The organism is Methylobacterium sp. Leaf88, assembly GCF_001422795.1.
Taxonomy (GTDB): domain Bacteria; phylum Pseudomonadota; class Alphaproteobacteria; order Rhizobiales; family Beijerinckiaceae; genus Methylobacterium.
Genome location: NZ_LMMK01000010.1, coordinates 376 through 45,378, shown reverse-complemented (window position 1 = coordinate 45,378; position 45,003 = coordinate 376). Strand labels below are relative to the sequence as shown.

Annotated in this window: 27 protein-coding genes, 1 tRNA gene and 2 pseudogenes; 19 read left to right on the top strand and 11 right to left on the bottom strand. The window is 68.3% G+C overall.

Annotated elements, in window-relative coordinates; translation table 11 throughout:
- Positions 1 to 132 precede the first annotated feature (132 nt).
- From ASF20_RS05940 to ASF20_RS05915, 6 genes are all read left to right on the top strand, one after another.
- Positions 133 to 450 (top strand): hypothetical protein, encoded by a 318-nt coding sequence (locus ASF20_RS05940; protein WP_056216461.1) that lies wholly within the window; start codon positions 133 to 135, stop codon positions 448 to 450.
- A gap of 163 nt (positions 451 to 613) precedes the next feature.
- A tRNA-Gln gene (locus tag ASF20_RS05935) sits at positions 614 to 687 on the top strand.
- A gap of 1,269 nt (positions 688 to 1,956) precedes the next feature.
- On the top strand, positions 1,957 to 2,190 hold the full coding sequence (locus ASF20_RS05930; RefSeq protein ID WP_056271967.1) for a hypothetical protein: 234 nt from the start codon (positions 1,957 to 1,959) through the stop codon (positions 2,188 to 2,190).
- 140 nt (positions 2,191 to 2,330) lie between these two features.
- Positions 2,331 to 3,149, top strand: coding sequence for a cytochrome b/b6 domain-containing protein (locus tag ASF20_RS05925; RefSeq protein WP_056271964.1), 819 nt, complete (start codon positions 2,331 to 2,333; stop codon positions 3,147 to 3,149).
- Positions 3,146 to 4,072, top strand: a complete 927-nt coding sequence (locus tag ASF20_RS05920; protein ID WP_056271961.1) for a molybdopterin-dependent oxidoreductase — start codon at positions 3,146 to 3,148, stop codon at positions 4,070 to 4,072. Before ASF20_RS05925 ends, ASF20_RS05920 begins: the two co-directional genes overlap by 4 nt.
- A 448-nt stretch (positions 4,073 to 4,520) precedes the next feature.
- Positions 4,521 to 5,909 (top strand): MFS transporter, encoded by a 1,389-nt coding sequence (locus ASF20_RS05915; protein WP_082501204.1) that lies wholly within the window; start codon positions 4,521 to 4,523, stop codon positions 5,907 to 5,909.
- A gap of 78 nt (positions 5,910 to 5,987) precedes the next feature.
- Here ASF20_RS05915 and ASF20_RS23130 read toward each other — a convergent pair.
- Positions 5,988 to 6,256, bottom strand: a pseudogene (locus ASF20_RS23130) (IS3 family transposase); the annotation flags it as partial.
- Between the two features lie 276 nt (positions 6,257 to 6,532).
- On the opposite strand from ASF20_RS23130, the pseudogene ASF20_RS23880 reads away from it, so the two are divergent.
- Positions 6,533 to 6,676 (top strand): annotated as a pseudogene (locus tag ASF20_RS23880) (integrase core domain-containing protein); the annotation flags it as partial.
- 68 nt (positions 6,677 to 6,744) lie between these two features.
- On the opposite strand, the gene ASF20_RS05910 reads toward ASF20_RS23880, so the two are convergent.
- A complete protein-coding gene (locus tag ASF20_RS05910; RefSeq protein ID WP_056271958.1) occupies positions 6,745 to 8,097 on the bottom strand; it encodes a TAXI family TRAP transporter solute-binding subunit in 1,353 nt (450 codons plus the stop codon).
- 625 nt (positions 8,098 to 8,722) lie between these two features.
- Between ASF20_RS05910 and ASF20_RS05905 the strand changes: the two genes are divergently transcribed.
- From ASF20_RS05905 to ASF20_RS05875, 7 genes are all read left to right on the top strand, one after another.
- A complete protein-coding gene (locus tag ASF20_RS05905; RefSeq protein ID WP_056271956.1) occupies positions 8,723 to 18,586 on the top strand; it encodes a peroxidase family protein in 9,864 nt (3,287 codons plus the stop codon).
- Positions 18,587 to 18,647: 61 nt separating this feature from the next.
- Positions 18,648 to 20,414: a type I secretion system permease/ATPase gene (locus ASF20_RS05900; RefSeq protein WP_056271954.1), complete on the top strand. Its 1,767-nt coding sequence runs from the start codon at positions 18,648 to 18,650 to the stop codon at positions 20,412 to 20,414.
- Complete coding sequence (locus tag ASF20_RS05895; RefSeq protein WP_056271951.1) at positions 20,411 to 23,665, top strand: cadherin-like domain-containing protein; 3,255 nt, start codon at positions 20,411 to 20,413, stop codon at positions 23,663 to 23,665. Before ASF20_RS05900 ends, ASF20_RS05895 begins: the two co-directional genes overlap by 4 nt.
- Before the next feature lie 24 nt (positions 23,666 to 23,689).
- Complete coding sequence (locus tag ASF20_RS05890; RefSeq protein WP_056271948.1) at positions 23,690 to 25,036, top strand: HlyD family type I secretion periplasmic adaptor subunit; 1,347 nt, start codon at positions 23,690 to 23,692, stop codon at positions 25,034 to 25,036.
- A 167-nt stretch (positions 25,037 to 25,203) separates the two neighbouring features.
- The gene (locus ASF20_RS05885) at positions 25,204 to 25,743 is read left to right on the top strand and encodes a methanogen output domain 1-containing protein (RefSeq protein WP_244472528.1); all 540 of its coding nucleotides are present in this window, start codon (positions 25,204 to 25,206) and stop codon (positions 25,741 to 25,743) included.
- 16 nt (positions 25,744 to 25,759) lie between these two features.
- Complete coding sequence (locus tag ASF20_RS05880) at positions 25,760 to 26,914, top strand: sensor histidine kinase (RefSeq protein ID WP_244472527.1); 1,155 nt, start codon at positions 25,760 to 25,762, stop codon at positions 26,912 to 26,914.
- Entirely contained in the window at positions 26,904 to 27,581 is a 678-nt protein-coding gene (locus ASF20_RS05875; protein WP_244472526.1) for a response regulator transcription factor, read from the top strand. Before ASF20_RS05880 ends, ASF20_RS05875 begins: the two co-directional genes overlap by 11 nt.
- 254 nt (positions 27,582 to 27,835) lie before the next feature.
- Here the strand turns inward: ASF20_RS05875 and ASF20_RS05870 are convergent, their stop codons facing one another.
- Complete coding sequence (locus ASF20_RS05870) at positions 27,836 to 28,714, bottom strand: LysR family transcriptional regulator (protein ID WP_056216479.1); 879 nt, start codon at positions 28,712 to 28,714, stop codon at positions 27,836 to 27,838.
- Between the two features lie 203 nt (positions 28,715 to 28,917).
- On the opposite strand from ASF20_RS05870, the gene ASF20_RS05865 reads away from it, so the two are divergent.
- The 4 genes from ASF20_RS05865 (at position 28,918) to ASF20_RS05850 (ending at position 35,402) form a co-directional block, all read left to right on the top strand.
- Positions 28,918 to 30,228, top strand: coding sequence for a dicarboxylate/amino acid:cation symporter (locus ASF20_RS05865; protein WP_056216510.1), 1,311 nt, complete (start codon positions 28,918 to 28,920; stop codon positions 30,226 to 30,228).
- An 85-nt stretch (positions 30,229 to 30,313) separates the two neighbouring features.
- The gene (locus ASF20_RS05860) at positions 30,314 to 31,153 is read left to right on the top strand and encodes a bifunctional allantoicase/(S)-ureidoglycine aminohydrolase (protein ID WP_056271946.1); all 840 of its coding nucleotides are present in this window, start codon (positions 30,314 to 30,316) and stop codon (positions 31,151 to 31,153) included.
- Positions 31,154 to 31,543: 390 nt separating this feature from the next.
- Complete coding sequence (locus tag ASF20_RS05855) at positions 31,544 to 33,706, top strand: malate synthase G (RefSeq protein WP_056271944.1); 2,163 nt, start codon at positions 31,544 to 31,546, stop codon at positions 33,704 to 33,706.
- Between the two features lie 106 nt (positions 33,707 to 33,812).
- The gene (locus ASF20_RS05850; protein ID WP_056271941.1) at positions 33,813 to 35,402 is read left to right on the top strand and encodes an alkaline phosphatase D family protein; all 1,590 of its coding nucleotides are present in this window, start codon (positions 33,813 to 33,815) and stop codon (positions 35,400 to 35,402) included.
- A gap of 54 nt (positions 35,403 to 35,456) precedes the next feature.
- Here ASF20_RS05850 and ASF20_RS05845 read toward each other — a convergent pair whose 3' ends face one another.
- From ASF20_RS05845 to ASF20_RS05815, 8 genes are all read right to left on the bottom strand, one after another.
- A complete protein-coding gene (locus tag ASF20_RS05845) occupies positions 35,457 to 36,971 on the bottom strand; it encodes an ABC transporter ATP-binding protein (RefSeq protein WP_244476339.1) in 1,515 nt (504 codons plus the stop codon).
- Between the two features lie 117 nt (positions 36,972 to 37,088).
- Positions 37,089 to 37,847 (bottom strand): isochorismatase family cysteine hydrolase, encoded by a 759-nt coding sequence (locus tag ASF20_RS05840; protein ID WP_082501202.1) that lies wholly within the window; start codon positions 37,845 to 37,847, stop codon positions 37,089 to 37,091.
- Positions 37,844 to 38,872 (bottom strand): formamidase, encoded by a 1,029-nt coding sequence (locus ASF20_RS05835; protein WP_056216487.1) that lies wholly within the window; start codon positions 38,870 to 38,872, stop codon positions 37,844 to 37,846. The genes ASF20_RS05840 and ASF20_RS05835 overlap by 4 nt, the downstream gene beginning before the upstream one ends.
- Before the next feature lie 23 nt (positions 38,873 to 38,895).
- The gene (locus tag ASF20_RS05830; protein WP_056271938.1) at positions 38,896 to 39,816 is read right to left on the bottom strand and encodes an ABC transporter permease; all 921 of its coding nucleotides are present in this window, start codon (positions 39,814 to 39,816) and stop codon (positions 38,896 to 38,898) included.
- Between the two features lie 10 nt (positions 39,817 to 39,826).
- The gene (locus ASF20_RS05825; RefSeq protein WP_056271935.1) at positions 39,827 to 40,951 is read right to left on the bottom strand and encodes an ABC transporter permease; all 1,125 of its coding nucleotides are present in this window, start codon (positions 40,949 to 40,951) and stop codon (positions 39,827 to 39,829) included.
- A gap of 69 nt (positions 40,952 to 41,020) precedes the next feature.
- Positions 41,021 to 42,127 carry a BMP family ABC transporter substrate-binding protein gene (locus ASF20_RS05820; RefSeq protein WP_244472525.1) on the bottom strand — a complete coding sequence of 369 codons (1,107 nt, stop codon included), beginning with the start codon at positions 42,125 to 42,127 and terminating at the stop codon, positions 41,021 to 41,023.
- Positions 42,128 to 42,406: 279 nt separating this feature from the next.
- Positions 42,407 to 42,706: a hypothetical protein gene (locus ASF20_RS23125; RefSeq protein WP_056216496.1), complete on the bottom strand. Its 300-nt coding sequence runs from the start codon at positions 42,704 to 42,706 to the stop codon at positions 42,407 to 42,409.
- Positions 42,707 to 43,572: 866 nt separating this feature from the next.
- Positions 43,573 to 44,055: a sigma-70 family RNA polymerase sigma factor gene (locus ASF20_RS05815; protein WP_244476337.1), complete on the bottom strand. Its 483-nt coding sequence runs from the start codon at positions 44,053 to 44,055 to the stop codon at positions 43,573 to 43,575.
- Positions 44,056 to 44,762: 707 nt separating this feature from the next.
- Here ASF20_RS05815 and ASF20_RS05810 point away from each other — a divergent pair.
- Positions 44,763 to 44,963 (top strand): CsbD family protein, encoded by a 201-nt coding sequence (locus ASF20_RS05810; protein ID WP_056216500.1) that lies wholly within the window; start codon positions 44,763 to 44,765, stop codon positions 44,961 to 44,963.
- The last annotated feature ends 40 nt before the right edge of the window (positions 44,964 to 45,003 follow it).

Here is a 45,003-nt window from a genome sequence, read left to right as displayed (position 1 = left end):
CCGCCTACGGACAGAACCTCCTCAAACTCGCACAGGAAGACCAGACCGGCCGCCTCGTACGATGAGGCCCGCACGGGGCCGAAGCGGGCAAGGGCCTCCCCGAAGCGGGGACGGTCGGGTATAGGAGCGAGAATGGACAACATCATTCGCCCCACCTTCGGCGCCCCACGCCGCACGGAACCAGCCGATCCCCGTCGCGTCCAGGTCCTGACCCAGCGCGTGTACGGCGAGGCCCATGGCTGCCGGGTCTGCCTCGTCCACGACGAAGGCGCACCGGAGGGCGATGTCTACAAGGTGGTGGTGGGGTTCCTGACGGACGACGAAGTCAGCACCGTGGCGATCCTCCCGGCTACTCCGGAGGGGGACACCGATTGCGAGATCGTCGCCCTGGCGATCCTGCGCACCCTCGGCATGATCGAGGCCCGCCTGGAACCGCCGGGCAGCGCCTGAGGCAGCGCCAATCGCCTCACGGGCGGGCGTTCAGATGTGGGCTTGCATCGGTCCGGAAAGCCATGCTATCGCCCCTGCACCGGAACGGGCCGGGTCTCAACCGCTAGCCTCAGCAGCGCTCGAGACGAACGACCGGATCCTGCCTCGTGCCACGCGAGGATGTTGGGGGATAGTTTAACGGTAGAACAGTGGACTCTGACTCCTCTAGTCCAGGTTCGAATCCTGGTCCCCCAGCCACTGATTTGACTACTTATCGGCCACCTCGGAAAGCGGCTCATTTCAGAGCTAAACGGGTGCAGTATTAAATATCCGATTAAACAAATTATTTGGAAGCGCATTAGAAGTAGACTATTAATATTGGGCACTTGGAAAATGCGCTCTCCAATTTAAGCCTGCGACTTATGCTGTAGATCTTAATAATAAAGCAAATATTCTATAGCATCGTTCCGGCTATAAGCTAAGACTGAGTTAATTCGGCCCTCCGGCGCGGCACATCAAGCCCGCATCAGAGTCGGCAAACACGCCGCCGGCAGTCCCCACGCGATCACTGATTCGCTCCAACAGCCACTTTAACGCGCGCAGTCGATAGGCATAAGACGCATGTCGAGTGCGCCCGCACGTATGCGCGCGACGCACTTTGAGCCCGCCCCCAGCGGCATTCCGACAATGTTCGGTTCGACCGGTTCGATGCCATGGGAGATTGTCGTGACTGCGGATGCGGACGGTGCGGTGGATGTCGCGCTTCTCAAATCCTGCGATTAGGCGGAGGAGATCGCAGCCGCGCAGCTTGCTGTCGATGGTCGTGTTGAACAGGGCGAGGTCCCCAGCGCGGCCCTCGTGCTGCAGGCAGGTGGGGATTGCCGAGATGTGCTTGGGCTCAAACGGCGACTCGGGTCCGACGAAGCAGCCGAGGTTCCACGGTCGGCGGGTCGTGTCACTGGTCGACGGGATGATGGAACTCTCGCTTGAGGAGCCAACAGCATCTCACCCCGGCCGCGATCCGCCCGCGCCGCAGCTGCGCACCAAAAGCGGAAGTCAGCCATCCGCCTGTAAGCGGCCGTTCTGCATCCGACCGGACCTTGCCGGACAAACCATTCTCCGCCCTCCGCCGAAAGCGGTCGTTCGTCGATCGGTGAGGTGAGCAGCATCGCCCCATCTGCGGGCCCTGCCCCCCCGAGCGGGAGAGGGGCCGCCTCCGGTGCAAGAGTGGGCCCCGATACGGCGAGCATTGATATTGTCAGGTCGAAGTCGCCCGCGTGCATAAGGTCGAGATCCGACTCGGCGGCTTCCCGCCGGGGGCCTGAAACTTTTCGCCGGCCCGTTCCGTAACGATGCGCGAGGATAGGAATCGTGCCCAGGCCAAAAGCCTTGATGTGAGCGCGGGCTGTCTCTTGCTAAAAAATTGCAGTATATAAAAGCAATTCTTTATTTTTCGAGGAACAACGACATAATCATACTGTTACCCTGTGGGTTGAATATGATGTTCACCTCTACAGGAGATTCCACATGAAGAAATTCACGCTTGCGCTGACCGCCTTGACCGCCCTCGGCGGCATCGCCCTCGCCGCCGGTTCGGCCATGGCCGCCCCGGTGTCCGTCAACGGCCTTCAGTCCGAGAGCGGCGTCACCCAGGTCCGCATGGACCGCAGTGAGCGGATGATGATGAAGAAGCGCATGATGCGGAAGCAGATGATGAAGCGCCGCATGATGAAGAAGCGCATGATGAACCGCGGCATGTGATTTCAAGCCGTTGACGCTTCCGGAGGTCCCGACGCAGGGGCCTCCACCCTGACGGCGACGACTTCGAGGAAGACCATTTGGCGCGCACTGACCCGATCCGCTCTACGCCCGAGATCTGTGAGGTCGAGCGTCGCCGATGGATGTTCAGGCATCCCGTAGCCATCCGCATCACGCATTGGGTCAATGCGGTGTGCCTCCTGGTCCTGCTCATGAGCGGCTTGCAGATCTTCAACGCTCACGCGGCCCTGTACTGGGGCAACGTCTCGACCTTCGACACACCGCTGATGGCAATGGCGTCGACGGAGGACGATCCGCCCAAAGGGGTGACGACGGTCTTCGGACAAGGCTTCGAAACGACGGGCTGGCTCGGCTCATCGACGGGCTCCAACGGCGAGCCGGCCGACCGTGGATTTCCCGCCTGGGCGACCTTGCCGAGCGACCAGGATCTGACGGGCGGCCGAAGCTGGCATTTCTTCTTCGCCTGGGCCTTCGTCCTGAACGGCCTCGCCTACCTGCTCTACGGGCTGGTCAGCGGACAGCTTCGGTTCCGCCTGATCCCGTCGCGCGATCAGGTTCGGCACTTCGGCGCGTCGGTGTGGGAGCACCTGACATTGCGCTTCCCGCAAGGGAACGAGGCCAAGCGCTACAACGTCATTCAGAAGCTCACCTATTTCGTCGTTCTGTTCGTGCTCCTGCCGGTGCAGGTCCTGGCCGGCCTCGCGATGTCGCCGGCGATGAACGCGGCCTTCCCGTTCCTGCTGACGGTGTTCGACGGGCGCCAATCGGCCCGCACGGTGCACTTCGTCGTGGCGGCACTGCTGGTCCTGTTCGTCGTCGTGCACGTCGCCCTGGTCTTGCTCTCGGGCTTCTGGAACAACATGCGCGGCATGCTCACCGGTTGGTTCGTCATCGAGCACCAAATCGAGCCGACCGGCGCCCCGGAGGAGCGTCGGGCATGAGCCCTTTTCCCAGCCGACGCACCCTCCTGACGGGGGCGTCCGCGACGGCCGCTGCGGCCATGATCGGCGGATGCGACCGCCTCGGCAACGCGGCGTGGTTCCAGCGCATGCTCAAGACCGGCGAGGATGCCAACCTGTTCGTCCAACGCCTGCTCCTCAACGACCAGGCGCTGGCACCGGAATATGCCGAGGCCGACATCTCCCCGTGGTTCAAGCCGAACGGCACCGAGGATCCGCCGGACAGGGCGTACAAGGCCCTGGCGACGGGCAAGTTCGCCAAGTACCACCTGGAGGTCGGCGGTCTCGTGGAGGCACCCTTCCGGCTGTCCCTGGCGGACCTCCGCACGCTTCCCGCCCGCACTCAGATCACGCGGCACGATTGCGTCGAGGGCTGGAGCGCCATCGGCAAGTGGACCGGGGTGCCGCTTGCTGACCTCCTGATCCGGGCCAAGCTCAAGCCGGAGGCACGCTACGTGGTGTTCCACTGCGCCGACACCATGGACCAGGGCAATCCGCTCGAAGGTGGGGGCGACGACGCGGAGACGGACGAGGCGGCGCCCGCGGGCAACGCCAACCCGGCCATGACCAAGCAGTCGGGCGGCGGCGAGAGCAGAAAGGATTCCGGCGGCCAGCAGGCATCGGACGAGTCTGCGGCCAGCGCCGGATCGCCGGTCCGGTACTACGAGAGCATCGACCTCGTGGACGCGTTCCACCCGCAGACGATCCTCGCCTACGACATGAACGGGCAGGCGCTACCGGTGTCCAACGGCGCACCGCTGCGCCTGCGGGTCGAACGCAATCTCGGCTACAAACAGGCCAAGTACGTGATGCGTATCGAGGTGGTCGAGAGCTTCGCCCATCTTGGCGATGGCAAGGGCGGCTACTGGGAAGACCAGGGCTACGCTTGGTATGCCGGCATCTAAGCCATCCGCGTGCTGTCGGCTTCGGGAGGTGAACGCGATCAACGTCTGACGGGCGCCATCGGAAGGTCAAAGCTTGCCGAATAAGAATGGCTGTTCGCTTCATTCTCTGTCCAGGAGCGGACGGGCAGAACTCGAGCCGAAGCGGTCATGGAACGGACAAATGGGTCCCGTCCCAACCTCGCCGGACAATCCGGTCCGGACCGTCCTCGCGAGCGAAGGTTCGGTGTTTGAGCGCTACGAAACCTGCTCAGGCAACCGGTGGAAGGGCTGCTCACCACCGTCTCAGTCAAGCTCAATTCGGAGGCTTCAGGCTGCGCGCAGCGACGGCGCCTGTCCGATCACCGGCACAACATCCGGAGTGTTGTTCTGAAGCCCAGCCACAAACTGGGATTGCCACCGGCCGGCAGCGCACGCATTCAGAACCGCCTCTCTGCGAGATTGTCTTCCGATGCCAACGCCAATCCTCACGCCGGACGTGCCGCCGCGCGACGGCTTGCCGCCGGGCCAGCGCGGGCGCGCGATGATCGCAGTGCTGATGGGCGTCGCCCTCGCAACCCTCGATACCGCGATCGCCAACACAGCCTTGCCGACCATCGCCGCCGACCTCGGTGTCGATCCGGGCGCGTCCATCTGGATCGTCAACGCCTATCAGCTCGCCGTGGTGGCGACGCTGCTGCCGATCGCGGCGCTGGGCGAGATCGTCGGCCAGCGAAAGATCTACCTCGGTGGCCTCGTCCTCTTCACGCTCGCCTCCCTGGTCTGCGCGCTTGCCTGGTCCCTGCCGACGCTGGTGGCTGCGCGTGTGCTGCAGGGCGTCGGCGCGAGCGCCCTGATGGCGGTCAACATCGCGCTGATCCGCTTTATCTATCCGGCCGCTCAGCTCGGGCGCGGGGTCGGGCTCAATGCCTTCGTCGTCGGCGTCGGCTTCGCCGTGGGGCCGACCGTGGCTTCCCTGATCCTGGTCGCCGCGCCTTGGCCGTGGCTGTTCGCCGTCAACGTACCGATCGGCCTCGCTGCCCTCGCCCTTGCCTGGACAGCGCTGACGGAAACCGGTCGCTCCGGCCACAGCTTCGACGGAGCCGGCGCCATCCTCAACGCCGTGGCCTTCGCTCTGCTCGTCCTGGGACTCGGGGATGCAGCCCACGAGGGACCGGTCTGGCGCATCCTGGCGGAGTTCGCCGGCGCGCTCGCCTGCGGCACGCTGCTTCTGCGCCGACAGGCCGGACATCCCGCCCCGATGCTCGCAGCCGACCTTCTGAAGCGTCCGCTCTTCGCACTGTCCGCGTTGACCTCAGTCTGCTCCTTCGCGGCCCAAGGCCTCGCTTTCGTCTCCCTGCCGTTCCTGTTCCAGCACGCGCTCGGCCGCTCGCAGGTCGAGACCGGCTTCCTGATGACGCCGTGGCCGGTGGTGGTCGCGTTGATGGCGCCCCTCGCGGGTCGCCTGTCCGACCGCTATCCTCCTGGCCTGCTCGGCGGGATCGGGCTCGCCGTCCTGGCTTTGGGCATGGCGCTCCTGGCAGCACTGCCGGCGGATCCGAGCGTTTTCGACATCACCTGGCGCATGGCGATCTGCGGCGCAGGCTTCGGTTTCTTTCAGGCGCCGAACCTACGCGCGATCATGACGAGCGCCCCGCCCACGCGTTCCGGAGGCGCGAGCGGGATCGTGGCCACCGCACGCCTCCTCGGCCAGACGACGGGGGCGGCCCTTGTGGCAGCATGCTTCGCCATCGCGGACGCGCGCGGGCCGGCGCTGGCGCTCGGACTCGGCGGCGCCTTCGCCGGGGTCGCGAGTGCCGTGAGCTTCCTGCGCCTCGCCGTGCGCGTTCAGCACACATAGTGGGCGTCTGAGTGCGGAACGGCTGAAAGCGAGCTGTCGGTGCGATCCTCCCCCGACCTCACGGACACGGGATTGGCCCGCATTCCGTTCGACCTGCTCGGGCGTGATGTCACCGAGTGCCGCGCGGATGCGCTGCCGATGTCATAGCCCTCGCTGTCGACGAACAAGTCGCCTCGGACCTCATCTCGGGTCGCCCATCGTCGTTGATGGACGAGTTCGACCTTAAGGGTGTGGAAGAAACTCTCCATCGGGGCGTTGTCGACGCAGCAGCCCGTCCGGCTCATGGAGGGCGTCGCCGTCATGTCGGCGAACTGCGTTCGGTAGGCCTCGGCGGCGTACTGGCTGCCTGATGGGAGGGGAAGTCACCGGGCCCGCAGCCGTGGCTCCTGGTGATCCTGCTGCCCGTGGTGGGGAAGAGGCTCCGATCAGCGCCCTTCGGCACTGTCTCAGCATCGAGGGTTGGATCCCGCGTTCGGCCGCGGTCTGCATCAGCGGCCGGCCGCTGCTGTCCAGCAGGGCCACCGCCTCGCGTTTGAACTCGCTGTCTCGTCTTCGCCATCAAACACCTTCCCCGCCCGTAACGAGCGTATCGGAGGTGTCCGTGAAACCGAGAGAGGATCACCTCTTGGTTCCTATCGCTGGCGGATGCTCATGAGCGCATTGAGGAATGGAGGTGCCACGACAATGAAGATTGACCCCACACGGCCCTGGGTGGCTTGACGCCCCGAGCCTTCGCCAACCACGCTGTCACGGCCCGAGAACTTGCATGGGTTCTGGACCACAAACCAAGTCAACTCCGAACAGGCTCAAAAGCCATACCAAAGGGCGGCCCCCTTCAATCGGGTCGGCTCACCATCGCACGCCTGACTGTCGAACGCGTGGCGTCGATGGCCACGTTGGCCGCCCCGAGCATCCGAAGCTCGGTCGGTCGATTGAGGGCCTGTCGGGCGATGCTCGCGGCCAGATCATCCACCTCGGCCGCCATGGCCTCCAGACGCGCGCGGTCGGTCTCCTGCCGCGCCGCCCCACGCAGTTCGAGCAGGCGGCTCGTCGCCACCTCGATCCGCTCCCGCCGGATGCGGCCCAGACGCTGGCGAAGCCAGGCTACCGTTGAGCCGACGCCGCCGGCCAGGATGGCCACGAGGTAGATCCAGCTCTCGTAGCGCTCGATGAAGGTCTCCTGCTCCCGCTCGTAATAGTCGATCGCCCCGGGATGGATGGGGAGGTGCGCGCTGGTGGCGTCGGCCGTGTCCTCGTAGGCGGGATTGTCGATGGCGTTGGCCGCCGACACAGTGTCGGCCAGCGCGCTGCGCATCTCGAACAAATGCTGGGTCACCTCGGCGGCGAGACTGCGCGACAGGTCGGCCCGGGCCACGAGCCGATAGGACGAGCCGACGGTGACCACGTCCTCGGCGGGGAGCCGGGGATTGCCGCCGAACAGAGCCGCCGGGAGCGTGACCGCTTGAAGACGTGGCCAGCGCGCCAGGACGGCCGTAGAATCCGGCACCCCGAACAGGGCGATCTCGTCGTCCTCGCTCTCGTCCTTGACGAACGCGACAAGCCGCCTGGCGATGGGCGAGGTGGGTGTCGTGACCATCACCAGCGCGTCGATCCGATGCTCGCGCAGGGCAGGGCCGACGTCGGCTTCCTCCAGGGGCACGAGCGCCACGGCCTTCTTCGGGAGGGCCCCGGTCTGTGGCTCCGTCAGGAGTTCCAGGTCGTGGTGGGCCACGAGCGTGCCGACGAGGGTTCGGTCGGCGGTGCGGCTCGCGAGCATGCCGAGGCGCTTGCCGGCCAGGTCCGAGAAGCCCTTGATGCCCGCGTTGGAGGGCGCCGCGACGAAGGCCGAGAGTTCGCGCAGGACGGCAAGCGTCAGGGCGTTCCCGGGCAACGCGACGTCGGGCCGGACCACGGCAAGGTCGGCCTTACCGGCCTTCAGCGCCTCGGCGCTCTCGCGAACGCCGTCGAAGGCGATGACCTTCAGCCGAATCCCGAGCTTTCTTCGGGCCAACTCGTCCGCGTAGGCCTGCAGCAAGGCTGGCTCGCTTCCGCCTTTCGGGGCAACCACGACGGTCAGCGTCGTCGGCCGCGTCAGGTGATAGGTGGCCAGAGTAACAAGGAGGAGCACGGCCAACAGGCCCACCAGGAGCCATTGTTCACGGCCACCGGGGATTTTGATCCTGGACACGCCTGCTCCTCGTTGCCAACGGCTTCGCCCGCGGGTCGGGAATCCATCGCGGGATCTTTCCTGTTCGAAGGACAGCACCGGACCGACCGCCCACGCACTCGGGCGCCCATCCAAGACGGTTGTTTACGCAGGGAGCCCCGCCAAGGCGATGGCCGCGTCCTTTGAAGACCAGGCTGTCGAAACTGTGGTCGACGAACTCCCGTAGGGTCCCGCCGCCCTTCGTTTCGACCGATGGCACGTCCGCGGCACGAAGCTCACGAATCGCTCCATGGATCGGGGTTCGACCTCGTTACGTCGGTAAAAATAGACTGAGCACCAAACCCTATTGCCGCGGATTTTTATGGGCCCTCTGACGTGCAACGGGACTCGAATGCAGTACGCAAGTCGACAACCAAAGCACAAAAGAGGAAAAGATAACTCCGAAGCAGTACCAGCGAAGTTGCATCCTGTAGGAAAAACCCACACGCGAGGAAATTTCCTATGTCCTTAAGGGTTTTTTAACTCTTCCGGCAGGGTCACAGGCATGGAACCTTCGCGGATGTGGAGGAGGCGTCCCGGAAAACAAGGGAACTCCTCGCATCCGATCAGGGCCGGCCATCGCCGCCCATGTCGTGCGGAGGGTGTCATGGCGGTTCATCTCAATCAGCAGGATCTGACCTTCATCCTGAGGCAGATCAGGATCGCCGAGGCCCACGCCAGCGGCATCGACCTGACGGAACTCAGGGTCGACCCCGCCACCGGCGACATCCTGACGGATCGCAGCCTCTACAACCCGGATGGCCTCTGGCTGGGTGCGGCCGACGCACCGCGCGCCATCCCCGATCCGCACGTGCCCTACGGGCTCCGCACGGTGGACGGGACCTTCAACAACATCGTGCCCGGCCGCGAGACCTGGGGCTCGTCCGGCCAGCCCATGCCCCAGCTTCTCGACAAAAGCTTCGTGAACGATCAGGACGGCGACGCCTTCGACCCGGACGGCCCCGGACCGGCACCGGCGGTCACCAACACCGACTACGGCACCGGTGGCAGCGTCGCCGACGCCGACCCACGCATCATCTCCAACCTTGTCGTCGACGCCTCGCTGAACAATCCGGCGGCCATCGCGGCCGCGCTCAGGCTCGCGGGCTCCACGGACATCCTCGGCGACCAGCGACTCATCACGGCGGCCTACGAGGCTCTGCGGACGGCGCAAGGGGCGGATCCCGCCGGCGAGCATGCAGAGCTGCAATCCGCGCTGGATACCATTCTCCAGCGGACGGGCGTCACCGTCACGAACGGCTCCATCAATGTCCTCAACGTCGCTCCGGACGAGGGCCTGTCCAAGCCCTTCAATGCCTGGATGACGTTCTTCGGGCAGTTCTTCGACCACGGGCTCGACCTGATCACCAAGGGCGGCAACGGCACGGTCTACATCCCGCTCACCGCGGACGACCCGCTCGTCACCCAGGGCCCCGACGGAATGCCCGGCACGGGCGACGAGGTGACCGCGCAGACCCAATTCATGGTGCTGACCCGTTCGACCCCCGTCGATGGCTCGCAGCGCAACGTCACGACGCCCTTCGTCGACCAGAACCAGACCTACACCTCCAACGCCTCCCACCAGGTCTTCCTGCGTGAGTACGCGCTGGTCGACGGGAAGCCCGTCGCGACCGGGTTCCTCCTCGGCGGCGTGAACGGCGGGCTCGCGACCTGGGCCGACGTCAAGGAACAGGCGCGGACGATGCTCGGCATCAACCTCGTCGATGCCGACGTCTCGGCGGTCCCCCAATTGCTCACAGACCCCTACGGCGCCTTCATCCCCGGCGCCGACGGCATGCCCCAGGTCATGGTCGGGATCACGCCCGGAGGGCAGCCGGTCTATGCCAGCGGCACCCTCGCGGCGCCGCTCTCCCTCTCCGCCATCCAGTTGCCGGTCGGCACGGTCCTCGCGGGCCCCAACGGCACCCAGAACACCATCGAGGCGGGCGAAACGGTCGCGGCCGCCCGCACCTTCAACGCCTTCCTCGACGACATCGCCAACGACGCCGTGCCGACCACCTCGCGGGGGATCGCGCTTCCCCAGGACGGAGACACCGCCCTGGGCTTCGCCAACGCGGACGGTTCCACGACGGGCCTGACCGCGCAGGGGCGCAATCTGGCTTACGACAACGAGCTCCTCGACCGGCACTTCATCACCGGCGACGGACGCGGGAACGAGAACATCGGCCTCACCGCCGTCCACCACATCTTCCACTCCGAACACAACCGACAGGTCGAGGCCCACAAGCTGACCATCCTGCGCTCGGGCGACCTCGCCTTCATCAACGCGTGGCTGGAGACGGACATCGCGGGGTTACCCGCGGGCTTCGCCCAGCTTTCGGCCCTGGAGCAGACCACGATTGCGAACGGCCTCGATTGGGACGGCGAGCGCCTGTTCCAGGCCGGACGCTTCGCCACCGAGATGCAGTACCAGCACCTCGTCTTCGAGGAGTTCGCCCGGAAGGTGCAGCCCCAGATCGACCCGTTCGTGTTCAACGCGGTGACGGAGATCAACCCGGCCATCTTCGCGGAGTTCGCCAACACGGTCTACCGCTTCGGACACTCGATGCTCACGGAAAACCTGCCGCGCGTCGGGGTGGACGGGGCTGCCCTCGACAATGGCCTCGGGCTGATCGAGGCCTTCCTCAACCCCGTGCTGTTTGACAGCCCCGGCGACCTCGCGCCCACGGGCACACCAAGGCTGAGCCACGACGAGGCCGCGGCCGCCATCATCCGGGGCATGACGGTCGAGCGTGGCAGCGAGATCGACGAATTCGTGGTCGACGCCCTGCGCAACAACCTGCTCGGATTGCCCCTCGACCTCGCCGCCCTCAACATCGCCCGCGGTCGCGAGACCGGGACGCCCACCCTGAACGAGGCGCGCGCGCAGCTCTTCGCCGCCACCGGCTCGACCTTCCTGACGCCCTATACCAGTTGGGCGGACATGGCCGGCAATCTCAAGAACGCGATGTCGGTCGTGAACTTCGTGGCGGCCTATGGGACACATCCGTCCGTGGTTGCGGCGACGACCCTCGACGGCAAGCGCGACGCGGCCCTAGCGCTCGTCCTGGGTGGGGTGGGGGCTCCGGAGGACCGCCTCGACTACCTGAATTCCCGGGGGGCCTGGGCGGGCCGGGAAACCGGCTACAACGCGGTCGACCTCTGGATCGGCGGCCTCGCGGAGAAGCAGATGCCCTTCGGTGGCCTTCTCGGTTCGACCTTCAACGCCGTGTTCGAGGCGCAGATGGAGAACCTGCAGGACGCGGACCGCTTCTACTATCTCACCCGCACCCAGGGGCAGAACTTCCTGGTCGAGTTGGAGCAGAACTCCTTCTCCAAGCTGATGATGGCCAACACGAACCTGGCGGAGCCCGGACCGGACGGCATCCGCGGCACCGGGGACGACATCGTCCCGCGCCACATCGGCGTCGACGCCTTCGCGGATTACGACTTCGAGCTTGAGGTCAACGCCGCCAACCAATCCGACCAGAACGGATCCGCCCCCGGTGTCGACCCGACCGGAGCCGATGCCATCCTGGAGGCGATGGGCCTCGGCAAGGTCATGCGGGACGATCCCGGAAGCGCGGCCGTCGAGGCCAACTATCTCCGCTTCACCGGCGGCGAGCACGTCCTCGTCGGCGGCACCAACGGCAACGACACCATCGTCACCGATTTCGGCGACGACGGGATCTGGGGCGATGCGGGCAACGACCGGATCGAGTCCGGTGCCGGCGTCGACCTCGTCAACGGGGGCGACGGCGACGACATCATCACCGATTCCGGCGACAGCGGCGACTTCCTCAAGGGCGAAGGCGGCAACGACGTCATCGCCAACTCGAACGGCATCGACATCCTGATCGGAGGCACGGGCAAGGACGTGGTCTTCGTGGGCGTGGACTCCACGGAGGTGTTCTCCGGTGCCGGCGACGATTTCGTCATCGGCGGCGACGGCGCCGACCTGCTGATGGGCAACGAGGGCGACGATTGGCTGGAGGCCGGCGGCGGCTTCGACACCACGGCCGGCGACAACTCGGAGCTGTTCTTCAACTCCGCCATCAAGGGCCACGACGTGATGTTCGCCGGCGGCGACGAACACGACTTCGACGGCGAGTCCGGCGACGACATCATGGTGCAGGGCGAGAGCGTCATGCGCAACGAGGGCATGTTCGGCTTCGATTGGGCCATCTTCAAGGGCAACGCCCGCGACGCCCACGCCGACATGCGCATCCCGATCTTCACGACCGAGGAAGCCGACATCCTGCGCAACCGCTTCGACAAGGTCGAGGCCCTGTCGGGGTGGAAGAACAACGACACGTTGATCGGCGACGACCGGACCGCCGCTGACGGGCTTGCGGAGGAACCCGGTGCCGCGACCGTGGGCGCCAACGAGGGCGTGTTCTTCAACGACGGTCTCGACGCGGACGGCCTCGCCCGCATCGACGGATTGAACCGGATCGTCTCGCTCGGCTCGAACGGGCTCTTCGAGGCCGGCAACATCCTGCTCGGCGGCGCGGGAAGCGACGTCCTCCAGGGCAATGGCGGCAACGACATCCTGGACGGCGACCGTTGGCTCAACGTCCGCATCCGCATCACCCGGCCGGACGATTCCTCGACCCCGGCCATCGAGTCCGCCTCCAACACCCAGGCCAACCAACTGACCTCTGTCGACAGCCTGCGCCACACCTTCACCCAGGGCCAGGTCACCACCGACGGCCTGCCGGCGTCGTGGGTGGGCAAGTCGCTGTTCGAGCTCCTGCTCTCGCGGGACGTCCGGCCGGACCAGATGCACATCGTGCGGGAGATCGTGTCGCCTGACGCGAACGCGTCCGATGTCGATACGGCCGTGTTCAGCGATGTGCGGGCCAATTACAGCATCACCCGCGGCACCGGTGCGGAAGCGGGGACGCTCACGGTCCGGCACGTGACCCTGAGCGATCCGGCGGTCGATGACGGCACGGACACCCTGCGCAACATCGAAGCCCTTCAGTTCGCGGACGGGCCGGTCGCCGTCGCGCTCATCCTCAACCAACCCTTCGACCGCTTGAACATCGTCGCATCCGATGGAGACATCGGCCGGTTCGACGCCGTGTTCACCGGCCTCGTCGCCGGGCGCCCGGTGACGGTCCAGTGGCAAGTCCTCGACGCCAACGGCACCTGGCGGAACGTCGGACCCGGGGACGGTCTCGTCGGCAACGCGCTGGGAGGCCCTTCAGGCGACCGTTTCACGCCGGCCAATCCGAACGTCGAGGTCCGGGCCGTCGCGAACTGGACGAGCACGCTTCCGGGCGTCACGCAGTCCCAGCAAACGCTGTCCGTCGAGACGGCCTTCGTCGGCACCGCCGGCGACGACGATCTTCCCGGTTCGACGGCTGCGAACGTCATCCTGGGTCTTGCCGGCGACGACGACATCGAAGGCGATGTGGGCAACGACATCATCGACGGCGGCGACGGGAATGATCGGGTCGACGGAGGGGCCGGCGACGACGACCTCCGAGGCAACGACGGCGACGACGTCCTCATCGGCCGGACCGGCGACAACACGCTCCGGGGCGGGGCCGGCGACGACCAGCTCTCGGGCGGACACGGCAACGATGCCATCGACGGCGATGCGGGCACGGATACGGCCATCGTGACCGGCCCGGTCGAGGCCTACGCCTTCGAGCGCACCGGGGCCGTCATCACCGTCACCGACAACCTCGGCTTGGAAGGCGACGGCCGCGATACGCTGACCGAGGTCGAGTTCCTGCAGGTCGGCGACACCGACGTCTATGCCATCGGCGCGGCCGGGACGGCCGGGGCCGACATCGTGGTGGGTACCGTCGCGTCGGAGACGCTGGCGGGCGGCGCAGGGGACGACCTCGTCTTCGCGGGCGGCGGGAACGATTCCGTGACGTGGCGCCCCGGGGACGGACGCGACTTCGTCGATGGCGGCGCAGGGACCGACACCTTCCGGATCCTCGACGGCGCGCTTCCGGTCCAGCAGCTCGGGCTCGCTGCCGCGCGCGCGCAGTTCCCGACCCTGACCTTCCGCGACGACACACAGTCGGTGGTGGTCCGCGGCGGCGTCGTGATCGCGGAGCTGAAGAACGTCGAAGCCGTCAGGGTCAACACCGCGGCGACCGGCGTTCCGGCCATCGTCGACCCCACGCCGACGAACGGGCTGGTGTCGCCGACCGAGGGCCAGGCCCTCAGCGTCTCAACGGTCGGCATCGCGGATGCCAACGGCCTCGGCGCCTTCGCCTTCCAATGGCAGGTCCTGGCCGCCGACGGCGTGACCTGGAACGCCATCGCGGGCGCCACGGGTCAAGGATTCACACCCGCCCAGGCCCAAGTCGGCGCAGTCCTGAGGGTCCGTGTCAGCTTCACCGATGGCGAGGGCAACCCAGAAGAAGTCTTCTCCGCACCGACCGGCATCGTGGGAGACAACTTTACCGGTGCCCCTCTCATCGGCCTGAACTTCGTCGGCACGGCGGGCGACGATATCGCCAACGGTGCCAACGCCCTCCTGTTCTCCAACGATACGATGGATGGTCGGGGCGGCAACGACATCATCAATGGCCGTGCCGGCAACGACCGGATCACACAACTCAGCGTCGACGGGCGCGACCGCGTCGACGGAGGGGCCGGGACCGACACCTACGTGCTGAACGGGGTCGCGGCGGCGGAAGCTTTCGGCATCTACGCGCTCACCGGTGGGCAGAACGCCACGCTCGCGGCCACGCTCGGAACGACCTTCGGGGCCGCGACCGAGATCGTGATCACCCGCACCGTGGGGACGACGACGACCGTGGTCGCCGAGCTCGACAACGTCGAGGAGATCCAGGTGAACACGCTCAACGTCACCGCCAACGATGGGGGCGGCCTGAACCAGGGTGCCGCCGGGAACGACACCGTCACGGTATCGGGCAACTTCACCGGGACCAGCCTGAACTTCAGCACCATCACCATCGACGGCGCTGCCGGCGACGATACGGTGGACATCTCCGGGCTCACCTCGGCCCACCGCATCGTCTTCCGGTCGAACGGCGGACACGACACCATCATCGGCACGCTGCGGCCCCAGGACGTCATCGAACTCGCCCCCGGCACGACGCGTGCCGACTACACGGCCACCCAGGCGAACGGCATGACGACCCTGACCAACGGGTCTCACACCATCACCTACGCAAGCTCGGGTACGCCGGCCTTCGGCACCACACCAGTCCAGGGCGGGGAGCAGCCGGGCGGCGGCGGAGCGTTCACCCTGACTGCGGCGGATCTCGCCGGCATCAAGAACCTCATCCAGGGACGTCCCGCCGTCGAGGGCGACGACGATACGGAGGGGGCGACCGGTGTCCGCACCCTGTCCGGAGCGGGCAACAACCTCGACCATCCCGAATTCGGCGCCGCGGACCAGCCGTTCATTCGGCTCACCGACGCCCATTACGGTGCCTTCGACCCGGCAACCAACAACAACGCCCTCAATCCGCTCTACGCCGGCCTCGATCCGCGCGCCATCAGCAACGTGCTGGGGACCCAGGAGGCCGACCTGCCGCACCAGGCCAACGGCTCGAACATCTTCTTCATGGCGTTCGGACAGTATTTCGACCACGGCCTCGACTTCCTCCCGAAGAGCGCCGCCAACGGAACCGTCCTGATCGACCAGCTAGGCTCGGGGCGCGCGCCCGGAACCAACAATCCGGCCGACCTGACACGGGGCGAGGTCTCGTCCATCGTGGACGGGGTGCCCCAGCACCTCAACAAGACCTCACCCTACGTCGACCAGAACCAGGCCTACGGCTCGCACGAACTCGTCGGCCAGTTCCTGCGCGAGAGCGACGGCAACCAGGGCGTCGGCGCGCGCCTTCTCGCGGGTGCTCCCGATCCCTCCAATCCCGCCTTCAACCTGCTCCCGACCCTCCGCGCCCTCATCCAGCACCATTGGGACGCGGACACGATCTTCCACGACCCCTCGCTCCCGGGCGGAGCGATCAGCTTCCGCACCTACTTCTCGAATTTCCCCATCTCCGAGACAAAGACCGGCTCCCTGTTCAATGCGGCCGGCGCGTATGATCCCGAGGCGGTGAGCGCCTTCGCCTCGAACTTCATGGGGAGCGGCAACGCGCTGCTGCTCGACACGAACCCCTTCGTCAGCCTGCTCGACCACTACGTGGCCGGCGATGGACGGGCGAACGAGAACGTGTCGCTCACCGCCATGCACACGATCTGGGCGCGCAACCACAACTTCCACGTCGAGAACCTCGTGGAGGCCGGCTTCCAGGGGACGCCGGAGGAGGTGTTCCAGGCCGCCAAGATGATCAACGAGGCCGAGTACCAGCGCGTGATCTTCGACGAGTTCGCGGATCAGCTCATCGGCGGCATGAAGGGCAGCGGAACGCACGGTCACAACGGCTACAACCCGGACGTCGACGCCCGGATCTCCCACGAGTTCGCCTCCGCCGTGTACCGCGTCGGGCACTCGCTGATCGGCGAGACCCTGACGGTCATCGGCCCCGACGGCGCGCCGCGGCAGGTCGCGCTCTTCGATGCCTTCCTGAACCCCTCGAACGCCCCGGACGTCTTCACGGCGCCCCTGCCGCCCGGCTACGTGCCGCAGCCGGGTTACGCCCAGCTCGGGGCCAACGCCATCCTCGCCGGGGTCGCGACGCAACCGGCCGAGGAAGTCGACTTCAACATCGTCGACGCGGTGCGCAACGACCTGGTGCGGATCAACGCCGACCTGTTCGCCTTCAACGTTGCCCGCGGCCGCGATGTCGGCCTCGGCTCGCTGAACCAGGTTCGCGCCGACCTCATGGCATCCACGGATCCCTACATTCGGGAGGCGCTAGGCTTCGCGGGCGACCTGACGCCCTACGCTTCCTGGGAGGACTTCCAGGCCCGGAACGGACTGAGCGACACGGTCATCGCGCAGTTCAAGGCTGCCTACCCGGACCTGGCCCTGGCGACGGCCGACATGCGCGCGGCCTTCGTGGCCGCAAACCCCGACATCGCCATCCATCAGCGGCCGGACGGCACCGAATACGTGAATGGCATCGACCGGGTCGACCTCTGGGTCGGCGGCCTGGCCGAGCAGCACATCAACGGCGGCGTCGTGGGCCAGACCTTCTGGGTCGTGCTCCATGAGCAGTTCGACCGCCTGCAGGAAGGAGACCGCTTCTACTACACCGACCGGTTCGACAATTTCGACTTCTATCAGAACATCATCGATGGCCAGAACTTCTCCGACATCGTCGCGCGCAACACCGGGCTGACCGGCCTGCAGGAGGACATCTTCGCCGTCAGCGACGAGGACGGGACCGCCGGAGGCGATGGGCCGGCTGACGGGGAGGGCGACGGCACCGGGCCCATCGACGACGGAGACGACGGTACCGCGGGCGGGGACGGCTCCGACGACGGGGACGACGACACCACGGGCAGTGGCGGCTCGGACGACGGGGACGACTCGGAGGACGGGGACGACTCGGACGACGGGACCACCGCTCCCGGGACGGGGGGAGGTTCGTCGGGCGGAGGCGCGACCGGGGGCACCACCGGTGGTGGGACGACCACACCCCCGGCCGAGCTTCCGGCAAGCCTGGTGGCCGGTACGACCGGCGATGATGTCCTGTCCGGGACGCCCGGCGCCGATACGCTCCTCGGCCTATCCGGGGACGACAACATCCTTGCCGGCGACGGGGCCGACGTGATCCGCGGCGGTGACGGGAACGACTTCGTCGATGCCGGCGGTGGCCGCGACGTGGTCTTCGGCGGGGCCGGCGACGACGACATCCTCGCGGGCAGCGGCGACGACATGGTCTACGGCGACGCCGGCGCGGACCGCATCCTCGCGGGGGCCGGCAACGACCTCGTCACGGCCGGGGCCGGCAACGATACGGTGATCGGCGGCGACGGCAACGACCTATTCGTGGCCGAGGTCGGGGATGGCGGCGACAGCTACTGGGGCGACGAGGTTGGGGGCGGCACCGGCGCCGACACCCTCGACATGTCGGCCATCACCGCCAACATCGCGGCCGACCTCGGCACGGGGCTCGCCGGGCGAGGCAGCGTCGCCAGCAGCCAATCCGGGTCCGATACCCTCTGGGGCATCGAGAACCTCGTGACCGGCTCCGGCGATGACACGATCACGGCCAGCGACGCCGTGAACGTGATGGATGGCGGCCGCGGGGCCGACACCTACCGCTTCGGGTCGGCCGCCGCGGCGAACGGCGACACCATCGCGAGCTTCCAGCCCGGCGACAAGGTCGACCTCAGCGGCATCGACGCGAACCAGGGCGTGGCGGGGAACCAGGCGTTCACGCTCGCGACTGGGGCGGCCTTCACCGGGGTCGGTGAGTTGCTGGTCACCCAGGAGCACCGGGCGGACGGGGACTACACCGTGGTGGCGGGCAATACCGGCGGCGACGCGGCCCCCGAGTTCAAGTTCAGCATCAAGGGAGCCCCGGCCGCGACGGCCGCGGACTTCGCCCTCTGACGTGGGAAAGGGCCCGGCGTCGGGCCCCTCCCGCCCAACCGCGCTCATGGGGGATTGAGACATGCGTTCCAGGGATCAGAAGCAACTCGCCCAGAAGCGAAGCACAGAGGCGCTGACCCGGCATTTCGGGATGCCGTTCGTGTTCCTCGTCGCGATGTCGGGCATCATCAACATCCTCGCCCTGACCGGGTCGTTCTACATGCTCCAGGTCTACGACCGGGCGCTGCCGAGCGGCAGCCTGCCGACCCTCGTCGGGCTCTCGACGCTTGCCATCGGCCTCTACGTCTTCCAGGGCCTGTTCGACGTCCTGCGCCAGCAGATCCTCGTGCGGATCGGGGCGCAGCTCGACCGCCGGATCGCGCCCCTGGCGCAGCGTGTCTCCATCGACATGCCGCGCTTCGGTTTCTCCACCGCGGAGGCGATGGAACGCAGCCGGGACGTCGACACGGTCCGCGGCTTCCTGGGAAGCCCGGGGCTCGTGGCGCTCTTCGACCTGCCCTGGACGCCGGTCTTCCTCGTCTTCGTCTACATGCTCCACCCCTGGCTCGGGGCACTCACCGTCGCCGGCGCCGCCCTCCTCACCCTCCTCACCATCCTCACCGAACTGCTGACCCGGCGGTGGACGGGGGCGACCCAGCAGGCCGTGGTGGCCCGCAATGCCATCGCCGACTCGAACGCCCGCAACGCCGACGTCCTGAAGGCGATGGGGTTCGCGGAGCGGGCCGTCGACCGATACCGCCTCGCCAACAACGAGCACCTGGAACTCCAGACCCGGACGACGGACATCACCGGAACCTTCGCCGCCATCTCTCGCGTCCTGCGCATGATCCTGCAATCGGCCGTGCTGGGGCTCGGGGCCTACCTCGTCATCGGCGGCGAGCTCTCCGCAGGGTCCATCATCGCGGCATCCATCACCTCGGCCCGCGCCCTGGCCCCCATCGACCAGACCGTGGGCAACTGGAAGGGCATCGCCGTGGCCCGCAAGGCCTTCGGGCGGCTGACGGAGACCCTCGTGGCCCTGTCCGGCGTCGACCAGCCGATGCCGTTGCCGATGCCGCACTCGTCCCTCCGCGTGGGGTCGATCACGGTGGCGGCGCCCGGCTCGGGGCGGGTGCTGCTGTCGGACGTCGCGTTCGAGCTCCAGGCGGGCCAAGCGCTGGGCGTCATCGGCCCCAGCGGCGGCGGCAAGACCACCCTGAGCCGGGCCCTGACGGGCATCTGGCCCCTCCTGCGCGGCGGCATCCGCCTCGACGGGGCCGACCTGTCGCAATGGGACGAGGACAGCCTCGGCCGCATCATCGGCTACCTGCCCCAGGAGGTCTGCCTGATGGACGCGACGGTCGAGGAGAACATCTCCCGCCTGGCGCAGGATGCCGATCCGGCCCTGGTCGTCGCCGCCGCCCGCGCCGCGGGTGTCCACGAGATGATCCTGCGGTTGCCCGACGGCTACCGCACCGAACTCGGCCCGTTCGGGACCGCCCTGTCCGGCGGCCAGCGCCAGCGCATCGCCCTCGCGCGGGCGTTGTACGGCAACCCCTTCCTGCTCGTGCTCGACGAGCCGAACTCCAATCTCGACGGCGAGGGCGAGGCGGCCCTGGCCGCCGCCATCCAGGGCGTGCGCGCCCGCGGCGGCATCGCGGTGGTGATCGCGCACCGACCGAGCGTGCTGGCGGCCGTCGACACCATCGCGGTCGTCCAGGACGGCAAGCTGACCGCCTTCGGGCCCAAGGAAGCCATTCTCGGCAAGGCCGTGCGCGACGCATCGGCCGGTGCCGATCCGGCCAAGATCGCAAGGGAGCGCTCCGTCATGGAGCGGGTGCCGGCATGATCATCGAGACGAAGGGCACGAAGACCGGCGAAGCCTCCCAGACCGGAGCGCAGAAGTACGCGCTGAAGGAAGCCGGCAAGTCGTCGACCACGCCCTACTACCTGGCCCTCGCGGTCGCTGCCGTGGCCGGATACCTGAAGTCCCTGTTCCACACCTCGGTTCATGCCGAGGTCGAGCCCAGCGCCGCCGGACACGAGACGAAGGCAGCACCCAAGCTCGTCGTCATGGCCTCGTCGGACGTGGATCCGGGCGAGACACCCGACGAGCATCACCTGCTGGGGTCATCCGGGGTCGTGCCCCAAACGGAGATGCCCTCACCGGAGTACGATGCCACCCACCTCCAAGCGCATACGCTCCATTTCGCCCGGCACGACCCCCAGCCGAACCTCAACGACTTCAAGGCGTCACCCGTCATCCCACGCCCCATCAACGACAATGCCGACCGGGCCCCCGGCGTCCGCGGCGGCGGCGGCGGGGGGGGCCGGGACAAGGACAATGGTGACGAGGGAGCGGGATCCGAAAACCTCGATGATCCCGCGACCCGACCGCCCGGCGGGTTGGGCGACACCGATGACCTTCCCGGCGGCGGCAGGGGCACGCCGTCGGACGCGGACCGTCCCGCGGGACAGGATACCGCCGGCCCCGGCAAGCAGACCAACGGCGGGGACAGGGGAAACGGCGCCGACAATCCTCCCGGGTCCGGCGACGACGCGGGGAACGGCGCCGGCGCCGTCACGCCTCGTCCGGCCTCGAACGATGACGGGGACGGCTCTGCAGGCCGGCGCAACCGTGCGCCGACCACCAACGGCGCGGTCTACCTCGCCGACATGGCCGCCTGCGCGCTGCTTCCCATCGCCCTGTCCGACCTGCTCCGAAACGTCGAGGATCCCGATGGCGACAGCCTCTCGGTCCGCAACGTCACGGTCTCCTCCGGGTCGCTGGCCCGCGACGGCGACGGCTGGGTGTACGACGCCGATGGCCTCGGTCCGGTCACCATCACGTACGAGGTCACGGATGGCGAACTCGCCGTCACCCAGACGGCGGTCTTCAACGTCGTCGAACACGAGCCGATGATTGGCACGGACGGCGACGACCTCTTGCTCGGAACGCTGTGCGCGGACGAGATCGACGGCCGGGGTGGCAACGACAACATCGACGCCCGTGCCTCGGCCGACATCATCGATGGCGGCGCCGGGGACGACCACATCGTCGGCGGCGCCGGGGACGACGTGATCCTGGGCGGCGACGGGAACGACGTCGTGCTCGCGGGGACGGGGGCGGATCGGGTCTCGGGGGGAAACGGCAACGACCGCCTCTTCGGCGAGGAGGGCGACGACATCCTGTTGGGCGACGCCGGGGACGACCTGCTCGACGGCGGAGATGGCAGCGATATCCTCGTCGGAGGGATGGGGAGCGACTTGCTCCTCGGCGAGGTGGGCGATGATCGCCTCGACGGGTCGGAGGGGGCCGACGTCGCGTTCGGCGGCGCCGGGCGCGACGTCGTTTCCGGCGGCCTCGGGGACGACCGTCTGGAAGGGGGCGATGGCAACGACGTCCTCTCCGACGGGCAGGGGCGGGACGTAGCCTTGGGGCAAGACGGGGACGACGTCCTCGTGGCGTCCCTGGACGGCGAGGCCGACCGTTTCGACGGCGGCGAAGGGACGGATACGCTCGATCTGTCGAGCCTTGACACCGATGTCGTGGTCGACCTGGTCGCCGGCACGGCCATTGGTCAGGGGTCGGGACGCGACACGGTCGCGTCCGTCGAGGTTGTCCGGGCAGGATCGGGCGACGACGTCCTGACCGGGAGCTCGGTGGGCGAGGTCCTCCGCGGAGGGGCCGGACGGGACACGGTGTCGGGCGGGGCCGGCAACGATCTCGTCGACGGCGGAGCGGACAACGATACCCTCGCGGACGGGACGGGATCGGATACGGTTCTCGGAGGCTCAGGCGACGATATCGTCATGGCTGCGCGTGACGGAGATTCCGACCGCTTCGATGGAGGCGACGGGACAGACACGTTCGACGTTTCCACGACCGCATCCGGTGTTACGGTTGATCTCACCGCTGGTACCTCGGTGGCCGCCGAGACTGGCCATGACCTCCTCGTCTCGATCGAGGACGTCCGGGGCGGATCTGGTGCCGACACGCTGTCGGGGAGCGCAGCCGCCAACACCCTCTCCGGTGGCGCGGGCCGCGACCACGTTTCGGGCGGGGCCGGAAACGACGGGCTCGACGGGGGCGACGGCGACGACACGATTCTCGACGGGGACGGCCGCGACGTCGCGCTGGGCGGCACCGGCGATGACATCCTCATCGCATCGTCGGACGGGGAGGCCGACCGGTTCGACGGCGGTGTTGGTCTGGATACGCTCGACCTCTCCGGGACGCGGGCGGGCATCTCCGCCGACCTGCTCATAGGCATCGCGACCGGGGCCGAGACGGGACGGGATCTCCTTGATGGGCTGGAGGCGCTGATCGGTGGATCCGGCGACGATACCCTGTCCGGCGGTGACGGGAGCAACCGCCTGATTGGCGGAGATGGGGATGACCTTATTGCGGGACGCGGGGGCGACGATCTCCTCGATGGCGGCTCGGGTCGCGATACGCTCCGCGACGGAGCCGGGTGTGATACCCTACGCGCGGGCGCCGGCGACGATCGGATCATCCTCGCGTTGGATGGCGACGACGACCATGTCGATGGCGATGACGGCTCGGATACGCTGGACCTGAGCAGCGCGACCGGAGACCTGCTCGTCGATCTCGTCAATCATGTCGTTTCGGGCACCGAGCTCGGAGAGGACAGGGTCGATTCCATTGAACGCATCGTAGCCGGATCGGGTGACGACCGCTTCATCATCGGCGACGACGATGTCGTGCTCACGGGCGGAGGCGGCAACGACGGCTACGGGTTCCACCCGCGCTCCGGGAGCTCGGAGGCAACCCGTTCCGTCGAGATCACCGACTTCTCAGTCGGGGATTACGTCGACCTTCTGAGATGGTCCTTCTTCGAGAACGGGTCGGGCGTCGTCGGCCACTCGCTGTCCGAGGCGATGGACCGCAACGACGGCACCGTGTCGGGCATCCGCTACCGGGCCGCGCTCTTCGACGAGGGCGACGTGACCGTCATCTCGGCCGACCTCGACGGGAACGACTCCTTCGAGACGACCCTCGTCCTCGACGGCCACCACACCCTGCTCTTCGTCGAGAAGCCGACGGCCGCGTCACCGGCCAACACACCCATCCATTGATCCATCCATCGAAGGGACCGGACCATGAGTACGCGAACCATCGGTGTCCATCGCCCCAGGCCTCTCGACGGGATCGACCATGGGACGGACCCCTCCTTCTCCGTCATCCCCCGTATCGCCCTCGGGTTCGCGCTGGGCGTGAGCCTCCTGATCGGGGTGGGAGGATGGGCCGCGACGACCGACCTCAACGGCGCCATCATGGCACCGGGCGCGGTCACCGTCGATCAGAACGCCAAGGCGGTCCAGCACAGGGACGGGGGGGTCGTCGGCGCCATCCTTGTCCGAGACGGGCAGGCCGTGACGGCCGGTCAGATCCTCATCCGCATCGACGACGCCCAGACACGGGCCGAACTGGCGATCGTCCGGGGGCAACTGGTGGAGTTGTCGGCCAAGAAGGCGCGCCTGCTGGCCGAACGGGACGGGCTTCGCGACATCGCCTTCCCCGCGAGCATATCGGACGGCGCCGCGGAGGCGCTGGCCATCCTTGATGGCGAGAGCCGCCTGTTCCGTGGCAACCTCGCCAGCCGCGACAGCCAGCGCCAGCAGTTGGAGTTGCAGATCGGTCAGGTGGCCGAGGAGGTCGCAGGCCTGGTCAAGCAGAAGGATGCCAAGCGGGACGAGCTCGCGATCCTCACGAGCGAGCACGGCAAGCTGCAGGGCCTCGTCGACAAGCACCTGTTCGAGAGTTCGAAGTTCCTGCCCATCAGCCGCGACCGGCACCGCCTGACCGGTGAACAGGGGTCGCTGGAAGCCTCCATCGCCCGGGCCAAGGTGCGCACGAGCGAGATCCGGGTCCAGCTTCTGGCCATCACGGACACCGCACGCACCGAGGCCCAGAAGGAACTCAGCGTCGTCGATGCCAAGCTCGCGGAATTGGGCAATCGGCGCATCGCCTTGGAGGATCGGCTGACGCGGACCGAGATCCGCGCGCCGGCCACGGGCGTCCTGCACGAGCTGAAGGCCTTCACCGTCGGCGGCGTGGTCACGCCGGCGGACGTGCTCGCGACCGTCGTGCCCGCGGACGCCATGCTCCGGATCGAGGTTCGCATTTCTCCGGCGAGCATCGACCAGATCGGTGTCGGCCGTCCGGCCAAGCTGCGGTTCACCGCCTTCAACCAGAGGACGACCCCCGAACTCAAGGGAAAGCTGACCTATGTCTCGCCGTCGACGACCAAAGGCGGCAAGGACGATGCCTTCTACGTCGGGTACGTCGAGCTGAATGAGGGGGAGTTGAACCGTCTGGGCGAGAGAGCCCGCTTGGTGCCCGGCATGCCCGTGGAGGTCCACGTCGCGACCGAGGAGCGCACGGCCCTCTCCTACCTCGTGAAGCCGATCCAGGATCAGTTCACACGCAGCTTCCGGGAGAGATGACAACACATATGATGCAGATGACTGCATATTCCGCCTCGATCTTCGATCGAGTCAGAATATGACGGGAAATATGTCATCCCTCGGTACTCCTACCGACTAAGACTTAGTGGTTTCGCTGCATCGATGTGCTACGAAGGTTGCAATAAGTCTGGAGGGGGAGGCCGCCGATGTGCCGAGAAGCCGTTGGCATCCCGGATTTCGAGAACGCACCGATTGGCATCGACCGAGAGGATTTCCTCGGCATGGTTTTCGGTGCCTTCGCCGGCGCCCTGGAGGATACCGTCGGCAGGTCGGAGGCCAGTGGCTTCATCGCCCTGGTCGGCATGGCCGTCTCGGAAGAGATCAAGGCGCGATACCTTCGGGTGGCGGGCCCCCGTCGGCTGGACCTCGTCGCCACCGTGGACGCCATGATCGACCTCAAGCGACGCCTGGGCGGGGATTTCTACGTCATCGAGACGACGCCCCGGCGCATCGTGCTCGGCAACCGACGCTGCCCGTTCGGCGACCTGGTGAAGAGGTCCCCCTCGATGTGCATGGTGACCTCGAACGTCTTTGGTCACATGGTTGCGGAGAGCCAAGGATATGGGCGAATCACGCTTGCAGATACCATCGCCCGCGGCGGCACGGGCTGCCGGATCGTCATTGACCTCGACCCTGATGCCCCCGACGAGGGAGGACAGGACTACTTCGGGACGGGTGACGTCTAGGTCCGACTTCGAGGCCTTGTTCGAGTTCGTCCCCGCTCCAATGCTCATCGTTTGGCGAGGCGGGGAGCTCCAAGCCGCCAACGCCTCGGCGCGCGAGGCGTTGGACGGTCTACGGATCGGCGACGTCCTACCCGTTCAGAAAGCCACCGAGGTGGAGTTCCGTCGCTATCTCGAGCGCTGCGCCTCCTCCTCCGCCACATTGCCCGGAACGCTCTTCCTCCAATGCGAGGACGGAAGTCTCGAGCGCCATTCCTGCCATGGCACGCGCGCGCGATTGGGCGGTTTCGAGGGCGGCACGCTCGTCGTGCTGCATCTCGACGGGCTGGGGCTCGGCCGTCGGTTCGGGATCCTCGCCTCGAAGCTTTACGATGCCCGACGCGTCATGCTGGAACGCCGGCGGCGCACTCGGGAAATGCAGGCGTTGCTTCAGGAGCGAGAAGACCTGCTTGCTCGGCTCGAGGCGGACGCAGCCGCACGCGTGGGGGCCGAACGGGAACGCGACGAGGTGCTGACGCGGCTGTACCGCGCCGGGCAGGACGAGCGACGTCGGCTCGCGCGCGACCTTCATGATCATGCGGGCCAGCATCTGGTCGCCCTGAATTTCGGATTGCGACGTCTGCTGCCTTACCTCTCCAGCGACGATGCGCGCTCCGAACTCGACCGCCTCCTCGATCAAGCCCAGCAGGTGGGAGAGGCTCTGCGTCGCGTCACCCTGGAATTACGACCCGCGGCGCTCGACGAGTTCGGTTTCGTGACGGCGCTTCGCTACCTCGTGGAGGAGTGGAGCCGCACCACGCGCATCGCGACCGAGTTGCAGGTCAGCGGCAAGGAATTCCACCTGCCCGCCGAGCATGCCATCACGCTCTATCGCATCACGCAGGAGGCGCTCACCAACGTGGCCAAGCACGCGGGGCTGCCGAGCTACGTCTCGGTCGTCCTTCTGTTCAGCCCGGGACGCCTCACCCTCACGGTCGACGACGACGGCACGGGCTTCGAGGCCGACGACGCCTCGTCCCACTTGCTGGTCACCCAGGGCAAGCTCGGATTGATCGGGATGCGCGAACGCATGGCCCTCATCGGAGGCAGCCTGCAAGTCGAGTCCTCGCCCGGACAGGGTACGTCCGTGGTCGCGCGGATACGCCTGGGGAGTGACGTCGACCATGATGCCTGATCGCGCCCCGATCCGCATCGTGCTTGCGGACGACCACCCCGTCTTCCGCCACGGGGTCGCCGACCTCCTCAGCAACACGGGCCTCGTCGAGATCGTCGCGTCGGTGGATGGCGGCACGGCGGCGGTGCAGGCCATCGCGGACCTATCCCCGGACATCGCCATCCTGGACCTTGCCATGCCCGACATGAACGGCGTCGCGGTGATCCGCACGCTCGTCGACCGCCGGAGCAGGACCCGGGCGATCATCCTGAGCGTGTACGAGAGCCGGGTCTATGTCGACCAAGCGTTCGAGGCCGGCGCCTGCGCCTACGTCCTGAAGCGCTCGGCCTTCCTGAACATCGTGCAGGCCGTCGAGGCCGTGCGCGCCGGCGGGACCTACGTCGACCCGCTCCTTCCCGGGCACGGCTCCGCCCACCCAAGCCCGGTCGCCTGGACCCACGCCCACGAGGGCAAGTCCTCGCTCACGGAACGGGAGCGGGAGATCCTGAAATCCGTGGCCTACGGCTACACCAGCAAGGAGATCGGATCCCAGGTCGGGGCAACGGCGAAGGCCATCGAAGCCCAGAAGGGGCGAGCATGCTGCAAGCTGGGCATCACCAGCCGCGCGCAGATCGTCCAGTTCGCCATCCTGCAAGGTTGGCTGCAGGGTGAGATTCCCGTCCGGTGAGATCGTTCTACGGTTGTTCGGGGCGGCCAGGCTCGGTGGGAAACTGAAGGTTGTTCGAGGCCGGGTCGGTCATCTTGGACCGGGCCTCGCGTACTCCCGGCTTCCTACCTGCCGCGGCGGTGAATTCGACGCCCTCATCCTCCAGGGCGCGGCGCACGGCCATGACCGTGTCGTGCCGGGGCCCGATGACCGAACCCCGGTCCTCCGCACCTTCCCTCTCCACGCCCGATACTGCCAGCAGCGGCCTTCGCGAACTATGGTCTGGCGGAGCGAACACGGTCCAGGAAGTTGCCGATCAGAGGCCCGGCCTTCTCCCTCGGCCACAGGGCATAGACGTCGGCGTGGATCGGTTTCCCCCTGATGGGTTTGTAGACGACGTCCGCGTGCGCCAGGCGGGCGACGAATTCCGGAATGATGGCGATCCCGAGCCCCGTCGCGACGAGGCTCGTCAGCGAGGCGGCTTCGACGACCTGATGCGTGATGTCCGGGGTGAACCCGGCTTCGACGCAGCACTCCCAAAGATATTTCGCGAACAGCGAATCCGAGAGCCGCAGGAACACGAACCGCTCGCGGCTCAGATCGGCGAGGTCGATCGCCGCCGTCCTGGCCAGGCGGTGGCCTTTCGGCAGGACGAGGGTGACGGTCTCGCACCAGGCGCGTTCGCTGGCGAGGTCGAGGTCCTGGGGTGGGCTGCGCAGGAAACTGATGTCGGTCTGTCCAGCCTTCAGCATCGAGATCTGGCGGTCCGGCGACATTTCGTGGATCCGCAGATCGACGTCGGGATAGGTGACCGAGAAATCGCGGATGGCGCGCCCGAGGGGGCCGGCCAGCATCGACCCCGTCAGGCCGACATTGACGATGCCGGCCGCGCCGGCACCGATGGCGCGCGCGCGCCCGATGGCTTCACCGGACTTGTCCAGGATCTCGCGCGCCTGCGCGAGGAAGTCGGTGCCCGCCCGCGTCAACGACACGCGACGCGTCGTCCGTTCGAACAGCGCGGTGCCGACCTCCGCTTCGAGATCGCGGATCTGCTGGCTCAGGGGCGGCTGAGCGACACCGAGGCTCTCGGCGGCGGCGGTGAAGCTGAGATGGCGGGCGACGGCCACGAAGTAGCGGAGGTGCCGGAGTTCCATACGCTTAGTCATAGCGAGAAGATCTCAATCAAGACATATCAAATATTTGACGTCTAGATTTCCTGGCAACATGGTGCCGCCGCAACGGGGACACCCGAACGACCATGCAGGAAAATGCCAGCACGAATCCTGCAGGGCGGACGACACCGTGTCGAACCGGGGTGTCGGGACACGGAACGGCGCGAAGAGGTACAGGCGTTATGATGAAGCGGTTCTTCGCGTCGTTGTTCGGGCAGGTTGTCGCCGCCCTGGTGCTCGGCATCGTCCTGGGCATGGTCTGGCCGAACTTTGCGGTCACGCTGAAGCCCCTCGGCGACGGCTTCATCAAGCTGATCAAGATGGCGATCGCACCGCTGGTCTTCGGCGTCGTCGTTCACGGCATCGTCGGCGCCGGCGACCTGCGGAAGGTCGGTCGCGTCGGGCTCAAGTCCCTGATCTACTTCGAGGCGGTGACGACCCTCGCCCTGGTGCTCGGCCTCGTCCTCGCCTACGCGTTCGCCCCCGGCCACGGCATGAACGTCGATGTGGCGACCTTGGACGCGAAATCGATCGCCGGCTACACCGACCGGGTCGGTCAGGTCACGGGAACCGTCGACTTCCTGATGAAGCTCATTCCGACCACGTTGGTCGATGCCTTCGCCAAGGGCGATATCCTGCAGGTTCTCATCATCGCGATCCTGTTCGGCTCCGGCCTGTCCCTTCTGGGCGAGCGCGGCAAGCCGCTGGCCGACAGCCTGGAGCGCATCACGGAGGTTCTGTTCAAGATCATCGGCTTCATCGTCAGGCTCGCCCCGCTCGGCGTGCTCGGCGCCGTCGCCTTCACGGTGGGCAAGTACGGCGTCGGCTCGCTGAAGCAGCTCGGCCTGCTGGTGGTGCTGTTCTACGCGGGCGTGGCGTTCTTCGTCTTCGTGGTGCTCGGCGGCATCCTGCGCCTGGCCGGCTTCAGCATCCTCAAGCTGCTCGCCTACCTGCGCGAGGAACTGACCGTCGTGGCCGGCACCGCCTCCTCGGACTGCGTGCTGCCGCAGGTCATGCGCAAGCTGGAGCGCCTCGGCATCAAGGATTCGACCGTCGGCCTCGTGATCCCGACCGGATATTCGTTCAACCTCGATGCCTTCTCACTCTACCTGACCCTCGCCACGGTGTTCATCGCCCAGGCCACCAACACGGATCTCTCCTTCGGACACCTGATGCTGATCCTCGGCATCGCGCTCCTGACCTCGAAGGGCGCGCACGGCGTGCCCGGCTCGGCCATCGTCGTGCTGGCCGCCACCCTGTCGGCGGTCCCGGAAATCCCCGTCATCGGACTGGTGCTCGTGCTGTCGATCGATTGGTTCGTCGGCATCGCCCGGGCGCTGGGCAACCTGATCGGCAACTGCGTGGCGACGGTGGTGATCGCCGCATGGGAAGGCGACATCGACCGGGCGCAGGCCCGGCGTGTCCTCGATGGCCACGGTACGACGGACACGGCCGCGATCCTCGAGACGCCGATCGCGGAACCACGTTCGGCCTGACGCCCCCCGACACCTGCCCCATGCGGTGGCACGGCTGCCAAGCCGGGCTGCCGCCAGTCCAACCCGGATCATCGGAGACGCCTTCATGACCGCCTCGCCCTACAACCCGCCCTGCGGCGGCCTGCCGCCCCAGACCGCGCTGATGACCGGCAGGGCCGTGTTCACCGAGGCCTACGCCGTCATCCCCCGGGGCGTGATGAGCGACATCGTCACCTCCGTCCTGCCCTTCTGGGAGCACACCCAGGCCTGGATGCTGGCTCGCCCCCTCTCGGGCTTCTCCGAGACCTTCGCCCAGTACCTCGTCACCCTCGCCCCCGGCGGCGGCAGCGAGCGGCCCGAACCCGACCCCGAGGCCCAGGCCGTGCTGTTCGTCGTCGAGGGACAGGCCCGCCTCGTCTGCGACGGACAGGTCCACGCCCTCACCCCCGGCGCCTACGCCTACCTGCCCCCCGGCACCACCTGGAGCCTGCGCAACGACGGGGCCGGACCGACCCGCTTCCACTGGATCCGCAAGGCCTACACCCCCGTGCCCGGCCTCGAGGTGCCCCCCGCCTTCGTCACCCACGAGACCGCCGTCGCCCCCGTGCCTATGCCCGGCACCGACGGGGCCTGGGCCACCACCCGCTTCGTCGCCCCCGACGATCTGCGCCACGACATGCACGTCAACATCGTCGCCCTGCGCCCCGGCGCCTCGATCCCCTTCGAGGAGACCCACGTCATGGAGCACGGGCTCTTCATCCTCGAGGGCAAGGCCGTCTACCGCCTCAACCGGGACTGGGTCGAGGTCCAGGCCGGAGACTTCCTCTGGCTGCGCGCCTACTGCCCCCAGGCCTGCTACGCCGGAGGACCCGGACCCTTCCGATACCTCCTCTACAAGGACGTCAACCGGCACGCCCCCCTCTCACCCTTCCGGGGCCGGCGATGAGCGGCGGAGGGCGGAGCGCGACGCGGCGCCCTCCCGCCCCTGGCTGACCCGGGCCCGCATCGTGCGTGCGCGTGCGGCGATCCGGACGATCGCCCACCGCCCCCCGAGCGCGCCTCTGCGCCCCGGGGCCGGGCGCGAGGCCCCGGGGCCGACAACCCACCGGGTTTGTCGATCTCGGTCGGCGCGTCTATTGCGTGGCCCTCCGGACACCGGCTCGGAGCTTTCGCACCCCGGCGCGGGCGACCCTCGCCGAGACGACGGTCGCAGGGACGTCGTCGGGCTTCGGGACACCCTGCGCGAGAACTCGAGACCGGGCGTTCGACATCGGTGGGTTGGCGACGACCGCGGCCGGTGGCATTCCAGCGCAAACCTTCCGTGAATGGATCGAAGATGGATCGAATGGATATCGGCGGCCTCGCCGTCGCCCGCGTGCTGTACGATTTCGTCGCGGAGGAGGCCCTGCCCGGGACCGGCATCTCGCCCGAGGTGTTCTGGGGCGGCCTCGGCGCGATCGTGCGCGACCTGACGCCGAAGAACCGGGCCCTGCTGGCCAAGCGCGACACGCTCCAGGGGCAGATCGACGCCTGGCACCGGGAGCGGGCCGGCAAGCCGTTCGATCCGGCGGCCTACAAGGCGTACCTGAAGGACATCGGCTATCTCCTGCCCGATCCGGGACCGGTGGCGGTGCGGACGGAGAACGTCGATGACGAGATCGCCCGCATCGCCGGGCCGCAGCTCGTCGTGCCGGTCTCGAACGCCCGCTACGCCCTCAACGCCGCCAATGCCCGCTGGGGCTCGCTCTACGATGCCCTCTACGGCACCGACGCGGTCTCGGAGGAGGGCGGCGCGATCCGCAGCGGCGGCTACAACCGCGCCCGCGGCGCCCGGGTCGTGACCCGCGCCCGCAGCTACCTCGACCGCTTCGTGCCGCTGGCCGGCGGCCGCCATGCCGACGTGGTCACCTATGCGGTCGAGCAGGGCGGGCTCGTCGGCAACATGAACACCGGAGAGACCGTCCCGCTCGCGCGACCGGATCTCTTCGTGGGCTATCGCGGCCGGGCCAGCATGCCCGCCTCCCTGCTCCTGCGGCATCACGGGCTGCACGTCGAGGTCGTCCTCGACCGGACGCATCGGATCGGTCGCTTCGATGCGTCCGGCGTCGCCGACATCCTGCTGGAATCGGCCGTCTCGACGATCATGGACCTCGAGGATTCCGTGGCCACGGTCGATGCCGACGACAAGGTGGTCGTCTACCGCAACTGGCTCGGCCTGATGAACGGGACGCTGACGGCCTCCCTGCAGAAGGATGGCCGCACCCTGGAGCGGCGCCTCAACCCCGACCGGCACTACATCGCGCCGAACGGCGGCGAGGTGGTGGTACCGGGCCGCTCCCTGATGCTGGTGCGCAATGTCGGCCACCACATGGACACCGATGCGGTGCTCGACGCCGAGGGCCGCGAGATCCCCGAGGGCATGCTCGACGCCGCGGTCACCGCGATGATCGCGATCCACGATCTTAAGGGGGATTCCGGCCTGCGCAACAGCCGGCGCGGTTCGGTCTACATCGTCAAGCCGAAGATGCACGGGCCCGAGGAGGTCGCCTTCGCGGTCGAACTGTTCGGACGCGTGGAGGCCATGCTGGGTCTCGACGCGAACACCCTCAAGATGGGCATCATGGACGAGGAGCGCCGCACCACGGTCAACCTCGCCGCCTGCATCGCGGCCGCGGCCGAGCGGGTCGTGTTCATCAACACGGGCTTCCTCGACCGCACGGGGGACGAGATCCACACCGCGATGGAGGCCGGCCCGGTCATTCGCAAGAACGACATGAAGGCGACGCCCTGGATCAAGGGCTACGAGGAGAACAACGTCGATGTCGGCCTCGTCTGCGGCCTGCTCGACCGGGCGCAGATCGGCAAGGGCATGTGGGCGGCCCCCGACGCCATGGCCGACATGCTGATGCAGAAGGGCGCCCACCCCAAGGCGGGCGCGAGCACGGCCTGGGTGCCGTCGCCCACCGCCGCGACCCTGCACGCGCTGCACTATCACGAGACCGACGTGCGGGCCCGGCAGGTGGAACTCGCCCGCCGGCCGCGCTCGGCCCTCGACGAGATCCTCGAGATTCCGCTGGCCCGCTCGAACTTCGCCCCCGACGACGTGGCCCAGGAGATCGACAACAACGTCCAGGGCATCCTCGGCTACGTCGTCCGCTGGATCGACCAGGGGGTGGGCTGCTCGAAGGTGCCGGACATCCACGATGTCGGGCTGATGGAGGACCGGGCGACCTTGCGGATCTCGTCGCAGCACATCGCGAACTGGCTCCATCACGGCGTCGTCAGCGAGGAGCAGGTGATGACGGCGCTCAAGCGGATGGCGAAGGTGGTCGATCGCCAGAACGCCGGCGATCCGCTCTACCGCCCCATGGCCCCGGACTACGACGGCCCGGCCTTCCAGGCAGCCAGCGACCTCGTCTTCAAGGGCCGCGCGCAGCCGAACGGCTACACGGAATGGATCCTCACCGAGCGCCGCCGCGCCGCGAAGGCGGCCCGCTAGACCGGCATCGGATCCACGCGAACCGGGTTAGGGACGGCGCGGGCAGCGTCGTCAGGGCGTCAGACAGATGCGCCATAGCGGAGCCTCCGGAAGGGAGTCCGCCGCCATGTCCGCCTCGTCCCGTTCCAGCCTGCCCCGTCGTCCGTTCCTGACCGGGGCCGCCGCCGGCCTCGTCGGTCTCGGCACCGGCGTCTTCCGGCCCGGCCTCAGCCGGGCCGCAGACCGCCCGATCCTCACCCACGGTTTGCAATCCGGTGACGTCGACGGCGACTCCGCCGTGGTCTGGGCCCGGGCCGACCGCCCCTGCCGGGCGATGATCGCGTGGTCGACGACGGAAAGCTTCGCGGACATTCGCGGCGGCGTCTTCGCCGATGCCCTGCCGGCGAGCGACGGCACCGTGAAGGTCGCCCTGACGGACCTGCCGCCGGGCCAGGACGTGTTCTACCGGGTCCGCCTGCAGGATCTCGCCGCGCCGACGATCCTCGGCGCGGCGCAGGTCGGGCGCTTCCGCACGGCGCCCGCCGAGCGCCGCTCGGTCTCGTTCTGCTGGTCCGGCGACACGGCCGGCCAGGGCTGGGGCATCGACGAGGCCCGGGGCGGGATGACGATCTACGCCGCCATGCTGCGCAACCGGCCGGATTTCTTCCTGCATTCCGGCGACACCATCTATGCCGACGGCCCGATCATACCGGAGGTGCGCCTGCCCGACGGCACCCTCTGGCGCAACCGCGTGACCGAGGCGGTGGCGAAGCCGGCCGAGACCCTGGAAGAGTTTCGCGGACGCTACCGCTACAACCTCACCGACGCGAACGTGCTGGCGATGAACGCCGAGATCCCGATCTTCGCACAGTGGGACGATCACGAGGTCACCAACAACTGGTGGCCGGGCGAGCCCCTGACCCGGGCCGAACACCTGCGGAAGGCCTATCGCGACCCGAACGTGCTGGCGCTCCAGGTCCGCGCCGCGCGCGCCTTCCACGAATACATGCCGATGCGCTTCGCGCCCTCGGAGCCCGGCCGCGTCTACCGCAAGATCTCGCATGGGCCGCTGGTCGACGTGTTCCTGCTCGACATGCGCTCCTATCGCGGGCCGAACGGCGAGAACCGGCAGACCACCTACGGACCGGAGGCTCACTTCCTCGGCCCGGCGCAGGTCGCCTGGCTCAAGCGCGCGCTCCTCGCCTCCCGCGCGACCTGGAAGGTGATCGCGGCCGACATGCCGATCGGGCTCGTCGTCCCCTACGATTCTCAGCCGCCCTTCGGGTCGGAGGCCGTCGCGCAGGGCGACGGGCCGCCGCTGGGCCGGGAACTCGAGATCGCCGACCTCCTGCGCTTCCTGCGGGATGCGGGCATCCGCAACACGGTCTGGCTGACGGCGGACGTGCACTACGCGGCGGCGCATTACTACGATCCGAACCGGGCGCGATTTCAGGAGTTCGAGCCGTTCTGGGAGTTCGTCGCAGGCCCGCTGCATGCCGGGACCTTCGGTCCCAACGCCCTCGACGACACCTTCGGGCCCCAGCTGCGCTTCGCCAAGGCGCCGCCGCCGGGCCAGACCAACCTCTCGCCCGCCGCGGGCTACCAGTTCTTCGGCCATGTCGCGGTCGAGGGCGCGACGGAGCAGATGACCGTCACCCTGAAGGACGCCGCCGATACCGCGCTCTGGTCGGTCACCCTCGACCCCGTGCGGACCTAGCCTGCCGGACCGGACACGCCCGGCAGCGTCGGGCCGACACGGTCGTGTCGCGCCTCAGTGATGCCCCGCCATGTGGCGGCCGATGCTGCGGGCGTCGGCCTCGGCGCGACTCACCGCGTGCACGATGCGACCGTCGGACATCACCACGATGCGGTCCGAGAGTTCCAGGATCTCGTCGAGATCCTCGCTGATCAGCAGGACCGCCGCCCCGGCGTTGCGGGCCGCCAGGATCCGGGCCCGGATCTCGGCGACGGCGGTGAAGTCGAGCCCGAAGCAGGGATTGGCGACGACGAGGAGGTCGACCGGGTCGGTGAGTTCGCGCGCCAGCACGGCCCGCTGCACGTTCCCGCCGGACAGGGTGGCGATCGGCGCCTCGGCGGAGGCGGTCTTCACCCCGAAGCGCGCGATGAGGTCCCGGGCGCGGCGGCGCATGGCGCCGGTGTCGAGCCAGACGGTCGGCCGCCCCGGGACCGCGCCCCCCTCGGAGGCGCCACGCTCCGCGCGCCGGTCGAAGGCCCGGAAGGCCAGGTTCTCCGCGACCGACATGCGCGGCGCGCAGGCATTGCGTAGCGGCTCCTCCGGGATGACGCGGACCCGCCGCGCCCGGCTCTGCGCGCGCCGTCCGTCATAGGCCTCGCCCCCGACCTCCACCCGGCCAGCGGCCGCCCGGATCTGGCCGCCGAGCACGTCGGCGAGTTCCTTCTGGCCATTGCCCGAGACCCCGGCGACGCCGACGATCTCGCGGGCCTGCACCGCGAGGGCGTCGACGGCGAGGTGACGCAGGCCGGAGGCATCGGTGGCGCGCAGATCCGCGATGCGCAGGACGACCCGGTCCGGGTCGGGCCGACCGACGCGGTTGGGGGCGGCGCGCACCGGGCGGGCGCCCATCATCATCGCCGCCATGTCGTCCCGGCTGAGTTCGCCGACCCATCCGCCACCCGCGAGCGTGCCGCGGCGCAGGACGCTGACGCTGCGGGCGAACGCCTCGACCTCGCGGAACTTGTGGCTGATCATCAGCACCGTCAGCTCGCGCCGGTCCGCCATGGCGCGCAGGAGGCCCAGCACCTCCTCGGCCTCCGCCGGCGTCAGCACCGAGGTCGGCTCGTCGAGGATCAGGAACCGGGCCTTGAGGAAGAGCTGCTTGATGATCTCGAGCTTCTGCTTCTCCCCAGCCGCGAGCTCGGCCACCGGGCGTTCGAGGTTCAGCCGGAACGGCATCCGTTCCATGAAGGCGGCCAGCGCCGCACGCTCGGCGCGCCAGTCGATCACCGCCGGCACCCGGGGCCGGGCGATGACGAGATTCTCGAGGCCCGTCAGGGACGGCACCAGGGTGAAGTGCTGGTAGACCATGCCGAGGCCGCGGGCCTGGGCGCCCTTCGGATTGGTGATCGCGACCTCGCGGCCATCCACCAGGACGCTGCCCGCGCTCGGCGCGTAGAAGCCCATGATGCACTTCACCAGGGTCGACTTGCCCGCGCCGTTCTCGCCCAGCAGCGCGTGGAAGCCGCCCGCCTCGATCTTCATCGAGACGTCGTCGAGGGCCGTGAAGGTGCCGAAGCGCTTCGACATGCCGATGGTCTCGACCGCGATGGCACCGGGCGGCGGGGCCTCGGGCACCACCGCTGCCGCGTCTCCGTCCCGGGGCACCACGTTACGAACCGATTGCGGGAAGGGCACCATCGCGGATCATCCCATCGCCACCAGGAGGGCCTCGGAGGTCGCCACGGCGCCGAAGACGCCGCCCTGCATCGTCACCATCCTGAGGGCGGCCTCGTGGTTGCCCCAGTCGGTGGCCGCGCAGGCGTCGGAGACGATCACGCATTCGAAGCCGCGGTCGTTGGCCTCGCGCATCGTGGTGTGGACGCAGACATCCGTGGTGATCCCCGTGAGGATCAGGTTGCGGATGCCGCGCCGCCCGAGGATCAGCGCCAGGTCGGTGGCGCAGAACGAGCCCTTGCCGGGCTTGTCGATGACGGGCTCGCCGGGCATGGGCGCCAGTTCGGGGATGATCTCCCAGCCCGGCTCGCCCCGCACCAGCACGCGCCCGCAGGGCCCGGGATCGCCGATGCCGGCTCCGATCCGGCGCGAGCGCCAGCGCTTGTTCTCGGGCAGGTCCGCCAGGTCCGGGCGGTGGCCCTCGCGGGTGTGGATGACGGGGTAGCCGAGGCGCCGGGCCGCCGCGAGCAGGCGGCCGATCGGCTCGATCGGCGCCCGGGTCAGGCCGATATCGTAGCCCATGGCGTCGACGTAGCCGCCGGGACCGCAGAAATCGATCTGCATGTCGATGATGACGAGGGCGGTGTTGTCGGGCCTCAGTGCCCCGTCGAAGGGCCAGGGATAGGGCTCGGCGGCGGCGTAGCGCGCCGCGTCCACCGCCGTCGGGGCGAGGGGCGCCGCCGGCACGGTAAGGGGCGTCGCCGGCACGGTGAGGGGCGCCGCGCTCATTCCGCCGCCTCCCGGGCGTCCGGGGTCTGTCCGGCGCCGTAGGACCGGGTGGGCGCGGCGAACCCGCAGGAGGTGCCGTCGACGACCTTGACCCCGTCCTCCCACGGCAGGCGGTAGCGGCCGGCGGCGAGGTCCTGCATGTAGGTGTAGGGGCAGTCCCCGGCGCCGCCCTTCACGGCCGTGTAGCCGCGGTGTCCGAGCTGGTAGATGTTGTTCTCGACGCCCCAATGCAGGCGCGCCTCGCGCACGAGGTCGGGCCGGACCTCCGCCGTGATGATCTCGTCGACGCGCCCCGTGGTGCCGTGGGCGATGATCTGACCGTCGAAGTTGACGATCATGCCCTCGCCCATGGAATCGAACGAGCCGTCCGAACCGCACAGGCAGACGTTGGCGGTGACCATCAGGTTGCAGAAGGCGTTCGACTGGTTGGTGAAGCGCCAGGATTCGCGGATCGGCGCCGTGTAGCCGGCCGTGCGGACCATGATCTCGGCGCCCTTGTAGGCGCATTCCCGGGCCATCTCGGGGAACATCCCGTCGTGGCAGATGATGAGGGCGATCTTGGCCCCGCGTGGCCCCTCGATGACCGGGATGCCGATGTCGCCGGGCTCCCAGGGCTCGACGGGCACCCAGGGGTGCATCTTGCGGTAGGAGAGCTTCACCGCGCCGGTCTCGTCGATGATGATGCCGGTGTTGTACGGGTTTCCGTGCGGGTTGAATTCCATGATGGAGAAACAGCCCCAGATCCGGTTGTCGCGGCAGGCCTTCGCGAAGGCCGCGACCTCCGGTCCGTCCATCCGGCACAGGATGTCGGGGTTGGTGTCCATCGACAGGCCGTGGAGGGCGTATTCGGGGAAGACCACGAGGTCCATGGTGGCGAGGTTGCGCCGGGCCTTGCCGACCATGTCGACGATGCGCTGCGTCTGCGCGGCGAGGTCCGCCGGCGTGGCGACGGTCGGCAGTTGCAGCTGCACCAGCCCGAGCACGACGCCGTTCGGGGATTTGTTGAGGCCGCCAAGTCCGTTCATTCGAATTACCTGATTGCTGAGGTTTACTTCGCCTGGCCGAGTTCGCCCGGCGCTCCCGCCAGGGCGTGGTTCGGTGACGAGGTGGCGATGAGGACGCCGAGGGTGAGGACGTAGGGCGCGGCGTAGAACAGGTAGTAGCCCTGCGAGACCCCCACCGACTGGAGCGCCGGGCCGAGGGCCCCGGCCCCGCCGAACAGCAGCGCCGCACCGAAGCAGGCGAGCGGGTTCCAGCGGGCGAAGACCACGAGGGCCACCGCCATCAGGCCCTGACCGGAGGAGATGCCCTCGTTCCAGGAGCCCGGATAGTACAGCGACAGGTAGGCCCCGCCGATGCCCGCCAGCACTCCGCCGGCCCCGGTGGCCAGCAGCCGGACACGGTCGACGTCGTAGCCCATGGCCCGGGCCGCCTCGGCGCTGTCGCCGACGATGCGGACCACGAGGCCGGTGCGGGTGTTGCGGAACCCCCACCACAGGACGAGGCTGAGCACCGCCCCGATCAGGAACAGCACGTTGACCTGGAGGGCGGCGCGGATCTGGGGCAGGTCGGACCAGTTGCCGAAGGGGATCGCCGGCAGCTGCGGCGCCGAGGGCTGGATGAAGGCCTTGCCGAAGAAGAAGGCGAGGCCCGAGCCGAACAGCATCAGGGCGATGCCCAGCGCCACGTCGTTGACCCGCGGCAGCCGGCAGATCCAGCCATGGACGAGGCCGAACAGCCCCCCCGCCGCGCCCGCCACAGCGACGCCGGCCCAGGCCGAGCCGGTCAGCACCGCCGTGGCGTAGGCCGACATCGCCCCGAACACGAGGGTGCCCTCGAGGCCGAGATTGATCCGGCCCGAGCGCTCCGTGATCGTCTCGCCGAGGCTGACGAACAGGAACGGCGTCGAGACCCGGATGGCCCCGCCGATCACCGCGATGAGGACGTTCCAGAGGCCAAGGTTGCTCATGCAAAGTCGCTCATGGCGCGGCCTGGCCCGCGGCGGCGCGCTTCTCGCCCCAGAGATGCGGACTGAACGGCTTGAAGCGCCCGTACAGCGTCTCGCCCACGAGGACGAGGAGGAAGAGCAGGCCCTCCAGCAGCAGGATGGTGGCGTCCGGCAGGTGCAGGCGGCGCTGGATCAGGCCGCTCGACGCCTCGATCCCGCCGAGCAGGAAGGCGACGGGCGGAATCGCCAGGGGGTTCTGGCGGGCCAGGAACGCGACGAGGATACCGGTATAGCCGTAGCCGGCGATCAGCGACGCGTTGGCGTTGCCGTGGACGGCCGCGACCTCGAAGAATCCGGCCAGGGCCGCCAGCGCCCCCCCGAGGGCGGTGAATCCGGCGATCAGGCGCCCGACCGGCAGGCCCTGGATCTGGGCCGCGCGCACGTTGCCGCCGGCGATGCGGGCGGCGAAGCCCAGGGTGGTGCGCTCGGTCAGGAGCCAGGCGAGGAGGCAGGCCACAACCCCGACGCCGAGGCCCCAATGCACCTCCAGGCCCGGCATCGGGCCGACCCGGAAGGCCTCGTCGATGGTCCGGGTCGACGGCTTGTTCAGGCTGCCGGGATCGCGCAGCAGGCCCTCGATCAGGTGGTTGGCGAGCGCGATGGCGATGTAGGACATCAGCAGGCTGGCGATGGTCTCGTTGACGCCGCGCCAGGCCCGCAGGGCGCCCACCGCCCCGAGCCAGAGCGCCCCGGTCAGGAAGGCGGCCAGCGCCATGGCGGCGATGCCGAGGCCGGAGGCTGCGCCCGACAGGGGCGCGGCCACCGCCGCCGCGGCGAGGCCGCCGAGCACGATCGCGCCCTCGCCGCCGATGACCACGAGGCCGAGGCGGGCGGGCAGGGCCACACAGAGGGCCGCGAACAGCAGGGGCGCGGCGCGCTGGAGGCTGTTCTGCAGGGCGAAGGCGGACCCGAAGCCGCCCCGGTAGACGAGGTCGAGGAAGGCCGCCGGCGATTTGCCGAGGCTGAGGAGGAACAGGCTGAACAGGCCGAAGCCGAGGGCGAGCGCCCCGAGCGGGATGGCGAGCGCCTCCGCCCGGCGCGCGCCCCAAGCTCGCAGGGGCAGGCTGGCCGAGGGGCGCGCCCCTGCCACGACCATGTCCGACGGAGCAGTCTCGGCAACCACGGCTCTTCCTCCCGCTGGTGGCGTGCGTGACGGACGCGTCCCTCAGGCCGAGCCCTTCACGCCCTCGACGAGGTAGCCGGTGCTCTCGAGTTCGGGCGCGTTCTCGGCAAAACCCTTGCCGGCCTCGGCGATCGCGTTGCCCTTGTTGTCCTTGAGCGGCCCCCGGATGATGGCGAACCCGCCCTTCATCATCTCGGCCTTGACCGCATCCGCGTTCTTGCGCGCCGCCTCCGAGACGGCAGGGCCGTAGGGGCTCATCCGGACGAAACCGTCCGCCAGACCGCCGCGCAGGAAATTCGGGGGCGCCTTGCCCGCCTGCATGTCGGCGACGAAGCCCTTGTAGATCGGGGCCCAGTCCCACTCGGCGCCGGTGAGGTACCGGTCCTTGGCGAGGGCCGACTGGTCGGCATGGTAGCCGCAGACGTAGGCGCCGCGCCGGGCGGCGGTCTCCACCGTCACCTTCGGGCTGTCGACGTGGCAGGTGATGACGTCGGCGCCGCCATCGATCAGCGCGTTGGTGGCCTCCGCCTCCTTCACCGCCAGCGACCACTCGCCGGTGAAGATGACCTGGCAGGTGATCGACGGGTCGACGCTGCGGGCGCCGAGCAGGAAGCCGTTGATGTTGTTGAGGACTTGGGGGATCGGCTTGGCCGCCACGAAGCCGAGCTTCTTCGACTTCGTGGCGTGCGCCGCCACGATGCCGTTCAGGTACTGGCCCTGCGCGATGTAGCCGAAATAGGAGCCGGCGTTCTTCGGGTTCGCCTCGGTCCAGAGGCCGCCGCAATGGCGGAACTGCACCGTCGGGTTCTTCCTGGCCTCGATCAGCACGTGGGGATCGAAGTACCCGAAGGAGGTCGGCAGGAGCAGGCTCGCCCCGTCCATGTTGATCATGCTCTCCATGGTCTTCTGGACGTCGTTGGTCTCGCGGACGTTCTCCTCCTCGACCACCTCGACCCCGGGCAGCCCCTTCAGGGCCGCCGCGCCCTTCGCATGGGCCTGGTTGTAGCCGTAATCGTCCTTGGGGCCGACATAGATGACGCCGACGGTCATCGGCCCGGCCGCCCGGGCGCCCGTCGACGCCAGGGCCGAGAGGCCGAGAACGGCGGTGCCGCCCAGGAGGGTTCTGCGCGAGATCGACTGATGAGCCACGGGGCCTCGTTCCATCGTTTGGCGAGCGATGGGGGAGACCATTGCAAGGTCTGGGCCGCAGTGCGGGCGCGCGGACCCTGGACTTTTCCATCAGGTCGGACGTCGGATGCCACCGTCCGGGCCAGGGCGACGGTGCTCCGATGGGCGACCCGGCCGCGGCCCACGCATCCCCGCGGAGCGCGGCGGCACGTGTCCCATGGGGCATGCCGATGACGCCGGCCTTGGGAACGAAAAGGGCGCCCGGTTCGAACCGGGCGCCCAGTTCACGCCGACCGCGCCTTACCAGCGGTGATGCCAGCCCACGTGGCGGTAGCCGCCGTGCCAGCCCCAGGGCCGGTGATATCCGACGGGGCGGTAGCCGCCCCAGCGGTGCCACCGCGGGCCATACCAGCCGACGCGGCGGTAGCCGTAGACGATGGGGCGGGCCAGGATGGGGCGATAGATTACGTTCGGGCGGCAATATCCGTAGTAGCCGCGATGCCCCCCGGGTCCACACCCGTCACGAGCCTCGGCGGCACCGACGGTCGCGGCCATCGTACCCAGTGCAAGAACGGCTGCGCCAGCAAGTTTCAGTCGCATTCGCATCTCCTCTGTTGCGGTAGCCTATAAACACACGCCCCGTCACGACGGTTGCGCACTTATAGCCTGGGATATGTTACGAATTGTATCTCCGCTCAGATCAGACCGGGCGCGCATCCGGCCGATCCCGATCGAAGACAGATCAGCGCCGGCCGACCGTCTCGTCAGCCAGTCCTGCGGGACGTCCCGCGGACAGAGCCCGTCACCGGTTCGGACAAATCCAGACACCGGTTCCCTCCGAGCCGCGCAGCCGGGCCTGGACGGCCGCGCGCGTCAGGCCGCGGCCGACGATGCGGCCCTCCGGGACGAGGCGGCATCGCGGGCGGGGTGTCGTCCGGGATGCGCTGAGGCCTGTCGGCATCGGCCATGCGACCTTCCGGTGCTTCTGCCATGATCGCTCGTCCCATGATCGCCGCAAGACGGTCTTCACGAAGCGTTGGAAGCGGCCTCGAACCCGGACGGGACCTTGGGGCCGGGCCTTGCGCCCGGAGTGGCGCGATGCCCGGCCCTGCGGCCATGCCGAACCTGATCGGGGGACTCATGAGGCCCGGCACAACGCTGCGAATATCTGGGACGCGACAGTTGTTACGTCGACGATCGGCGATGCCGTCGAGATATGCGCGCCATCGGCGTGCTCAATGGTGCAGACGCATCATTTTGCCCGGATTTTACCGGGTCAGATGCAGTTTTGTTGCTTGCTGTCCTCGGGCCGCGGATGAGGCATAATGCCGATGAGCCGCCGCGCCTCGCGAAGACGGCGGGACCCGGCGCCCCGGGTCGAAAGGCGAGGGGCCGGGCGATGGCCGCCTGGGCGCGCGCGCCGACGCGGTCGGGTTCGAACGGCGATGCGGAGGAGTCCGAGTCGCTCATGCCGCCCCCATGGCCTTGGCCAGGCGTTCGCGGGCGCGGCTGACGCGGCTCTTCACGGTGCCGGTCTGACATCCCAGGACGACCGCGGCCTCGTCGTAGAGCAATCCGTCGACCATCACGAGGAGCAGCGTCTCGCGGTGTTCGGCCGTCAGGCCGTTCAGGGCGGCCTGAAGCTCGATCAGTCCGACACGATGCTCCTGCTCGGGCTCCAGGCGCAGGGTCGCCGCGAAGGCACCGTCGACGTCCTCGACCTCGCGGCGAAGCCGCTTGCGCTGATTGAGGAAGGTGTTCCGCAGGATCGTGAACAGCCAGGCGATCAGCCTTGTCCCCGGCTCGAACCGGGCCCGGTTCTCCCAGGCCCGCAGGAGGGTGGTCTGAACGAGGTCGTCGGCCTCGGCGGCGTTCTGGCACTGGGAGAAAGCATACCGGCGAAGCCGCGGAACGGCGGCGATCAGGTCGGTCCGGAACGGATCGGGCACCTGTCCGTCCGCCTGCGCTGCGCACAGCGCACTTCGCAGCCGAACCAGAACCTGACCGAGACGGGAATCCGCCGCGACGTCACCGGGGAACGGAACAATCTCGTTCAATCGCCGGCCGATCAAATCCTGAATCGGTCGTGGCAATCCCTGAGCGTCCGAAGAGGATTTCGGCACTCTGACATCTGTCTGCACGGATGATCGCCCTCGGGTCTGGAACAGACGATGATGTGCTCGGCGCTGAAGAAGCCGAAGCTGCTGGAGGCTTGTGATTGGGCAATCACATTCACGTCAATGATCCAGATATACCAGACAATCGCGGATCGGACGCGGAACTGCCTTCCCACGCACTTGTTACGACCGGGACTTGGAAAGCGGCGCGGTGCGCCATGGGAGATCCAGTGACACTCGGCGTCGACACGCAGGACCACGTACGGACGAGGGCCGACCCGGAAGGGGCCTGGAGCCCGGGGACACGTGGCGGCCCAGGGATCTTCGTCGGGGAACGCGGCCTCCGTCGCGCTCGCCGCAACCCGGTTGGAACGCCGACATCCAGGTAGATAAACCCGGCCTACCGGTACGCCTGCATCATTGATGGGGGTTCGTCCGGGACCATCTGTGGGTCCAGCGAACGGCCGCGACCTGCGCGGCGATGTCCCTCCCGCCCGTTGGCCCGCCGCGGCCCCGTCCATCCCATCCCTGAGGATCCCATGCGTCCCACCAAGCCCTCCGCACCCGGTTCTGCCCCCGCTTCGACCGACGCGGTCAAGGGCTCGGTCAAGGAAGCCATCGGGAAGCTGATCGGCGACCGGCAGGTCGAGGCCGAGGGTCGGTCCCAGCAGGAATCCCCCCTGTCCGACGGTCCCCCGAAGACCCGCCCGAAGTCGGACAAGACCAACCCCAAACCCTAGCTTCGGCCGCGCGCCGCGCGACGAACCCCAGCCACGAACA

Bases quoted from the DNA above. Each gene is read 5' to 3' on its own strand.
- ASF20_RS05870 (WP_056216479.1), bottom strand. From the start codon at position 28,714: ATGGAACTCCGGCACCTCCGCTACTTCGTGGCCGTCGCCCGCCATCTC.
- ASF20_RS05865 (WP_056216510.1), top strand. From the start codon at position 28,918: ATGAAGCGGTTCTTCGCGTCGTTGTTCGGGCAGGTTGTCGCCGCCCTG.
- ASF20_RS05895 (WP_056271951.1), top strand. From the start codon at position 20,411: ATGATCATCGAGACGAAGGGCACGAAGACCGGCGAAGCCTCCCAGACC.
- ASF20_RS05890 (WP_056271948.1), top strand. From the start codon at position 23,690: ATGAGTACGCGAACCATCGGTGTCCATCGCCCCAGGCCTCTCGACGGG.
- ASF20_RS05940 (WP_056216461.1), top strand. From the start codon at position 133: ATGGACAACATCATTCGCCCCACCTTCGGCGCCCCACGCCGCACGGAA.
- ASF20_RS05925 (WP_056271964.1), top strand. From the start codon at position 2,331: ATGTTCAGGCATCCCGTAGCCATCCGCATCACGCATTGGGTCAATGCG.
- ASF20_RS05840 (WP_082501202.1), bottom strand. From the start codon at position 37,847: ATGAGCGCGGCGCCCCTCACCGTGCCGGCGACGCCCCTTACCGTGCCG.
- ASF20_RS05915 (WP_082501204.1), top strand. From the start codon at position 4,521: ATGCCAACGCCAATCCTCACGCCGGACGTGCCGCCGCGCGACGGCTTG.
- ASF20_RS05885 (WP_244472528.1), top strand. From the start codon at position 25,204: ATGTGCCGAGAAGCCGTTGGCATCCCGGATTTCGAGAACGCACCGATT.
- ASF20_RS05900 (WP_056271954.1), top strand. From the start codon at position 18,648: ATGCGTTCCAGGGATCAGAAGCAACTCGCCCAGAAGCGAAGCACAGAG.
- ASF20_RS05825 (WP_056271935.1), bottom strand. From the start codon at position 40,951: ATGGTCGTGGCAGGGGCGCGCCCCTCGGCCAGCCTGCCCCTGCGAGCT.
- ASF20_RS05830 (WP_056271938.1), bottom strand. From the start codon at position 39,816: ATGAGCAACCTTGGCCTCTGGAACGTCCTCATCGCGGTGATCGGCGGG.
- ASF20_RS05905 (WP_056271956.1), top strand. From the start codon at position 8,723: ATGGCGGTTCATCTCAATCAGCAGGATCTGACCTTCATCCTGAGGCAG.
- ASF20_RS05810 (WP_056216500.1), top strand. From the start codon at position 44,763: ATGCGTCCCACCAAGCCCTCCGCACCCGGTTCTGCCCCCGCTTCGACC.
- ASF20_RS05855 (WP_056271944.1), top strand. From the start codon at position 31,544: ATGGATCGAATGGATATCGGCGGCCTCGCCGTCGCCCGCGTGCTGTAC.
- ASF20_RS05860 (WP_056271946.1), top strand. From the start codon at position 30,314: ATGACCGCCTCGCCCTACAACCCGCCCTGCGGCGGCCTGCCGCCCCAG.
- ASF20_RS05875 (WP_244472526.1), top strand. From the start codon at position 26,904: ATGATGCCTGATCGCGCCCCGATCCGCATCGTGCTTGCGGACGACCAC.
- ASF20_RS05850 (WP_056271941.1), top strand. From the start codon at position 33,813: ATGTCCGCCTCGTCCCGTTCCAGCCTGCCCCGTCGTCCGTTCCTGACC.
- ASF20_RS05835 (WP_056216487.1), bottom strand. From the start codon at position 38,872: ATGAACGGACTTGGCGGCCTCAACAAATCCCCGAACGGCGTCGTGCTC.
- ASF20_RS05920 (WP_056271961.1), top strand. From the start codon at position 3,146: ATGAGCCCTTTTCCCAGCCGACGCACCCTCCTGACGGGGGCGTCCGCG.
- ASF20_RS05930 (WP_056271967.1), top strand. From the start codon at position 1,957: ATGAAGAAATTCACGCTTGCGCTGACCGCCTTGACCGCCCTCGGCGGC.
- ASF20_RS23125 (WP_056216496.1), bottom strand. From the start codon at position 42,706: ATGCGACTGAAACTTGCTGGCGCAGCCGTTCTTGCACTGGGTACGATG.
- ASF20_RS05845 (WP_244476339.1), bottom strand. From the start codon at position 36,971: ATGTCGAAGCGCTTCGGCACCTTCACGGCCCTCGACGACGTCTCGATG.